The organism is Bacteroides xylanisolvens (assembly GCF_018289135.1).
Taxonomy (GTDB): Bacteria; Bacteroidota; Bacteroidia; order Bacteroidales; family Bacteroidaceae; genus Bacteroides; species Bacteroides xylanisolvens.
Genome location: NZ_CP072216.1, coordinates 57,672 through 115,342, shown reverse-complemented (window position 1 = coordinate 115,342; position 57,671 = coordinate 57,672). Strand labels below are relative to the sequence as shown.

The window sequence follows — 57,671 nt, the reverse complement described above, 5'->3', positions numbered from 1 at the left end:
AGGTTTCAGCTCATTCGGCAAAGAAAAAGAACACCCGTGCTATCACTTGGAGCATCGCTGCCTGTCTGGCTATCGGATTCGGTGTCAGCAGTTATTTCCTGTTCCTGAAAAAGAGTATGACGGACGAAGTGTTCATTGCCAAAGAGAGTGTTTCCTCCAAGTTGGCTGAACCCGCAATTCCGCCCACTCCGGCTATTCCTGCAACTCCAACAGTTCCGGCAACTCCACAAAAGGAAATCGCATTGGCTACCGCAAAGGTAAAAACAGATTCCACTCCTGCTTCCGAAGATTCCACTCCTGTTTCCGAAATTACTGCGAGACAAGCGGATAAGAAAGATATGATTGCCAAAATCCAAGCGACTTCCCAACCACAACAAGGTGTGCCGGTGATGGAGGAAGTGTCGGAAGAGACTGCCGCATTGCAAGAAGTAGTAGCAACGATGGATACTTTCGAATCTGAATCTGATAAGAAAATGAAGTTGGCTAAGGTAGCGACTATCCTTCCTCAAAAGAACATGATTAAAGGGAGGGTGACCGACGAAAAAGGAGAACCGCTTATCGGAGCCAGTGTGACATATAAAGGAACGAATATCGGAACCATCACAAATATGAATGGAGAATTTTCGTTAGTCAAAAAGGATGATAAGAAACGATTGACAGCGGAGTATATCGGATATAATCCGGTAGAAATCCGGATAGATACCAACCGGACGATGCTCATTGCCATGAACGAAAACAAACAGGCACTCAATGAAGTGGTGGTAGTGGGATACGGCGCTAAGAAAAATAAGAAATCAACAACTACCGGAAATGTTGTGACGGTTAAGGAACAGGCAAAGAAAGAGATTACTCCGCAACCTGTCATCGGTAAACGTAGCTATCAAAAATACCTGAAAGAGAATCTCGTTCGTCCAACGGATGATAACTGTAAAGATATTAAAGGGGAGGTAGTCCTTTCTTTCTTTGTTGATGAAGAAGGAAAGCCACAAAATATCACTGTTATTCATGGATTATGTGAATTCGCTGATAAAGAAGCCATCCGGCTTGTCAAAGAAGGGCCTAAGTGGACAAGTGGAAAACTCCCGGCAAGAGTAACAGTACGATTCTGAACTTAATAAATACCAATAAGAAGGCACATTTGTGCCAACACAGTGGCACAAATGTGCAAACAAGGTGGCATTGTTGTGCCAACCTATTGGCATAGTAATAACAACACAAAGCCTATCTTAAATCAGTTCGTAACTAGCCATCTGTATTGGCATATCCAAATTATGAAGCACTTTCTCCAATAGAATACCCTCGCGGTTATCATATTCATACCCGAAAGTGGCACGGATACCTTGCAGGATAAACTGTGTGGCACGGTCCAATGCCATCGGCAGACTGTCTCCCTGCATCAAAGAGCCGGTGATGACACTGGTAAAAGTATCGCCCGTGCCGGGATAATGTGCAGGCAGATAAGGGCAGGTCACTTTCCAGTAGCGGTTTCCCTGACGGTTATATGCATAGACAGATGTTTTATGAGGCTCATCATGTACAGGAACACTGGTGATGATAACCACTTGCGGACCTTTGTCGGACAAAAGACGAAGATATTCTTTCAGTTCTTCATCCGTGTTATCTGCTTTATAGGGTTTATCCAATAAATAAAACAGTTCCGTCAGATTGGGGGTAATCACATCTGCTTTCGTGATTAAGTGGCGCATTTCTTTTATCATCTCTCCATCAAAGTTGGTGTATAATCGTCCGTTATCTCCCAACACCGGATCGGCAACGATCAGGCTGTCCGGCCGACGAAAGTCCCTGATAAAATCAGAAACAATCTGAATTTGTCTCGGAGAACCCAAGTATCCGGTATAGATAGCGTCGAACTCTACCTCCAGTTTCTTCCATTGGGCAATAATCTTCGGCATCTCGTCCGTCAGGTCGAGAAAGGAGAAACCGGGATATTGCGTATGATTGGATAATACAGCCGTAGGAAGCGGACAGACCTGAAAACCCATAGATGAAAGAATAGGAATGACGACGGTCAGAGATACGCGCCCCATTCCTGAAAGGTCATGGACGGCGGCTATTTTCTTTACTTTATTGGCATACATATAATTTATAATTAAACGTTTTACTACTCTTATCCTACGAACTCATTTATCTACTATGGACAAACAGAAACAGATATTCTATTTACATCAAAGGACATTCGACTATATTCTCCAAAAGCCTCTACTACATTAGATGAAAGCCGGACTTTATCCAAACAGAGCCTCTATTTACATCAAACGGAAGCTCTGTTTATATGAAACAAAGGCTCTATTTCTTACCAATAGAGCCTCTGTTTTTACAGCGTCAACAGAGTCTCCATTTCGTTTGTACTAACAAATATAAAACTCCATTGTTTTGAAACCAAATTTATTTTAGAATAATCAACAGAGAAACATTAGGTTAATATCACTAACACGTCCCGTGCCCCATGCGCTCCCATCACTAAAGCCTGCTCAATATCAGCAGTCTTTGACGGACCGGAGATGAACGTTCCGAACTGATATTCCTGTCCGTCCAGTTCGCGGTAGGCGTCATACATGGTATCTACAATTTTATTCCGGTCGAGCAGAATAACCAACTTTTCCGAGATAAAATAGATTGCTTTATATTTCACCGCCTGCGGTATCCAGATGGCTCCGTTTTCGGCCACTCCGATTTCTCCTTTCACTACGGCAACATCTGTGCCGTCCAACTCTTTCGGATCATCCAAATTATCGGGATTGAATGTAGCGCAGGAAATATCCGGCAATACGGAAGCAATGCGCATGGCGTCCGGATAAGTCCGGCGTATGACCGCATTCACATCTTCCCCTTCACCCAATACAACTGCCGTACCCCCCACCGCACGGCTGATTGCACAGAACTGTTCTATCTTATCAGGATATGACAATCGTTTCATATCCGCAATATCCGGTTTATCATAACGCGTCTGCGTATGCTGGCGGATGCTGGCTAATATATCTTCTCTGCTGCTCATTTGGATTCCTCCTTTCCCTGTACTTTGTTTTTCTTCCACATTTCATTGAACGACTCGCTGGCAAATTCCGGCAGTTCACGCCCCTTTCCCCAATCGTCGAGATCGTTGTATTTCATGAAACGGGGCAGGCCATTTACCACCGGGGCTGCCCACAAGGCTGCGTTGAACAATGCCGGACGCTCCATCAGGAATTTCATACCACCGGACATGATCTTCTTTCCCGTATTGGCTTTCCCCAGTCCGTCCAAATCCTGACGCCATTTGTAAATTTGTTCGGCCAAATCTACTTTCACCGGACAGACATCGGAACAGGACATACACAGAGAACAGGCTGAAAGATTATCATAATACTTCTCCGGAGCGTGAGCCATACCCAAGTTGATGCCAATAGGTCCGGGGATGAAATACGTATAAGAGTAACCTCCACTGCGGCGGTACACCGGGCAGGTATTCATGCACGCACCACAACGAATACAGTTCAATGTCTTGATATGGTCGGGCTTGGATAGTAAGGCACTCCGGCCGTTGTCTACGATGATAATATGGTATTCACCGCCTTCGCGGGGACGGCGGTAATGAGAGGTATATGTTGTCACCGGTTGTCCGGTGGCCGAACGGGCGAGTAATCGGGTGAACACACCCAATGCGTCCAAATCCGGGACGATCTTTTCCATACCGAAAGCGGCAATGTTCAGTTTCGGGTAGGAAGTACCCATATCGGCATTTCCTTCATTGGTACAGACCACAATGTCACCGGTTGAAGCGACGGCAAAGTTGGCGCCTGTCATGGCGGCTTCGGCATTGAGGAAGAGATGACGCAGGTTCTTACGTGCGGCATGAGTCAGGTAGGTCGGATCAAAGTTTCCCTTTTCCGTGCCCATCTCCTTTTCGAATAGTTCGCCTACCTGTTCCCGTTTGATGTGAATGGCGGGCAGTACGATGTGGCTCGGTTCGAGATGCATCAGTTGCAGGATGCGTTCGCCCAAATCGGACTCTACGACATCGATGCCCCGCTCCATCAGGAAAGGATTCAATCCACACTCTTCGGCGAGCATGGACTTGCTCTTGATGAAATGGTGGACGTTATGCTCATTCAGTATTTCGTAGACGATGGCGCAGTATTCATCGGCATCTTTTGCCCAATGTACGATGGCGCCGTTGGCGGTAGCATTCTTCTCAAACTCCAGCAGAAGTTCTTCGAGGTGGCTGTTGGAGTATAGTTTCAACTCGCAAGCCTTGTTGCGCAACTCTTCCCATTCGGGAACTTCCTTGCTCATCTTGTCCCTTTTGGCACGGACCATCCAAAGGGTTTCATTATGCCATGCTGCCATCTTGCTGTCCTGCAAGAACTTTTCGGCAGCCTTTGAATGTTTTGTACTCATGATTGCGACGCTAGAATTTCTACAATATGGATAATCTGAATAGGCAGATGCTCCCGTTTGATGACACCTTGCATGTGCATCAGGCAGGAACTGTCCGCTCCGACAATATACTCGGCTCCGGTAGCGATGTGATCTTTTACCTTATCACGCCCCATGCAGACGGAGACTGCCTGCTCTTCCACCGCAAACATTCCGCCAAAGCCGCAACACTCGTCAATATGGCTGGGCTCGAATACTTCGATGCCTTCTACCAGATTGAGCAGGTCACGCAATTTATTGTAATAAGGGATGTTCAGTTCGGTGGGAGCGGAAATCAACAGTTCGCGAACCCCATGACAGCTATTGTGAATACTGACTTTATGAGGAAAGCGTGCAGGAATTTTGGAAGGTTTCAAGACATCGTGAATGAACTCACAAATATCATAAATCTTTCCCGCACTCTGACAAACATGTCCTTCTTTCTCCAAGATGCCCGGATGATTCTCTTTCACAAATGCCACACAACTGGCGGAAGGGCCGACGATGTAATCGTATTCCCGAAACAGATCGTCAAAACGGAGTGCCAATTTCATCGATTCATCTTCAAAACCGGCATTTGCCATCGGTTGTCCGCAACAAGTCTGATCCAACGGATAATCGACGTCTACTCCCAAACTTTTCAATAGTCTATACGATGCCACTCCCACATTGGGGTAAATAGCATTGATATAACAAGGAATAAACAAACCTACTTTCATACTATATTTTGTAATAATTTAAGCTTCTTCCGCATCACCCGTCTATTTTGTTCAACGGATGTCGATTAATTTGTGTGTTTGCAGGCTGAGTCTCCATTTGGGATGTCGCATTACACAGTCCACTGTTGAAGCAGTGTTATTACAAGAACAAGGCTGGAGGAAAAAATGTTCGGCCGGAAGTAGTTCAAAAATACTTATATCTTGTCCTTCATAGACCACTTTCACTTCATCCATCCGGTCGATGGCAAGTTTCGCCCCTTGTTTTGGGGAGCAGGTCACCCAGTCGATAGCTGCCGGCAGGGGGCGTGTACCGTTGGTTTCGATGGTCACATATTTGCCTGCTTGGTGCAAACGGTCGATCAATTCATCGTCTATCCATAAGGAAGGTTCGCCGCCCGTAAGGACAACGGTGACGGCAGGATATTTTTTCACTTCGGCGATAATTTCATCGTCGGTCATCATTTTTCCTTCTTCGTGTTGTGTGTCGCAAAAGTCACATTTCAGGTTGCAGCCGGAAAAACGGACAAAGATGGCCGGAGTTCCGGTATGGTAGCCTTCGCCCTGCAAGCTGTAAAAGATTTCATTAATCTTTCTCATCATCAAAATTTGTTTGGTTTGCTATTCTTGTCCTTCTGCGCTGCCGGAATCTTTCTCGTAAATGACAATGTTTCCTTCCGATTCCTGCACTTCTACTTTATAGCATTGAGGAATCTGTTTGCATACCCACCGGGCGATATTCTCCGCTGTGGGATTAAATGGGAGTACTTCGTTCAGATTTTGATGGTCGAGTTTCTCCGTGACCACTTCTTTGATGCGGGTGAAATCTACCACCATTCCTTCGGAGTTGAGCCGCGCGGAACGGCAATAGACGGTGATAATCCAGTTGTGACCGTGTAAACTGGCGCATTTACTGCGATACGGGAGTACCAGCTTATGAGAAGCCGAGATCTCCATGCGTTTGATTACTGTAAACATGAGTGTATGTATTTTAATAGTTACACGCATCTAATGTCACCTCGATGCAACGGCAAAGGTAATATAAAATAGAGTTTTCATCCAGCAAAGAGTGTTATTTTTTCCCTTTTTTTGCACTATCTTTGCCGCATGAAAACTCTATATATTGTTTTAGGTAGTATTTCCCTTGCGCTCGGCATTCTCGGCATCTTTCTGCCGCTACTGCCCACTACCCCTTTTCTATTGCTCACCGCCGCCCTTTATTTCAAAGGGTCACCCCGATTATATAACTGGCTGCTCAATCATCGACACTTCGGTCCTTACATCCGCAATTTCCGCGAAAACAAGGCGATTCCTCTCCGTGCCAAAATAATTTCTCTCGTATTAATGTGGGGAACGATGCTTTATTGCATTTTCTTCCTGATTCCTTTTATATGGGTAAAGATTCTCCTGGGATTGATAGCCGCAGGAGTCACTTATCATATTCTTTCTTTCAAGACATTGAAATAGTGTGATAGTCCCTGCCGTGCATCGGCAAGTTTATCCTCCCAATGTTTCACGGAGTTCTGGCCAATAATGTCAGTCACGTATTTCACGGAAATAAACGGGATTTCTTTTGAACGGCAGACAAATGCCTGTGCGTATGCTTCCATATCTACAACATCTCCGCTAACGTGAGTCAACTCGGTGAGGAAGCCATCTCCTGTATTGCAGATTCCATGTTCCGTCCAATGCGTGCAATAACCTTTTTCTTCGAGCAGAGCTGATGAATCGACCTCACACTCCAATCCGAACTCTTTCATTTTCTGCATATCACGGTCTACAAACTTGCGGCATACAAAGATGTCTCCTACCTGATGGTTGACTGTTCCGGCACTTCCGATATTGAGCACCAAGTCCGGTTGTACCTGACGGATTGCCTCTGCCAAATGAAAGGCTGATTTCACTTTACCAATACCTGTACGAACGTAGTAAGGTTCTATATCCGGCCATTTAAGTTCTACAAATTCGCCTTGTATGGCGTAGGTTACTAATATTTTCAACATGGGTTTCTTTATTTCACAAATTATTATTATCCAATGAGATATGCAAAATACTTATATACCAAATCGTCGATTGACATCTCCTTTTGTTCAAAACGCATTTTATCCAATGGAGAAATTCTTTCCTCTACAGTTTTTTGCTTCTTATACATAGAAGATATATAATCATTTCCATCACGATTTATCAGTACAGAATCAGTAAAGTCAGCTACTCGGGTATCTGATTCTACATAATTTAATGTGTATGATACATCCCTGACACGCCCCTGTATAGGCGAAAGAATTCCCTTTGCCACTAAATCCTTCACATCCCTGGTAGCTGTATCTAATGAAACTTCGGCCAACTTGCTCCAATTTTTTGCAGTAAGTTTTCCTTCATAGCCATTCAGATATATATTGAGGATCATTCGTTGTCTTTCAGTTATAATGCTCCCCGAATGAGTTTTCCAAAAAATCGCTTTATTCAATATGCCGCTTAACAAGCCATTGGATTCATCAATAGCCCGTTTAAGACAAGCCAGATACCATTCTAACCATTCTGTAATATCACCATTTCCACGTTGAGCCTGTTCCAGCATACGATAATAAGCCTTCTTTTCCTTATTAATCTGCATAGACATACTAAAGAATCGCAATTTACTGCGATCTGTCTGGGATAATACCATATCTGATATAGCTCTCGCAATACGACCATTCCCATCGTCAAACGGATGGATACATACAAACCAGAAATGAGCAATTGCAGACTTTAATAATGACGGAGCTATATTGGGGGCATTAAACCATAAAAGAAATTTATCCATTTCGTCATATACACGTTCCGGCCCGGGAGCACGATAATGTATTCTTTCCCGCCCAAATGTACCGGAAACAACCTCCATAGCTTCAGTACGATAACTTCCCACTAAAATATCAGAAAAGCCACTTTTACCTGTTGGGAAAAGTGCGGAATGCCATCCGAATAATCTATCATGTGTTAACGGAGTTTCGTAATTCATTATAGCATCAAGCATCATCTCGACCATTCCATCAATATAATGCGTCGGTTCTTTCACATCGGGTACAGTTACACCTAATTTTCGGGCAACGGAAGAACGTACCTCTGCTGTATTCAAAGTTACTCCTTCAATTTCTGAAGATGCAACAACATCATGCGTCACAGCTTCCACCGTAGCGATCATCTGACTATCAAATCCAATTGTACTTAACCTTCCAACAAGATATCCGATAGCCCTGTTTGTCAGGGCTATCGCATCTGACAATCTTTCAGCGTCCCATCTGAATGAACTCCAATTTTCTATTTCATGGATAAACATACCATCAGTTATTTCTGCAAAAATAACTATTAAATTGGAGTTATCTATAAAAATGCGGTTAAAAGAGGTATGATAAGCCGCAAATTTTGCGGTTAATTAATGAGATTAAACCGCATTTAATAAAAACAAGGCATATTCACCACGCTTGGTTTGAAGAATCATTCAAACCAAGTACGAAACTTCCTTATGTGGAGTACCCAATATTACTTTTTACTATCCGGCAACGGATTAATAGCCCCCCTTTGTGTACAAGTATATGCCGATACATCTACCGCTTTGCGGTGTGATTCAGCGACCGACGCCCCTCTAAGTATGTTCACAACAAAGGTAGCAGTAAACGAGTCGCCTGCACCTACAGTATCAGCCACCTCGACTTTAGGTGTATCTATGGATGAAATTTCCCCACTTACATCATATATGCCACTACGTACTGCGCCCTGTGTGAATATAACATATTTGAGCGAAAAACGAGCTATGAGTTCTGCGATAGCTTCCACAAAATCAGTAGAAAGAGAAAGGAGAGAGATCAATAATGGCAATTCGTCTTCATTCAATTTGAGCACATTTGCCTTTTGCAAGGATTCCACAATCAAGTCTGTCGAATAAAAATGTTGCCTGATATTAATATCAAACACCTTCAAAGAGGTATCCGGCACGGCATCTATGAGTCTCAAGATTGCAGCACGTGACTTTTCACTTCGTTGTGCCAAAGAGCCCCAACAAACAGCATCTGCATCGCTGACAAGTTTCATGGTCGCAGGACTACACTCGATAGCATCCCAAGCAACATTCTCAACAATCTCATATTGCGGTACACCGGCCTCATTCAACGACACAAGCACTTTACCTGTCGGCAAAATATTACGGGAAATATATCCTAAATCAAGTCCGGTCTCTTTAAGCACCGTAAATGTTTCATCACCGAGTTCGTCGCCACCTATTGCCGTAACGGGATATGATTCTGCTCCCAATTCCTTCGCAAAAAAGCAGAAATTGATAGGCGCTCCGCCAAGTCTCTTACCTTCCGGGAAGCAATCCCAAACAACTTCTCCTATACCTATTATTTTCATGGTTTTATAGTTTAATAATTATTTTCATGGATGTTGCACCATTCTCATCTATAAATTTATATGCCTTGTCATACTGTTCGAACGGAAAATGATTCGAAATAAGCGGTTCGAGACAGATAGCTCCCGAACTTACCTGATCGATAGCCGTAAGATAATCTTCATGGCGATACATCATCGTTCCGTTCACCTTCAGTTCGTGCTCTCCCAAATAGAACATATTAAGCGACGGATCCTTGCCAAATACCGCCACTACAACGATGGTACTCCCTTTTTCGATACACTCCATAAGCGAACGAATACTCGACTCAACCCCGGCAACCTCAAACGCAGCTTGAAAATCTTCATCCCCGAAAAGCCTCTTCGCTCCTTCTTTGAGCGGCGTCTTAGCTACATTGAGCGTATCTATTATGCCACATTTACGAGCGATTTCAAGTCTGAAATCACTTACATCGGTAATAAGAACCCGTTTGGCTCCTCTTGCCTTAGCGAACTGCGCCACGAGGTTACCGATTGTTCCGGCACCCGATACAACCACATTCTTACCTTTCAAGTCCCCGCCACGCATGGTTGCATGCGCAGCCACTGCCACCGGTTCTATCATAGCCCCATAATCAAGTGACATACCTTCAGGCAATACCGCAATCCTGTCATCATCAACCACAAAAAAGTCTTGCGCAGCTCCATTTGCCTGAAAGGCTTGCACTCTTAGCTCTTCACAAATATTATACTCTCCCCGCTGACAAGGCTTGCACTTCCCACACGCGAGTTGCGGACGTGCGGTGACAACGTCACCCGCCTTGCAGATCGTAACCGCCGCCCCCGTAGCGACTACCACTGCCGAATATTCATGCCCCTGAACTACCGGATAGAAAGTTGCCGGATGACATCCGTGATAAGAATGTATCTCACTTCCACAAATACCAATTCTCTTAATATTCAGAAGTACCTGATGTTCTTTCAGGTCCGACGCCTTAGGCGCCTCAACCTCACGAAATTCAATATGTTTTGGTTCTACTAATACCGCTTGTCTCATTTTATACCATATTTACTTAAAATTTCTATTACCGGAGTCTCTATTGACTTCGCCCAAAGTGCATATCCATAACTACTTGGATGAGTTCCGTCGACCGATGTCTCATGCGCATCGGAAGCATCAGGCGTAATCAGATAAACGTCTTTATATTTCGGGTTCGTGCGGATTTTTGCAAACAACTCCTCTACGGTTGCCGCCTTAGCCCGTTCTTTCGCATCAAGAACTGTATCGAATGAACGTCGTTCACGATAGATAGTACGCTGAAATATCAACGGAGTAGCCGGATGTGCCGCTATAAGCCGATCGATAAACGGCATCAGGCGCTCTCTTATCAGTTCTGCGTCAGGATTTGAAAAAGTATCGAATATAAAGGCATCAGCCTTGACTTCCGCAAGAACATCGAGCATGTAAGGCTGCATCAGGCAACGTCCGCTTGTTGCGAGTGACACGACTTGAAGACCAGTATTACGCATAAATTGCATGGGATAACTCATACCGGATCGATCCGTGCTCACTCCCTGCGTAAACGAAGAGCCATATACCGCTATCCTGTGACGAAAATCGGACTTCAACGGTTCGATAACAGCATCGTCATCTATCCCTATCTTACAAGAAATGACCTCCGAATACATCGGCATATACATCATACATTCGTGCATCGTACCATCCATATTCTCAATGAGCATGAATGTCTCGGTTTTCTCGCCCTTATACGCTTTCAATGAACCGCTTGCCGCATACTGCCATTGACCGTCTGCATTTTTGATATAAAGATCATATCCTTTATAAGAGATCGGCATGGTTGAATGGCTCGAATATACATATCCCCACTTTGTCGTAATCTGTATATTACGCGTGTTCGTTTTAAACAACACAGCCATACCGGCAGAGCAACGGAGTTGTCGATTCTCCGTCCTGTTAAAACCTTTATAAACCAATGTATCGACTCTATGATACGGATTGGGAGTCGATTCAAACGGCTTACCTATCAGGTTAAGCGTTGACGCCTCCGTCTGTTTTTGTGCCGAAACCGACAATACGCACGAAAGCGACAGAACAACCGTTATGAAAAACTTCTTCATTGCCTTGGATTTTTTAGTTGTTTACTGTAATAAGACTTTCAATCCTTCCGCTACCTGCATAGCATAAAACTGCTCATACTTTTCCATAAACACAGGATATTTGTCCAGTCCCAATGACACAAAAGGTGATATTTTCAAGAACTCGGCCGACGATCCTCCAGAAATCAACTTCCTATCCGCCGGGGTGATGTGAGGTTCGGAGATAGCTATATTTTCACCGGACTCGGTGCGCGCACCTATCAGGTATTTGCAATAAACAGCTATCAGGAAAGCCTCTATCGAAATATCCTTCCCATCCTGCAACATCTGTTTGAGTATGGGTACCACATAAACGGCAAACTTGGCAATGCCATCGCCGCAAAGCCGTGATACCTGATCGCTGATCGCCTTGTTTGAAAATCGTTCGATAAGCTGGTCTTTATACGCTTCAAGGTCAACGCCTTCGGGAACCGGAACATAAGGAGTAACGTCCCTGTTCATAAACAGCTTTATCATTGCACGATACCTCTCGTCTGCCATTACAGCATCGACCTTCCTGAATCCTTCCATATAGGCAGGATAAGAAAGAAGAGTATGTGACGCATTGAGAAGACTTAATTTCATGATTTCGTACGGGGTCACATCATGGGTGAATGTAACTCCCACCTTCTCCCATGCAGGACGGCCTGCAATGAAATTATCTTCAATCACCCATTGTATAAAGTCTTCACAACACACATCTGTAACCTTACCCGGTTTTGTTACGGGAGTGATTCGATCCACCATCGAATTCGGGAACGTCACTTTCTTTTTCGCCCACGCTGCCACCTCGGGATATTTCGCTTCGAAGTATGACATAAACGCACATTTGGCGGCATTGCCATTCATCTGCATGTTGTCACACGAAAGAATCGTAATCGGCAAATCTTTCTCCATCCGGCGTTTAAGTCCTTCGGCTACATACCAGAACACACTGCGCGATTGGTTAAAATCAACCTTATATCCCCCTTCGGTAATGGTGAGAGAGATGATTTTTATCTCCTCCGATGCTATTTTAGCGATGATAGGCTCACTATCTATTTCCCCCCATGCCAGTTCTACAAGCGAACCAATCAGCATACTATCCTGTTCGCCGGAAGGGCTGCATGTCGTCAATTGATATATGCCGTCGTCTTTCTTGAGGGCGTTGAACAATACCCCGTCCGTAGGCATAATCATGGCTCCGAATACCCCCCAGCATCTTTGTGACGGATCTTCAAGTAATAGATTTGTGTAAGCTTCGAGATGTGCACGATGGAAGTTTCCAACGCCGAAATGTACTATTCCGGCCTTTATTTCAGCACGATTATAATTAAAAGTCTTCATACGATAATTTCAATGTTTCGGCAAGTGATTTTTCCACCTTGTCGCAATGTTCTATATAGAATTTATAAACCTCATTCCATTTATAATAAGATGCTTCAACCGCTTCCAACGGCAACCGGAGGTCTTTTTCATTCAGCATAAACTTAACTAAAACGTCCGGATTGCCTTCTGATTGGTAAAAGATCATCTGAAGGTTCGCACCCATCGGAATATCCCAGTACTTCCAACTCCGCAACGCTTCTTTGGAATTACCAGCCTCCCGCGCCCACGTTCCGGCTTGCAGATTTGTCAAGATGGCCATCAGAACGCCATCGTGTCCGAAGTTGAGATTGATGCCATGACGCTTGCGAACCAGATCTTCGGCAGATTCGTCTAACAAATGGCGTAACGTGCGGGATGCAAGTCCCCAACTACGCCCGTGAGATACCGGTTCAGGACCTTTCTGCGCAAAATACTTATAGTTCTCGATTTCTGCCCAAGCCAATATTTCCTCTTCTGTAAAGATATCCCATATAGGCACTTGGCGGTCGAGGCATTGCATCAGTGATGCCATTAACCAGAAACGATGGATCAGGTCGTACTTGTCATACTCACTTTCTACTTGCGTAACATCTATAAACAGTCTTGTAAAAAAAGCATCCACATCCAACTTTTCATCTATATATGAACGATATTTCTTATACCAACTGTTTTCTTTACCGAGTATATACTTATCAAGCGGACTCCTGTCGGGACATACGTTACCGTATGGATTCAGTGTGGCAAGGAACGAACGGGAGTTGTCTATCTCCGCCCATTCAAGCCCGGGACGCAGCGACAAAATGCCCGAATTTACAGATTGCATGGTGGCCGCCACCCGAAGCACATTCGTTGCGTTAGTCTTCAAATAGGGATGGCCTTCAAATACTTCCGGATAATTTTGTACCATCCTCCGGCCTATCTCCCTTGTCTGACGATAACCGATTTGCGTCAGATCGCCTTCTTTGTAAAACACATTCTTCTTGAACGGTTCAAGACGTTCGTACAGGGCTTTCCCAAAATCGGTAAGGTTGTTTGTGGCATGAGCTTTCTCCAATACGCCGTATATGGCAGGATAAGTCACCTCATCGTCTATCTGACGCGCTCCATGACGGAAATAGCCGTTTATATAGAAAGGCTTATATCCTTTGGGCGCCGGCGTAACCGGATGTGAAAGATCGGTCACATAATACACGCCGCCCGCACGTTCCGGATCCCTGCGTATCTCGTCGAGAGGATTTTCGGTCACCGGCTTTTCTTTCGGAAGAGAGAGTTTGAATATGCAAGGAAGATCGGACGTCTTTTTCGCATTCGTATTGGTATTGACATACATAACTCCGTCTTTGACCACAATATCTTCCGGTTCGTAAATAACCTGTTCCTGCACATTGTACCGGGCAGTAATCGTCCGCCTATCCGTATCGTACACCCGGATGCAGGAAGGACGGCTGTCATCCTGTTTCCCAACTCCGAAGCAGAAATAGATTTTACCATCATGCATACAGCCCGCTTGCGTGAACCATACCTCATAGGGGAACACCACCTGATCGAGAATGTCATTTTCGTCGAGGCGCACCTTTGCGCCCTCACTCAACGATGGTATGCGGAATTTGGTGGCGACATACTGGTTTTCCCATGCATGCTTTGTCACCTTCGCCACAGTACGTTTACGTGCCGAGAATATCCATATAAATCCCCGTTCCCGATCGACCAGCCAGCTTGGTGCACCAAAGATGGGGACATACCCTTTCTCCGCCCACTTCGAGCCATCGAGTTCAATTGTCTGTGCGATTTCGCTGCTAAAACGTTTTCCACGACGGGTGATGCTCTCCACAAAACACAACCATTCCAACTCGCTTCCTACCTTCCCGTTTGTGATATACAAGAGAGGAAACGATGCTCCGCGTTTTGTCTCGACGCCAAAGCATACATTATTTACATGGTTGTCCGGATGGGAGGACGCCAACTCAAAGCCTGCCACAGGTTTCGGATCGGCACTTTTGAAATCATAGATATTCACGTGCCCTCCATCCTCGCACGAGAATATGTAATCATCCCATATTTCAAGTCCTTGCTGTGCCCGCCCCCGTCCTTCCTTTGCCAGGAAGACAGAGCACTCTACCTCTTTCTCCGGCTCTACATACAACTGGGCGATAAGGGGAATAGAGATCAGTAAGCACACGACAGACAAATAGATCTTTTTCATAAGTATGCTCTATAAATTTAAAGTATGATTATGTTCTACGTTAATCGAACAGCTCTACGCCTAACGACTCAAGCCGTTTCTGCAACTCTCCTACATCGAGAGCCCGCGGAGTACAGTGCTGCGACGCACTCATGGCAGCAGCAATACCAACTGCCTCTCCCATCGCCATGCAAATACTCATGACACGATATGAAGCGTGAGCTCTGTGAGTACCCGATATACACCGTCCCGCCACCAGAAGCCCTTCCAAGCCCAACGGGAGAAAACAACGATACGGCAAATCGTATGGTTTGCAATATTGGATGGTTGGTTCCGCCTGTCCGGCTCCGTCAGGATTATGTATATCGACAATGAACAATGCTTTATGTACCACCACATCGGCAAAACGGCAGCCTTCCGCCATTTCATCGGCATCGATCACATAGTCGCCCATCACCCTGCGGCTTTCGCGCACTCCGGTTGTTGTACCACTTCCGATCACTCTACAGTTTTCGTAACCCGGCAAATTTTCTTTCAAGAATTGAGTCAGGAGGCGTATCTGTTGCCTAAGTTCAAGATCGGCGGTGAAAATAGAGCTTACCGAAGTAATATCCACCCTATTGACTTGTGTCGTATTTACCTGACGGCAACCCGGTCTGACCGACGGATGCAAACGCACGGCAGCAAGCATCCGGGGAAGTTTGCCCTCATCGGCTTTCTTTTTACACCAATCAAGAAAACACTCGCCATTCAATTGAACATTGTCTACATCTCCAATGCAGATAATTCCTTTCGACTCATCTACGCCATCAATGGTGTATTCAAGGGTTACAGGCTGCATGAGTCCGTCAGCACGTCCTTTTTCTATTTTTGCACCGGCAAGAAAAGATACTATGGCATCACCGGTACAATCAATTGTAACCGCGGCTTCAAAACAGAGCGTCCCCTCGTTACTTGCACACTTAATGCCTTTTACCACCTTTCCGTCACGAATAACATCCGACACGCAACATTGCAAAAAGACATCGACGTTCTTTTCCCTGGCGACAAATTCTGCCAATGTAAGTTTTGCCTCTTCGAAATCGTGAGCATTTCCATGTTCGCCAATCCAGTCATTGTCTTCGACGCCAAGAATAGCACAAACCTCATCGCGCATCGTGTTCTTGCTTACACTACCGAGAATAGGGCCGACATACCCGGCGGTCAGGTTACCTCCGATGACTCCGTATCTTTCGATAAGGGCAACACGTGCTCCTTGCCGGGCGGCGGCTACAGCCGCACATATCCCGGCAGGACCTGCACCTGCTACTATTACATCATAATATTTTGTATTCATTATCTGCTTGTATATGGACCGGAAATAGTCTTAACAGTCATTGCCCCGTCAGAATCTGTGATTGTCACAACTCTATATTTGTTTCCCCCATCGGTCACACGAACTACAATATGTCCATCATATCCCTTTACTCTCGCAGCCTCTTCCGCCGTAACCCGGTCGTCTACTCCGCTGGGGCGATCGCCTTGCCAGAAGTTAGTGATAAACATGTCACACGCAGGGAGTGTTGTCTCCATCGAATTCAGTATATCGGTACGGGGATGACAATCTACCCACGAATTGACAACAATCGTTTGTGGATTAAGTGCTTTCAGAGCATCCACCTGATTGGTGTTGGTTACACCGTGATGGTTAGCTTTCAATAATTCCACCTGACCTACTGCTTTTGCACAGGGCAGTTCGGCATCTTTCCACGCATGACTCGAACGTCCGTTATACTGAAGGTCACCACCGGCAAAGAAATCAAAGTTGCCATACGAAACTTTCATCACACAACTGGTTATATTCTCCGGCGGACAATTGTCACTGGAGGTAATGTTCTTACTGTTTTCGTATGAAATCTCCGAGAGTTCAGGGAATGTCTTCTTTGTGGTAGTGCCCGAACCTGTCCAGATCTCTCCATTCACTGCCACGTTTTGCACCTTTGCAGTAGGATACTTTGCAGGATTATACTTCTGAACGATCTGATCATTCGCCCCTGCTTTGAATATCGCAGCATCGAACTTTTGATTGGCGACATGCCATTTCACTGCATTGATATAGTTATTACAACTTGGAGCATTGTCTGCCATTGTCGCCATATTGAACGGATAGTTATAATCGGGATAGCCACGATCGAGAAGCGTACCAATCTTGAAATTGTCGAAAATCTCGGCAAAACCTATCAACGAATAAGTGTCGGAGTTGGAAGATTTCGGCAAGGAAGAAGTATAACCGCCGAAGTGGTCATTATGGAAGTGGGTAAGTACGGCATAATCAATCGTGCTGTTACCTGTCCATACCATACACTTACGAATGTAATCAGTTATAATCTGTGAACCACGGGTAGAAGTCAGAGTCGGATCCCAACGACTACGGATACCGGTGTTGGTCGTATTACTATTAGAGTTGGTCGTAACACTCGAACTTGCGGCATCGATAAGCATTTGCGTACCATCCGGGAATATTACAAACATGCTTTCACCGGTAGTCGTATTGATGAAATGAATATCCATCACACCCTCCTGCCAGGCAGGAATCGTCTTACCTACCTCTATTTCAGTGGCAGCATCTTCCCCACCTCCATCCGGACGAATCAAAAATGAGTGAGACTCATTGGAGCTGCATCCTACAATCGCAAGGATGAACAGACTAAATATAAATATTAACCTTTGCATGCTATATGAAGATTTAAAAACATCTCTCCGCCTTCAATGCTGACGGCAAGACGAATATAATTACCAAAATTTGAATTTACCTTTATAATATGTTGGCCAAGTCCTTTGAAGATTACAGGATCACTACCGTCGTCAGCCCAATGTATGCCGTCTTGCGATAGTTGTACACGACCTTCGAATACGGGATCTCCTTCTATTTTCTCAACCATAACAAAGAATATAGCCTCATCTGCCCAACCAGCCTCGTAAGGATGAGTGAAGAAAGTACCTTTAAAGAACTTCTTTACCTCAAGATGGGAATCATTAAACATTTTCATATATTACATTCCTCCTTTTATTCTTGTGAAACAACAACAGAATCTATATAAAAGAATACACGACGATTGGTATCAGTACCCACCCAGAAAAGAGGATTGATAAGATTGTCGATGCGTCCATATCCGTCAACGGTATCAGCTGCAATGCCACGCATATCCCAAATTCTGTCCTGACATTGGAACTCTACATATTCACGAAGCTCTGTGTCAAGTTTCAGACGCATGTATTGCCAATTGAGTTTACAGTCGGTCTCATTGTAAATGAGTTTCTGATGACCATCTTTCAAATCCTTGAATCCATCGTGGTCGCCATTAGGATAACGGCGGCCGAACCACCAGGGATCGACTCCCCTCTTACACCAGTCTCCGTCAAGTCCATAAGCCCAATCGCGGTCGGTTATGTCTTCATTGGAATGTTCATACTGCCACTTCTGCATTAATTTGCCATCTACTGCATTGAGATAACGAATTCCTACATGGTAACGTTTTCCACCCTCCTGTACATCGAATCCCATACCAAAATCGCGGATGGAACTCTCATGTAAACCCGGTTGCGGACGGTCACCGCCATCCACCACATCCTGTTCCGCCGTGTATGTAAACCAACATTCTATCTGCAAATATTTGCAGCCCGGACGAGAGAACGAAAGCCGCTTAATGGCATGTCCCAGACAACCTTCCGCCGGAATCTCCGTATAAGGAGCGGCAACAGGTCTTGTCGAAAGTTTAAGAGAGTAAGTGCCGGACATAGCTCCGTGAGTGCCCGGATACCTGAAAGTAGCGGAACTAAGCATGACCGGTGGCCACTGGTCTTTATTGACCAATGTCTTGGGAACATCAAAATCGGGATATTCCGTAAAGTTAGGCATCAATGTCATCCAACCGTTAAAGCCGGTGTTGAATACATCATAGCTCAACACCCTTTTCAATGGTTGATAGCGACTGCGCAATAAAATTTCTCCAATGCTCATAATATCATTTATTTAATAAAGTTAGTACCCTGGATTTTGAACAAGTTTGCCATTCATTATCAATACATCATCACTTGGCAATGGCCACAAATAAATCTTCTCATCATACTTACGTTCACCATGCTGGACGATATAGGTTCCGTCGGCCATCGCTTCAAAAGAAGGAAATCCGTCTTTGTCAAATGTCGGAGTCTCCGGCCAAAACCAGTTGCCTGCCGCAAAGTATTCCTTTGCCCTGTTGGCTGTACGGGTAAATCCGTACATATTGTGTCCGAAAGCATTCTCAAACTGATGCCAACGAAGCAAATCGAAATAGCGTAGATTTTCCCATGCAAACTCCACACGACGCTCACGACGGAGCACTTTGCGCAATGCCGTCTGATCGGTTGTCGTGATGGACGGATAGTCGTTGGTTTGTGTACGGGTGGTGCCATAAGCACGGGCACGGACATCGTTGATGCAAGCAATGACAGTAGCGTCAATCTCCCCCAGTTCAATCTTAGCTTCGGCATACATCAACAATACATCGGCATAACGCATGAGAATGACGGGGTTGTCGTTATACAAAGTAGTACGCCATGACTCTTGCGCGCCTTTGCGCAGGCAACAACCATTGTAAGCACAGTTGGAAGCATCCGAACCGCCTTTGGAATCTTTGTTTGTAATCATACGATTTTGTGTATAGTCCATTACTTCGAGTGCGTTTGGCGCAGGGTTCCACTCAATACCATAGATACGGCTGCCGGGAGCAGCAAATGTTTCCAGGCAACGGGGATCACGGTTGGCAAATGGATCGTGAGGATCAAAACCGCTGCCCGGTTCATCAATCGTCTTGCCATTCGTCATTTCGTAGACAGCAAGAAGTTCCCACGAAGGTTGCGCATTATGTGTACCGCCTGCCGAACGGGCAATAAAGGAACCGATAGCCTGTGTAGTAGGTTTACCGTTTTCATCCAACTCAAGGTCGCTTGAGTGAGCAACAGAGAAAATAACTTCTTTGCTTCCTCTTGTCTTGTCGCGGAAAAGTTCACCATAATCAGGGGCCAAGTCATATACTTCCAGATCCATACAGTCTTGCGCAGCCTTTGCGGCAGTCCCGTAGTCGTGTTGATAGAGAGCGGTACGCGCCTTGTAAGCATAAGCCGTTCCTTTGTCCACACGGGTGGCGCCGCTATTATTATTTGCGGCCGGCAAATTTTCTGCGGCATAGTCATAATCTTCATAAATTTGTTTCAGAACGACAGCTTTGTCGGTACGCCCCATCTCAAATGCTTCCTCCGGAGTAATCGAAGTCACGTAGAAAGGAACATCTCCCCAAAGAGTAATCAAACGTGAATAAGCAAATGCTCTGAAAAAACGGGCTTCGGCACGAAGCGTATTCAGTTCAGTGGTGGAATATTTGCCTTCAAGTTTGTCGAGCGCCTCCAAAATCCGGTTGGCACGACTAATGTTCTTATACGTGTAACTCCAAACAGTCTTGATGTTAGGATTACTTGTAGAAGACGCATTCAGTGAACCTGCCGCAATGGTGTAAATGTTGGTTCGTTGCGCCCAGTCATCCGTATTACGGTCCAGCGTCCAACCTTCTTCTATAACAAAGAAGGTACTGCGATAAAAATCGTTCAACGAGATTCGAACTTCCTCCGGTGACGAGAACCAGTTTTCGCTGGATGCAGCTGAAGGAGGATTCAGATCGAGGTTCACACAAGAAGTTACAGATAGAAGAGCTATCATGCAAATCAATACATGTATTTTTTTCATATTATGTAATTTTTTCATACTCCATTAGAATTTGATATCCACTCCAAATGTATAAGTGCGTGTGATATAGGTAGAAGCGCCTGCTTCAGGGTCCCATCCCGAAAGATAACTATCAAAGCAGTATGGATCATCGATATTGACGTACACCCGAAGTCCCTTGATTCCGACTTTAGAGACGATTTTTTTAGGAACTGTATAGCCAACGTTGATATTCTTTATACGCATATAGGCACTACTCTTGAGCCAGTAGTCCGACATTTTGTAGTTGTTGTATTCACCGCCCTGATGACTCAAACGGGGATAGCTGGCTGCCGCGTTCTGCTCTGCAGTATTATATACACTCCAATAATTACGGCTGCCATTGTCGTTCAGAAGGACTGACGGAGCCGGAAGCCATTGTCCCTGCATGGGGCGAATCATACTTTCGGTGAGGCGTGAAAGTTGTTTCCCGACACCATTGAAGAGTAAGGAGAAAGAGAGACCTTTCCAGCCCAAACTAATAGAACCTCCATATAGATAGTGTGGCAATGAGCTGCCAAGCACTACGCGGTCGTATGTCTCATTGATAATTCCGTCAGGAGTGCCGTCCGGACCGCTGACATCTACATATTTCACATCACCCGGTTTGGTAGAAGCCGAAAGCAGAGCGCTTTCACTGACTTCCTCTGCGGTCTGGAATAAACCAGCAGTCTTATATCCATACCAGGAGTTATATTCTGCGCCTTCGGTAATAATGGTACCATCGCTGTTAAACTGCTGCTTGCCGTTAAGATTATCTATTATAGACTTGTAATCAGAGATATTAAAACTTACCGCATAATTTACATCTCCGATACGGTCAGACCAGCCGAGTTTCACTTCCCAACCACGGGTATGCATTTTACCTACGTTCCTGTCAGGTGCCGAATAACCTGTAAACGACGGGATTGCCACTGACAAGAGCATATCTGTTGTCTTCTTATAATAATAGTCTGCGCTAAAGTCAAGACGATTGTTAAAGAAAGCGGCATCCACACCTATATCCCAGCTCTGTGTTTTCTCCCAATGGATATTCTCATACGCATAATCCTGTTGAGCGGCAGACATCGAAGATTGGGGCGTAGAACCTGCACTGTCATACATAATGGCATTATTGAACGAAATGTATGTCTGATAAGGATAATTTCCAATCCGCTCGTTACCGAGCGTACCGATAGAGGCACGGAACTTCAGATAGTTTATCGGGGTTATGTTTTGCATGAACTTCTCGTTAGAGATGACCCAACCCACCGATGCGGACGGGAAGAATCCCCAACGGTGATCCTTGTGAAAACGTGAAGATCCGTCTTCACGAGCATTGAGCTGGAGGTAGTAACGGCTGTCGTAATTATACATGACACGGCCAAAAAATGAACGGTATGCATTCTGATAAGAATTGCCGGCTACGGCAAGAGCATTCTTGTTCGCCAAATCAAGATAAGGGAAAGAAGACAAAGACATATCGTTGGTCGATCCCGACATCGTTTCATACGTATAACTATAATCTTCATAACCGACCATGGCATTGAAGTTATGTACCTTGCTGAAGGTCTTGTCGTATGTAGCGATGAATTGTTTCTCCAATGATTTGATGTTACGGCGTTCTTCACTTAGCGAATTGGAAGTATATCCTGAAACATATCCCAGCATAACATCGGTTTCGTATGCATCGTAAACAGGTATGGCTTTCTTCATCTCCTTGATCGAAACAGTTCCGACGGTAGGAGTCAGGTTGGCAGTAAGGGTCAAATCTTTTATGGGCTTATAGCTCAACGAGAATTTACCGGTCATTGTGTTGGATACGGTCTTCTTCTCTCCGCCTTCCAATAAGGCGGCAAGCGTATTGCTAAGACTGCCGTCTTTACCAGGACCAACACGGCCATCCGGATAAAGTCCCAAATAAATGGAAGGATACATATAAGCTGCACGAATCGGACTACCGGAAGTCGGGTCATTTTTCGTGGCATAACGTACCGAGAAATCGATAGAACCGGAGAGCTTATCACTAATCTTGAGATTATTACGCGAACGGATAGAGATTCTTTCGTGGTTTGAACCTTTATAGATAGCGTCGGCATTTTCGTAGGTAGCGGAAGTGTGGCTCTTGATTACCTTGTTGCCATACGTCATGGTCAAGTTGTGCTTATGGCGCATAGCAGTATTCGAAAGAATAGCGTCTTTCCAATCATAGATAGGATATTGAATGGGATCATACCTGTTGTTGGTAGCATAGTTGTCGATGTAGTCCTGTGAATAGTTGGCAAACTCGCCTCCCGCAGGATTACCGGCATCGTTCCACGACCATTCGTTATACATTGTCATGTAGTGATAAGGGTCGGTCAGGAATTTCGGAAATTCGGTAGGAGAAGACAACGAAATCTCTCCGTTATAACCGATCGAAAGTTGTCCCTCGGTTGCCTCCTTAGTCGTTATCAAGATAACACCGGCAGCAGCACGGGCACCATAGATGGATGCAGAAGCTGCATCTTTAAGTACAGTAATCTGCTGTACGTCTTCGCTTGCTATATTGTCGAGGCTACTGACCATCATACCATCGACAAGGATAAGCGGACTCGAATCAGACATTGTTGTCACACCACGCACCTGAACCGTAGCACTTGCCCCCGGCATACTGCTCGAACGGGTAACCGTCAGTCCCGGAATCAGTCCTTGCAAAGATTGTGAAAGTTGAGACGTGCTCTGTTTCTCGATAAGCGAACTGTTGATTACACCGACCGCACCTGTAAGATCTTTCTTTTTTACAGATCCATAGCCGATAACAACTGTCTCTTCAAGTTGTACAGCATCCTCTTTAAGTTTTATATTTACTACACTCTTACCATCCCACACCACAGTCTCGGTCACATAACCAAGATAACGGAATTCTATTGTATGGCCTGATTCAGCGCCATTGAGCGCATACTTTCCCGACATATCGGAGGTAGTACCTTTTGCATTGTCTTTATCGTGGATCACCACTCCGACAAGAGGACCATTGGCATCGCTAACGACACCCTTCATTACATTCTGTGCAAAAGCCAGATTGATTTGCAGGAAACATGCCAATAACAGGCTTAATATACTTTTTTTCATACTATTTATTCTACGATTTCAAGCAATACATGTTGGTTATACTCTTTGATTGCCGCACCTGTTTCAGGGTTACTTGGATGTTGCGCTGAAAAACGTGTCTGGCCGCTTGCATGTGTCCAGTCAATATATTTTCCGGCATATCTGGCACCACTAAGACATAAACGGCCTGCCTGTCCGAATCTTAGCACAATCTCATCCATATCCTTAGTCGTGGTAAATATTCCTTCGGCAGGGATATATGCGCCATTGTTACTGCTATCGAGCAACATTCCCGCAAAGTTGTAGGTAATAGTCGCCGAGTAATTGATAGGTGCACCCGACAGTGTCTCTGTCGCACTTTCCTGAAGAGTCGAAGTCGGAAGAGCCGGTTTCCATTCTTCTCCATCCTTGAACTCGATCATCCAGTAGTTGGAACACATCGTTCCTAATTTGGTCACAAAATAGAAGTGTATCTTGGTACCGGCAGGAATGGTCGTACCTTTCATATCCCCATAGACATACCAATAATCACCCGGAATAGCTCCTGATACATACGGGTCACCATTAGCACCCACGGCACGGCTGCATACGACTTTCTGCTCTACATAACCTGTCCGGTCACATGCCCAATACTCAATCTTACCACTTCCGGCACTCGGAGCAATATACTTGCCATTGGTTCCCGGGAATACCGATTGTGCCTCATCATCAGCAAATGTTCCACTTGTGTTGGCAGTTAAACTATTCAAGTCCCAATCAGCCAAAATGCCCGAGAAAGCATCTTGTACAAGAGTATAGGTATAGTCTGTATCATCCTGGATGGTTACCGTTACTTTAATTGTCCTTTTGGTAAATGTCTTGTTCTCCGGGAAAGTAAGTTTAATATCACATTCGCCTACCCCATTTGCAGGAGAAACGGTCACATCCGCATCTGTACACACAGCCTTCCACTCCTTATCGCCAAAGACTTTGAACGAAGATTCTGTTGTAGTTGCGTCAATCGATTCGGTGATAGGACTGATACCTTTCGGAACAATCATCTTTTGGGTAATAACCAGCTTTAGAGGAGTTACATCATCGCCAATGAAACGAATGGCACCGACACGTGAACTAGTCGACGAATTTTCAGAGACTTTGATTGTAAATTTAGTAATCTCACCTTGTGTCTCATGCGAATCAACAACTGCCCAATGGCTATCGCTTCCATCGGTCTGACAATCGTTATTGACTCTGTAATAGACATTAGATGAAAGGTCAACAGTGAAAAGTCCACCTTCTGCTTCTACATCAAGTGTCTTTGTCGCGAGTGTCATATACGGATCATCCGAGTTATGACAAGATGCAAAAAGCACAAGCGACACACTTGCAAACAATAACATCTTTAGATTCATTTGATTAGTATTTAGGGTTATTAATAATTGACTAGCTAGACATTTTCAGACGTCTTGCATATATAATTCTGTATATCACATAAGCAAGTATCATGGCAATCATCAGTACGATACTTCCTATCACAATTCCTTTGACCGCAAGAGTCTTCGGATCGCCAGCAATAAGCAGACCTATCAGTAAGAGCGCAACGACACCAATGGTAATACAGAAGCAGTTAACAGCCAAATGCGAATAGATTAATACCGCTTTTTTCTCCTTTAATGTCGGTTCGCGATCGGCTTCAGGATCAGTATATTCACAAATGGCTTTATAACCATTATCTTCATACTTTTTACGTGCCGACCAAACTTCCATGATTGCAAGGATAAGTACAGGAAGTACACAACCGGCAACTGACTCTATAAGGCTTGGACTAATAACGGAGGCGGGAATTATGACGCGAGCCATAATACCAACGAGCCAGGTAAGAATCATTGCAGAAATAAGTTGGTTGCCTGTCAGCCGCTTCGAGAACAGTCCCCATATTGACGGAATGTATAAAGGACACATCACCATAGTAAGAAGAGTTACTACCACCTTTTCGGCACCTCCGGCAAACGGGATGAGCATTGACAAAGCGATAATCACAAGCCCAAAGACAAATGTGAAGAGACGTCCTACCTTGATACGCTTTTTCTCATCTGCCTGACGGTTTTTCTCTTTGTGTCCCCAAATATCATAAGTATATACATTGGCATATACATTCAAAATGCCCGAAACATTACTCAATGTAGCCGATAACATCGCTGCCAACATCATACCGACCATTCCTTTCATGAGCACGAGTTTGCTCATATTCACATAAGCGTGTTCGCCGTTGAAAGTCATTGTGGTTGCATCCAAATCAAGCGCAAGTCCAGGTTCCATCACACGATAAATCATGGTAGGAAGATACCAGATAAGAGGAGTGACGAGATAAAGAATTCCGATTAAATAAGTACTCTTTTTTGCGTCTCTTGTAGTAGGCACGCTTATGTATCGCTGTACAAACGGCCAGTCACCGCCAATCATAGACACATTGAGAAATATCCACAGTAAAAGCCACCCCCATGTATAGGTCGGAGATGTGCCCGAGAAGAATCCCGGTATCTCACTGGCCTTATCGATAAATGCACTTACGCCTCCTACCGCGTTAAATGAAAGAGGTATCATAAATACAACCACGGCCAGAAGTACTCCGAACTGAATTACATCAGTCATTAGTACCGCAAGAAATCCTCCGGCAATGGTGTATCCAAGAGCGATGGCACCAAGAATAAGAAGCGCCCACCAAATACTTAGGTAACCCATCGGTGAATCGCCCATCATACCCGTACTTGCAAAAATACTGCCACCATCGACTTTGATTAATGCACACATCACAACCGCTACCGCATACAGAGACACTGCCGTATGTACCGCACGGGCTATAATTCCTGAAATCGTGTAAAAACTTACCGTACGGTGTCCGAACCGGATGGTAAGGAACTCCCCCGGCGATTTGATACGTAGCTCCCGCCATTTGCCCGAGATCCATTTACCGACAATAAACGATGCTACGCCAAGACAAAGTGCAACAACTACCGCAACAAGTCCCGATTTATAAGCAACGCCTCCCCAAACGACAAAGGTACTTGCCGAGAAGATAGTCATGTAGGAAGAGACTCCCGACAGCCACCACGAAGAATTTCGCCCGGCAATAAACATATCTTCGGAGTTTTTAATTTTCCGGGACATCACAACACTCACGGCAATCAGTCCGAGAAAGTAGAGTAAAATAATAATATAATCTAACTGTTCCATATTCTGGTTCTTCTTTATATAATTGCTCCAAGTTTCTTCAATTCCTCTATGAGATTGTGAATATCAGCCTTTTGTACGGTCACACCTGCCTTTATACATTGTGCGGCTGCTACTCCTGCGGCTTGTCCTACCCCCATACAACTTGCCTGAACGCGAAGTGACGCAAAGGAAGTCTTATCAGCACTAATACAGCGTCCCGCTACGAGCAGATTCGGGAAATCTTCAGCTATAAGAGCACGATAAGGTACATACGCCGCTTTTTTAAGGAAAGTTACGCTCTGTTCCGCACCTGCTGCCACATGGATATCTATAGGATGTGCGCCGCGTGATATGCTATCAGGATATTTATAAGCATTCACATATTCTTCTGCTGTAATGGTATGTACACCTTTGATACGACGTGTCTCACGAATACCGGCATGTACGGCGACGGTCGTCACATAACTGTTTTTAAACTCTTCAAAGTTCTCTTTAAAGATTCGTGCTATTTTAAATACGTCTTCCCGTAAGCGACATTCCGCTGCGGTAAAATTTCTATTATCGATGGCATTTCCTGCAGTACGGGTCATATTAACCGTTACTTCGCCCGGACGAAGAGTGGTGCAAAACCAAGGACCTCCGAATTCGGGGATGCCAAGCTTCTCTTTCATTGCTAGAAGTTTCTCACGAACTGCAATGCAATGACAATTCTGCCCTTGTTTATTATGGTGCATGGCATCGATTATCATGGGCGAATCTGTATCCACACCGCCTAATATAAAATAGGTGGAAAGAGGTTGCAGCGGTTTACAATCATCTGTTTGCATCGGAACACCCGCCATAGCGGCAAGGTCACCATCCCCAGTGCAGTCGATATACATATCGGCACTTATGGCCTCTGTCCCATTCTTATTCTCAAAGAGGATACAGGATATTTTGCCGTCTTTTGCCTGGCAACCGCTTAAGTAAGAGTGCATATACATATCCACGCCGGCTTCCAGCATCATTTGCTGGCATAAAAGTTTGTAAAGCTCCGGATCAAAAGCTACATTGCCAAGAGGTTTCTCAATGATACAGCCTCCCATCTTCTCCAGCCGTTCGATAAATTCCCATGGAATACCGCCTATCACCTTTTCATTATTATAGGTGAAAACACTCAAAGGAGTAACAAGCCCCATTGTAGCCATTCCACCTAAAAAACCATATTGTTCCACAACAGCAGTTTTCGCACCACTGCGAGCAGCCGCAATGGCCGCAATGAAACCAGCTGGTCCGCCACCGCAGACAACTACATCGTAGTTGCCCACAATTGGAACCCGTTTCGAAATTTCTATACTTCGTACTTTCTTGTCCATGACCGTTTTTTATCCTTTAATTATTACCAATTCAAATAGATGGTAAACTTTGATGTGCTTTCGACCGCACTTATAAGAAAAGAGGTGTGTTTTCATAGTTCTTTTTCTTTAGTTCGACATCATGTTGATGTAGCAAAGATAAAGAACAAGAGCTTGAAAAAAAGTTTTTTCCTAACTCTTTTGCCTGCAAACGATTGCGGGAACGTTCCCAAAATCTGCAAACGTTACAAAAGCATTACACAAAGGCAAATGGGATTCGTATTTTACTCCAATATTAGGATTTATTGTTTGAAATCAATATCTTTGCTTTGATTTAAACAATCATTCAGCATGAAGTATATAACCATAAAAGACATCGCTCGACATTTGTCAATATCCGTCTCCACTGTATCTCGTGCATTGGGAGATGACAAGAATATCCGTAAAGAAACGAAAGAAAAGGTGATAGAAGCAGCTAAAAGATTGGGATATAGACCAAACCCTGTAGCAATCAACCTTAAATACGGACATACCAATACCGTGGGGGTGATCGTTCCTGAAATGGTTACGCCGTTTGCTTCACGAGTAATAAACGGCATACAAGAAGTGCTTCACACCAAAAATATAAAGGTGATTATTGCAGAGTCGGGAGGAGATCCGGAAAAAGAAAAAGAGAACCTGCAACTGATGGAAGGATTCATGGTGGATGGCATCATCATCTGTCTTTGCAGTTATAAAAGGAATAAGGAGGAATATGCTCGTTTACAGCAAGCGGGAATGCCTATGGTGTTCTATGATCGTATTCCCTATGGACTTGAAGTTCCGCAAGTAATAGTGGACGATTATATGAAGTCATTCTTTCTCGTAGAAAGTCTGATCCGAAGCGGACGCAAACAGATTGTTCATATACAGGGACCGGACGATATTTACAACTCCATAGAACGTGTCAGAGGATACAAAGACGCTTTGGCTAAATTCGGGATTCCTTTTGATAAGAATAATATGCTGATAAAAACCGGTATGACTTTTGAAGAAGGGAAAAAAGCAGCGGATATATTAGTGGAAAGAAATATTCCTTTCAATGCTATTTTCGCTTTTACGGAAACATTGGCTATTGGAGCTATGAACAGATTGAGGGAACTTGGAAAAAAAATACCCGAAGAAATCGCCGTAGCCAGTTTTTCAGGAACTGAACTTTCCAACATAGTCTATCCCAAATTGACTACAGTAGAACCGCCTTTGTACCAGATGGGGAAAAAAGCTGCCGAACTTATTTTAGAGAAAATCAAAGATCCGGCATCTCCCAATCATTCAATCGTGTTGGATGCGGAAATCAAAATGCGTGCATCGACGCCACGTTTGGAGGTATATTAATGACTTATCTACCAGATATTATATCTTAATACTTTCCTGAAAAACATACCGAAGTTACAAAAGTTTGCTGAATAGTAATCTTTTACGATACCAACAAAAAAGAAGAATTCAGATTTATATAGTTTTGAATCATTCAATGCTCTTTCTCTATAATACGTCCAATTCTTCCAGCTCCTTCACTTTTCTTCTGTATGGCCGATAAACAAGCAGTTTGTAGGTGAATAGCCGCCCCTTCACCTGCTCTTCATCGTGAATCAAATCAAATTGCAGCCTCCAGATTCCACCATTGAGTAAAATTAGTAAAGCTATTTCGTAATTAGTTTCAACCTTGTTTGAAACTAAAAGTTTCAAGGCGGAAAACACTTTGTTTCAAGTAGCGAAACGAAGTGTTTCTCGGTGTGAAACAGATTGTTTCAAGCCTTGAAACTATTTTTGAAACTACTCGCTACAGGTGAAGAGATGGTGAAATTGTTACTCTTCACCCGCAAACTCCTTATTCATCGAAGAGACAGAGAAAAGGTGAAAGAAGAAATAGAAAGATTGAAAATAAATACCCAGTAGAAAAATTTAATCGATTTTGTAATGATTCAGAATCGTACAAAAATGAATGACAATTCATTTTCAATTACTAATTCGCATTAATTTAAAATATACCATAATATTATAAGCAGGCTGTATTTGCTTCCTATGCAATACTCTACTTTCCCCTCCGTTCATAGCTAATTTAGGCTAAAAAGAACATTTTCTCCCGAAAAGTTTTTGTAATATCAGAGTTAATCGTATTTTTGTGTACAATTTTGGTGTAGTGATGACAGAAGAAGAAAAAAAGTTATTGAATTCCTTTGAAACGCAACTACGGCATTTGATTTATTTGCACGATGAACTTAAGCGTGAAAATGCCGAGTTGAAGAAGCTTCTCGAAAATGAAAAGCTGAAAAACGAGAAGGTACAAGCTCAATACGATGAATTGGAAGTCAGCTATACAAACCTAAAAACAGCTACGGCAATCAGCCTTAACGGCAGCGACGTAAAAGAGACGAAGCTGCGATTGTCAAAATTAGTGCGTGAAGTCGATAAATGCATCGCTTTGTTGAATGAATAAGAAGAAGATGTATGAACGATAAAATAAAGATAAACCTGCAGATAGCAGACTCAAACTACCCGTTAACCATCAACCGCGAGGAAGAACAAATGGTACGGGAAGCCGCCAAGCAGGTAAATATCAGGCTTAATAAGTATCGGGAAGTCTATAAAAATCTGGAACCCGAAAAAATTATTGCCATGGTAGCCTATCAGTTCTCGTTAGAGAGACTGCAATTGATGCAACGTAATGATACCAGCCCCTATGTGGAGAAGGTAAAAGAACTGACAGAATTGCTGGAGGATTATTTTAAGGAAGAATAAATCCCGACTGGCTATTCGCTGATAAGAGATAAAACAACCACGCACTGCACAATATCCAAGCAAAAATAATTGCTTTGATATTTGGCGGTGCGTTTTTATTTATATACTTAAATTAAATGTAGAATGATAGCAATAATAGCAACAGCAATTGCTTGCTTCATCGTAGGAGGAGTCCTTTCATATATACTATTCCGGTATGTACTGAAATCCAAATACGATAATGTCCTGAAAGAAGCGGAGACGGAAGCGGAAGTAATTAAGAAAAACAAGCTGCTGGAAGTGAAGGAGAAATTCCTGAATAAGAAAGCAGACCTTGAAAAGGAGGTAGCATTGCGGAATCAGAAGATTCAGCAAGCGGAAAACAAGTTGAAGCAACGTGAAATGGTACTTAGCCAGCGTCAGGAAGAAATCCAACGTAAAAAGATGGAAGCCGAAGCGGTAAAAGAGAATCTGGAAGCGCAACTTGTGATTGTTGACAAGAAAAAAGAAGAACTCGATAAACTGCAACAGCAGGAAATCGATAAACTGGAAGCAATCTCCGGATTGTCTGCCGAAGAGGCCAAAGAACGCCTGGTAGAATCACTGAAAGAAGAAGCTAAAACGCAGGCACAATCATTCATCAACGACATTATGGATGATGCTAAATTAACTGCCAGCAAAGAAGCCAAACGTATCGTTATCCAGTCTATCCAACGGGTGGCTACGGAAACTGCCATTGAAAACTCTGTTACAGTATTCCATATCGAATCGGATGAAATCAAGGGACGTATTATCGGACGTGAAGGACGTAATATCCGTGCTCTGGAAGCTGCTACCGGTGTTGAAATCGTTGTAGACGATACTCCGGAAGCAATCGTTCTTTCTGCCTTCGACCCGGTTCGCCGTGAAATTGCCCGTTTGGCCCTGCATCAGCTTGTGACTGACGGACGTATCCATCCGGCCCGTATCGAAGAGGTGGTAGCTAAAGTACGCAAACAGGTGGAAGAAGAAATTATCGAAACGGGTAAACGTACGACCATCGACTTGGGTATCCACGGTCTGCATCCTGAATTGATCCGTATCATCGGTAAGATGAAATATCGTTCTTCATACGGTCAGAACTTGTTGCAGCATGCACGCGAAACAGCCAATCTTTGTGCTGTGATGGCATCAGAACTGGGACTGAACCCGAAGAAAGCAAAACGTGCAGGTTTGCTGCATGATATTGGTAAAGTGCCTGATGAAGAACCAGAATTGCCACACGCATTGCTGGGTATGAAACTTGCCGAGAAATACAAAGAAAAACCGGATATCTGCAACGCTATCGGTGCTCACCATGACGAAACAGAAATGACCAGTCTGCTGGCTCCTATCGTACAAGTATGTGATGCCATCTCCGGTGCACGTCCGGGGGCACGCCGCGAAATCGTAGAGGCTTATATCAAGCGTCTGAACGATCTCGAACAGCTAGCAATGGCTTATCCGGGTGTAACAAAGACGTATGCTATCCAGGCAGGACGCGAACTCCGCGTTATCGTTGGTGCAGATAAGATTGACGACAAGCAGACAGAAAGCCTGTCAGGTGAAATCGCCAAGAAGATCCAGGATGAAATGACTTACCCGGGACAAGTGAAGATTACCGTCATCCGTGAAACACGTGCGGTAAGTTTCGCTAAATAACGTAACGATTCAAAAGAAGATTCATATAAGGGCGAAGAAATTCGCCCTTTTTTAATACACGACTATGGGAAAGTATCAATTTGAGATTTGTACCAATTCAGTGGAAAGTTGCCTGGCCGCACAGAAAGGTGGTGCAGACCGTGTGGAACTGTGTGCCGGAATACCGGAAGGTGGAACAACGCCCTCCTATGGTGAGATCGCCATCGCAAGGGAAGTACTGACTCATACCCGCCTGCACGTTATTATCCGGCCTCGTGGAGGAGATTTTCTGTATTCGGATATCGAAATCCGGACAATGCTGAAAGATATTGAAATTGCACGGAAATTAGGGGCAGACGGAGTGGTATTCGGTTGCCTGACAGCAGAGGGTGAAGTAGACTTGCCAGCAATGCAGAAACTAATGGAAGCTGCTCAAGGGCTATCTGTGACTTTTCACCGGGCATTTGATGTATGCCGTAACCCGCAGAGAGCATTGGAACAGATCATCAAACTGGGATGTAACCGTATTCTGACTTCCGGCCAGCAACCTACGGCTGAACAGGGAATCCCCCTTTTAAAAGAGTTACAGAAACAGGCTGCCGGAAGAATCACATTACTCGCCGGATGCGGAGTAAATGAAAATAATATCGCACGCATTGCCGCAGAAACCGGAATCAACGAGTTTCATTTCTCGGCACGTGAAAGTATTCAGAGCGAAATGATATTCAAAAATGAAGCCATCTCCATGGGAGGTACGGTACACATCAATGAATACGAACGGAATGTGACTTCCGTGCGAAGAGTGAAAGAGACGATCGAAACTTTACACAAAAGAATATAGGTGACTGTTTATCTCCACTATATAATAAGAAATGATAATCATTCTTTTCCGAAAAAACGCATTAAGGGCAAGAATTAACGATTATTGTATACCTCCTCTTTTCTATAACCCATGTACAACTTTCATCAATTGCTCACCCAAACCGATTGTATATCCTTGAGAAACAAAAACTACCCTATTAAATGTATCTGCAATAATAAATACCGGCAGAATAGAATTGTTCAAATTCATAGCCTGCACTATTTCTTTGCGGATGCTGTCATCGACATCAATACCGTAGGTGATGGTAGACGGAAGTCCTTTAAATTCGTCGGCATTAAATTTCTTGTATTGTTCTTCCGAAGGGAAAAGAAAGACCATCTTACGCCCCCATTGTTCGAAGTCATTGCCCAAAGCGGCTATATCTCTTAGCGCATGATTGGTAGGTTCCTGCCCTACTCCAAGCACAGCTACTACAAAATAGCCACGTCCACAGGTTTGCAGGATACTCCGCTGTTCAGTGCTGTCAACCGGACGATAGGTCGCTTCCGAATTAAAATTGCCGATCACTTGCACCTGATCTTTGCTTTCACGCATCACAAGGTCAACGGTGGTTGTCTTACCGGGTTCTATAGTAAAAAATGTACTGTTGGAAAGCACCGCGCCACTTGCCAACCGAGTTCCGGTCACCATCATATAATAGCCTTCATCAAGCTCTCTCCCATATTTTAATAAATTACGCCAGGTAGTTCCATCCCCCATATCCGTCTCTCCTTCGTCATAATTAAGCAACTGGAATGTGCCGTTTTTAAACTTGGAAAGAGTGAAATGCGAATAATATTTAGGATCTTCCACAGAACGGATAGGCGTGTAAGTCGCTTGTAACACTCCCTTTCGAGACTGTGCAGCTTCTGCCGTATCGAAGTTGACATCTTCCTTTGCAAATTCTTCATTTAGAATCTGCACCTTTCCGGTCACTTCATCAATCCAGGCAGCGGACGCCCATCCCATGCTCCGGTAAGCTGCCACAAAAAATATATCACGCGACTTTTCATCAGCCACCCGTGCTTTCCATACTCCCATCGGAGAGATAGGAATCTGTTGGGAATTCAGTTCATTATTGATTTTAATCTCTTTTCTGCACCATTCTATTAATACTTTGGGATCACGTTTCATGCTATCGGGCACAGACTGGTACACTGTTTTTTCAATGGCTTCACGAAGTACCTTTTTATAAGGAGTCAACATTTCATTAGCTATACGAGGAGGATTGAGGTACATTCTTTTAAATAAATCAGTCTCTATCTTCTCCCAATCCGAGATATTAGTCAGCAGATGATCATTCAATACATCCAGAGTTACATCGCGGAGATCTTTAGCCGAAAGACTCTCTAATATCCATATAGCCCGTATTTCTTCCCATGAAACAGCGTCTTTCTCTTTTCGGATAGCTGAAAGGAAGTCTTTCAAGGTTTGGTGGTTTCCTCGCGAAGCAACCAGGAAGTTTACCAGTTTTTCTTTCTTTTCCGGTTGTAAGGTATTTCCATATAGTTGATCTATCCACTCTTTGGCCTGTTTTTCCGTCATCATTGTTGCTACATACGCATTGCGGATTGAATCTTCCTGCGCCATCCGCCGATCATTTTCCGCCCGTTGTTCGGGAGTGACTTCGGGAATATTCGCTCCTTCCACCGGAGGTACAAGATCCATTGGCAAGGAATAGGCTTCACCTTCTTTCCTATTTAAAGAGAGTTGCAATGCATCATCTTTTCCAAATGAGATTTTGGCATAACCAAATTGTCCGTTGCGGGATGCCCAAACCAACATATCTCCTTTACCGGCAGTCAGGCTGGCTTTCCCCTCTGCATCTGTATATTTCGTGGCTACTGTATAAAACTCCGCATAATTGTATATCTTAAATTCGACTTTGGCATCTGCTACCGGTTGACCGTCGGCATCCGTCACCGTTACGATAGCTTTGGCAGTAGGGGCATAATTATCAATCACATTGATTTCTGTATAATTCGGCGTCTCAAGCATAATCTCTTCCGGACCGTTGTAACGTCCGAAAACCTTGGTATGCATCAACATTCCCCGACTGGCAGGGGAATTAAACCATCCCAGGTTCAAAACCGGTTCCGGTTCACAAGCTCCAAAGAAGTACCAATGTCCATCCGCCCATGCTTCCACCCAAGCATGGTTATCATCCGTATGCGCCCAGCGGGGCGTATACACTTGCCGTGCCGGAATACCGACTGCCCGGAGCGCAGCCACCGTAAATGTAGACTCTTCGCCACAACGTCCATACGCTGTTTTGACAGATGCCAATGGTGAGCTGGTGCGCGCATCACTCGGACGATAGACCACTTTCTCGTGACACCAGTGGTTCACCTCTAATATCGCGTCTTTCATCGGCAGCCCCTTCACCCTGTCTTTTAGTTCACCATAAAACACACGACGGGAATCATCCAGATTCTCGTTATTCACCCGGATCGGCAGAACAAAATGACGGAACACTTCATCGGGAATCTCTTTGCCCCAAGGCATCTCGTCACGTGTCTGCTTCGACAGCCGGACATTCTCCAAGTAATAATCTCCCGGATAGTCCGTCACATCCCCTATCGGCATATAAGCGTAGAGAAACATCAATGCTTCGCGCTCGTACACTGACAGAGCGGAATCACCAAAGATCGCAAATAAATCTCCATGAGGAAGTGCCTGTTTTTTCTGCTCAAAGTCTTGAGCTACTTGATTCCGGTAGGATTCTTCTTTGAGGAAGTGAGCATTGTTACAAGCAAACAGTACAATCGACAAAATCAGGACGCACAAAAGATGGGTGAATGTTTTCATATAAGTGTTTGGTTTATTCTATTAATAAGGTTGCTGACTGACAAAAATAGAAGAATATTTTCTGAATACCTAGATAAGTACATAAAAATGTGATAGATAAGAATAATATTGTCATTGATGGGAAAATCCGGGAATTTTGTAACAGGTTTGTAATATAGACCGTGTTCGAACCCTTATAAAAAGAAAATTCAAAAGAAAAAGAAGATTTTTATGTTTTACAGCATATAATTCGAAAACAATTTGTATCTTTGCAGTGTTATTAGAGAAAACAAGATGTAAAACCGCTCTTCAAAACGTGGAGGGCAAAAAAAGAGGAAACAAATTATGAAAAAGAATGCAAATGAAAAAATTATGATGTTACAGTACCGTATTAAACGCTATCAAGCAATGGGAAATGGTGCCATGTGCCAAACATTAAACGGTAAACTTCAAAAACTGCTGTCACAGCAGGTTGCCATGTAAATAAACACACTAATTATAATAAATAGAGCGAGGAACTTTCGAGTATCTTCGCTTTTTTTATACATTTGCAGAAGAAAGATAATAAAACACATTATGAAAAAGCTATTTATGTCGGTTGCGCTCCTCTTATTGGTCGTAACCTCTTTTGCACAAACACCTGGTTATGAGTTCACAACCATTGTATCTCACCAAGCAACGCCTGTTAAAGATCAGGGTTCCACAGGAACCTGCTGGTGCTTTGCCACCGCTTCTTTCATGGAGTCGGAACTGCTCCGAATGGGAAAAGGAGAATATGATCTCTCGGAAATGTTTATCGTCCGCCAAAAGTACATGAATCAGATGGAGGACAATTATCTCCGTCGTGGTAAAGGAAGTATCGGTGAAGGAAGTTTGGCACACACTTTCAAAAACGCTTATAAGAAAGCGGGAATCGTTCCGGAAGAAGTGTACACCGGATTGCTAGGCGATAACAAAGACCACAATCACGGTGCATTGTCACGCTACCTCAAAGCATTGGTAGACGCAAATATTGAATCTAAAAAGCGCACTCCGCAATTTGATGCGCTTATTAATAATCTGTTTGATATTTATCTAGGCAAGCTTCCTGAAAAATTCACTTATAAAGGAAAAGAATATACTCCTCAATCTTTCACAGAAAGTCTGGGATTGAATATGGATGATTACGTTGAGTTGACTAGTTTCACTCACAAGCCTTATTATGAGACATTCTCACCTGAAGTTCCCGACAACTGGGAAAACCAGCCAATGTATAATCTTCCGTTGGACGAACTGATCGAGGCTATCGACTATGCACTGAACAAAGGATATACCGTATGTTGGGACGGTGACGTAAGCGAACAGGGTTTCTCTTTCAAGAACGGAATCGCCATCAATCCGCAAGTGGAGGATGTGAAAGATTACTCGACTACCGACCGTGCCCGTTTTGAGAAAATGCCAAAATATCAACGAATGGACGAAGTGTTCAAGTTTGAGCATCCTTATCCGGAAATCAACGTAACACCGGAAATCCGTCAGGATGGTTACGAGAAGTTTGTGACAACTGACGACCACTTGATGCACATCACCGGCATTGTAAAAGATCAGAATGGTACTAAATATTATATCACCAAGAATTCCTGGGGAGCGGAAAGCAACAAATCCGGAGGTTATCTGAATATGTCTGAAAGCTATGTACGTGCTAAAACAATCTGCGTGATGGTACACAAAGATTCTCTGCCTAAGGAACTGAAGAAGAAACTCGGTATTCAATAAATCGCATGAAATCAGTCCCGAAGGGAGATTGACTGTTTCATACATTTATTTATTCGGAACTCTCCATTATATTCATATAACAAAAAAAATAGGGCAACGAAGTATCACTACTTCACTGCCCTATTTTTTTGTTAACCTACTATATTAAATCCTTTGCTCTTTATTTCTTTTTCAATGTCACGTCGCTGATTTCTACAACGCCGCCTTTATTCTGGGAAAGAATAGCCACATAACAATCTTTCAGAATAGCAGCATCATCGTCTGTATCAGACACTTCCAAGTTAGCATTTGCTTTCTTGCTGCTAATAGCATTTACCACTTGCCCCATATCATAATAAACCACTACTTTAGTCCATTTACCGGCATCTTTAATTTTAAAATTGTACTGTGCGCCCGAAGCATTTGGTTGAGCATCCGCGTCATAGTCTCTACGCATGAAGAAAGTAGTATTGTACTTACTATTATCATTCTTTTCCTCATTGGTCTGTTTGATGTATACACTGACCGGAGTTCCTGCTTCTTTAGCCTTTGCATAGAAAGTAAGAACATAGATACCTTTGTCCAAACCATCGGTAATACGTTGTCCCAGGAAAGCTTTATACCAAGAGAGATTCTTTTCGGCACCGGAGTTATCCAATTTCATTGCATTCGGATATTTGGCATCTCCTGTTTCTTCCCAGGCAATAGTAGTTACTCCGTCAGCTTCATTATTCATGATAAACCACTCTCCTGCGGTAGCTTTGTTGGCATTAGTCACTTTAGTCTTTACTTCAGTGGCGAATTTTTCGTTTTTTATCAGGTTCTGCGCACTTACGCTTACTCCTGCAAGGACCAAAAACCCGGCAAATAATACTTTTTTCATCTTACTGTGATTTAATTGTTTATACTTTATTTTTTCTAGCTTTAAAAATCTATTTCATCCTACTTCACTTGTTGAATAACAAATCCATATTTACCAGTCACTTTCTTTTCTTCAGTCTTTAGTGTGATGCGGTAAATCTCTTTTCCCCATACGTTAGACAGGCGCGAATCATCCAGTTTAATTGTTTCCAGTTCGGCTTTAAACTGCAACGGATAGTTCATTTCCACCTTTTGTCCCTTTACTTCGATGCGGATTTTTCCGGCTGAAGGGAAAGTCACATTGCCCCAGGTTAAAAAGTTCATTTGATTAGGAACAATAGCCTCATCCAACGTATAAATATCACCAATAATAAGTTTTTTATCATCAAGAGCATAAGAGCGAACCCAGCTTTTCACTTTCGCTTCTGCCGGATAAGCAGTAGCTATATCCGTAGAGAACATCCGTTTCTTCTCATTGCAAACGGTATTGGTAGCTTTATACTCCTGCCCGAATTTCTGCGGTACTCCGTTAATCATCGGCAAGTTATGATAGTTGCTCTGCATCGTCCAAATGGTATAGCGGTCCTTGCCGAACGTCTGTTTGGTATATGTACCTACACCGGCATCAATAATCACAGGAATTGTATTTACATATAAAGAAAAGGTTCCTACATCGTTGTGGTTATGGCTTTCGTTATTAAATCCGCCTTTAGCGGCAACAAACATACCGTTTTTGTTCTTCATATAGCAGAATTCCGTCTCGGGATACCAGGTTACATCCGGCATATCATGTTTCGGAGTTGCTTTTGCCAGCTCATTACAGCAAAGTAGAGATTGAAGCGAACGAAAAGCGTCGTTGCCCATGGTAGCATACGGTTTTCTTCCTTTCAACAGGTATGCGGCAAAATGCATCATTTCATCGCTGTTTACAGCTTTACCGAAGCGATAGATTAACAAAGGATCGCCCCCGCCTTGTGCCGATGCATCAGCAAAATTCACCACCCAGCCATTGCCCACGTATGAGCGGGACATATATTCTCCCATCCGGCGAATCATCGGTTCATTGAACAGAGACAGTTTACCGCCTGTGCCATCAGAGAGTATCTGCAAATAGTCATAGAGCTTTCCGGCGGCATGTCCCCAGTAAGAGGTTCCCTCCTCACAGGCACCATCGGATTTCACGAAGTTGATAAACTTATCGACTGACTGCATGGAGCGATAAACAGCTTTCGCCAACTTATCCTTATTGTTCTCCATCAGTAAGAAACATTGCAGGGCATTGGAGTTACACCAGGGATTCCAGTTATTGATGATTTCTCCCGGTTTCCAGTTAAAAGCCATCCACCACATTTCGTCGTCGTTCATATACGGATCGAGAATACGTTCTTTAATTGCTTTACGCATTTGCAAGGATACCACAGGATTGATTTTGTCGAATGGTTTACGGAAGAAATAGTGTACCCAGGCCATTAAAGCTCCGTATCCGCCTGAACCGAGGTCGATAATCTGTTCGCGGAAGTCGGGAAGTGAACGTTTGCTGCTCTGGCGGGGCAAGTGTGCGGATAGAACCCATGAATTCATTTCACAGCTCATATATGCTCCGTTCAGTAGTTGGTCGATAAAACGTCCTTTCCCTTCGGCCAGTTCGGCGAGCATCAAGGCGTTAAGTGCTTGGCGGTTGGCGTCATAAGGAACTTCCATTATTTTACGGTTACCGCTACGTTCGTATTCCAGATAAGCGGTGGCAGGTATCAGTTGCCATTTATAGTCGAGGAGTTTTTCACCGGCTTCGATGAGGCGTTGCTTATTGGGGCCCATCAAAGAATCCCAGGCGGCACGATCTGTATAAGCAGGATAAGGCACCCATGCTTGTTTCATTACCAACACGTTTTTTAACGTAGTTTCGTCTGCCGCTTTTTGCAGCATATTGCGTTCGGTGTAAGCGTTTGCCTTGAAAGAAAAACTTCCTAAAGCTGCTAGTAAAAGAACACAAAATAAATGTTTCATTCGATTCATGGTATTTTCATTCATTTAAGTATTGCAAAGATAACGTATCTGATAAAAAATGAGGTGAGTAAATCATACGAACCTGATGACAAAAAAGTACATACTTCAAAAATAGTACTCTTAATTGCTATATTTTAGGCTTTTAAGTCATTATAAGAACAAATTAAGTCATTGTAGAAACAAATCAAGTCACTATAAAAACAAATTAAGTCACACGGAAACCGGGTTTTCATTTCGGAAAAACAAAGATGCAGTTTTAGAAAACAGAGGCTTCCTTTGGAGAAAATAGAGGTTCTATTTATTCCAAACAGAGGCTCTGTTTAGGTCAAATAAAGGCTCTATTTTATTTCAAATAGAGTATCTGTTTTACTTCAGACAAAGTATCTGTTTGGATATTCTATCCTCTTTCTTTTTTTCATTCTTTGATTCTCTTCTTTTTCATCCCTTATTCTTTCCTCTTCATCCCTCTATTTCTTCCCCTTCGCCTTCAATCCCAATCGCTAAATTCAAAGCTCAACTGTTCCCAAACACCGTGTTGTTCATCGGCTTCCTCTTTTGGATTGGAGACGGAAAGACCGATGAGCCGGATTGGATGTTGCTCAAATTCGACGCTTTTAAGCAATTCTTTTGCAAGTGGGAGTACCCGGTCTAAGGTGGTGAGTTCCTGCGATTGAGTAAGGCTTCGGGTTATCTGGCTAAAATCATGAAACTTGATTTTCAGAGTAAGCGTGTTGCCTTTGAAGTCTTTTCGCTGAAGACGTTCAATCAGCTCTACTGCTACATGGTATAGTTCGATAATGACCGATGAACGGGCTGAAATATCACGTTCCAATGTACGTTCGCAGCCAATGGATTTACGGATACGAATTGCTTCGACAGGGCGTTCGTCAATTCCTCGTGAGCACTCATAATACAGTGCGCCGGCTTTCCCGAAATGGGCTGTCAGCATTTCAAGAGAGCATTTCCGTAGTTGAAGTCCATTGTGGATGCCAAGTAAATGCATCTTCTTTGCAGTCACCGGACCCACTCCCCAAAAAGATTCGATAGGAAGACGGGCGATAAAATCAAGGGCCTGTTCCGGATGAATGGTACATAAGCCGTCCGGTTTGCGATAGTCCGAAGCTATTTTAGCCAGAAACTTGTTATAAGAAACTCCGGCAGACGCAACAAGGTTGAGCTGCTCCCGAATCTTCTGCTTTATTTCCTTTGCTATATCCACAGCCAGGGAAATATCTTTCTTATTTTCAGTGACATCCAGAAAAGCTTCATCCAGAGACAGAGGTTCGATGATATCCGTATATTCGTGGAAAATCTCATGTATCTGACGGGAAACGGATTTATAAACATCCATCCTGCCAGGTACAAAAATGAGTTGGGGACAAAGTCGCTTCGCCTTTTGCGAAGCCATAGCGGAACGGACACCGTAACGCCGGGCTTCATAGCTGGCAGCAGCCACAACTCCCCTCTCTTCTGCATGACCTACCGCTAAAGGCTTGCCACGAAGTTCTGGATTATCACGCTGCTCTACAGAGGCATAGAAGGCATCCATGTCAATATGTATAATCTTTCTCTGCGTCATTGTTTGGGATTAGCAGAGCAAACTTACTATAAATTCCCGAATAAATCCTGCTTATCGGTTCAAGAAATAATATGCTTATGATTTTTATAGATATAAGTCAAAAAAAACATTCAATATCTCGTCAAAGACAGTTCTTATAATATTATATTTGCATATCGTCTATTCAAAATATAGAGGTAGTTAATAAGTTTGTGCCATCATACAACTCTTTAAGATTATGAAAAACACATTATTTTGCTTATTCATATTTTGCAGTGTTTCCACATTCGCTCAAAATGGAATCACTTTTAAGGTCGAAAAGCTTTCAAAGCCTGAAGAATTACTTCATATACACTCCCCGAATGAAATTTACGAAAGTCTTATATTATCAGATATGAACATAGAGCCTTATGAGATAAAAGAGAAGAATATCAAGGTTCCTTATCATATCATTGCAAAGAGCGAATCTCCCGACAGTCTCGTTTCTTTTGGCCCTAATTCTTTTTTCAATGGTATGTATCAGGCTTATGCGGATCACAGGCCATTCGTATTGTCTCCGGACATGATTTGGCTATTAATCAGCCAGGGATTTGCACGGCATATCAATGCCAATCAGGAATCTATGAGAAATGAACTTGTTGATTTCTCCGGCAAACTATCCTTAATTGTAAGAGAAGACAAAAAGCTGGAAGACCCTACTCTTTCGTGGGAGAAAATCTTTCCGCAATTTACAGAACAAATATCCCAATACGCCGGTAAGCATCTGACCGAACTGCTCACCTGCAATTTTTCAACGACTACCTCTTTAGAGAAAGTTGCTTCCGAAATAACAATCATGGAAGCTGTAAAACCTTACTTTGAGTTTATCATCATACGCATTGTCTGTGGAATACCTGAAATAACTCTCGAAGGAACACCGGAGGACTGGGAAAAACTACTGCACAAAGCCAGAGGGTTGAAAGAATACAAACTCGATTGGTGGATTTCAGAACTGGAACCTCTTTTGGAAGAATTTGTCAAAGCATCTAAAGGAGAAGTCAATAAGGACTTTTGGCGCAACATGTTTAAATATCATTCACAGAAACGATACGGAGCCCCAAACATTATTGATGGATGGATCGTGAAGTTTTTCCCTTATGATAAGGAAGGGAAAAGAAATAATCTGAAACAGCTGGAAGGCAAAAATTGTCTCCCTGATGAGATAGTGAAGGTAGATGTAAAGTATCAGGAAGTATATGGCGACGCTATCAAAGAAACTCCATTAGAATTTTGGGCAGGTTTCATTGGATTAGAGCAAAACAGCAAGACTTTTGCTCTGCGACCGCAAATTGGTTGGATGGTCAGGAAGAAAGACGTTAATAAGGAGGGATTAAAAAGTAAATTAAGTGCTGATGCTCAAAAGGATGGTTGGGGAAGCGGCATCAATATCAGAGTAAAAGAATTTCCGGCTGTACTGTTGGAGCTCAAAGAAATAAAAAGGTTGGATATCCAATTTATCGATACAATCAATATACCGGACGAAATATCAAAGATAAAAATCGGATCGTTGAGTTTATATGGAAAGATTACTAAAGAAGGGATAGAACGTATCAAAAGATTATTACCTGACACAGATATAAAAATAAATGGTTCGCGAGGTGGGAGTGCTTCATTTATGACTCCATAATAAAAAGAGGCTATCCAAAAGCCATAAGTCAGATTTCAAAGGCTATCAAGATGCACTATCCCGAAAAGAAAGGATATTCAGCGAGAAGCCTTACCTATATGTGTCAGTTTGCCCGAACATACCCACTAGAGATATTACAAAGAATGCTTTCTTGTGACAAGGTATTGGGAACGCCAACAATCCCCAATATGCTATCCTTGACTGATGAACTGAACTGTTTACCAATTACGCAAGAACCTCTTGCGCAATTTCAGACAAATATATTTCAATCAAAAGAATTTACGCAAGAGCCTCTTGCGCAAATTCAAAAGATAGACAAGACAATCTCCGCAATGCTGCAAACATCCATTGATGATATTGAAAAGGATTTTGTTTGTTCCCCCATTTCAAAAATAAACTGGACCAGTCATGTGATACTATTGGATAGCTCATTACCCTTAGGAAACAAATATTGGTACATGAAACAGTCCGTTGAAAACGGATGGAGCAGCAACGTATTAAAGATACAGATTGAGACTAATCTGTTCAAACGGCAGATAGAAACACAGAAAGTCAACAACTTTACAAAGACCTTGCCCGCTCCTCAAAGTGACTTAGCCAACTATTTGCTGAAAGACCCGTATATATTCGATGTAGCAGGTACAAAAGAACTGGCAGATGAAAGAGATATTGAAAAACAGCTTGTAGAACACGTCACAAGGTATCTATTGGAAATGGGGAACGGCTTCGCCTTTGTAGCCAAACAGAAACATTTCCAAGTCGGGGATAGCGATTTTTATGCAGACCTTATCCTATACTCCATAAAACTCCACGCCTATATAGTCGTAGAATTAAAGGCTACTCCATTCAAGCCAGAATATGCAGGGCAATTGAATTTCTACATTAACATCGTAGACGACCAGTTGAGAGGTGAAAACGACAACAAGACAATAGGATTGTTGCTCTGCAAAGGCAAGGATGAAGTAGTAGCACAATATGCCTTGACGGGCTATGCACAGCCCATAGGAGTAAGCGACTACCAGCTAAGCAAAGCCATTCCCGAAAATCTGAAATCCGCCTTGCCAAGTATCGAGGAAGTGGAGGAAGAATTATCACAGCTACTCGATAACAAGAAAGACGAAAAGTAATCCGATCAGTCCCGTTTGGACAGTCTTGACATTTAAGCCGTCTGCCACCTATACAACGACCGATTCGACCCGAGCATTGACGAACAGATAAATATCACAGAAAATAGAAATATTAAATAAAACAAAAGCACCCCGCTTTACATTATTAGGATGTAAAGCGGGGTGCAAATCTCATAAATTACTTAAAATCAGCATTTATTGTGGAGCTGGAGGGAATCGAACCCTCGTCCAAACGAGGAAATCATAAGCTTTCTACATGCTTATCTTTGCCTAAATTTTCGTGCAGGAACAGAACCAAAGCCATCAATTCCTGCCTTATCCTCTAAAGCTTCATCAAAAGTGCGAGGCCGCCTTTGACTATCCCCGATGTAACTGCACCACTGAACCGGAATGCTTCGGAGCAACAGCTTCCGAGTGATGTCTCGTCCTGGCACCTAGTGCCTGGATTAAGCTAATCTACTGTGATTCGATTAAGCAGCAAGAGCGTAATTAGTTTCGCCAGATAAAATTTTGGTAACTGATATTTAAGTGGAAATTACCGACCCACTGCATGCTTACCTACCATTTCTGCCCGCTGTCAAATCCAGTCAACCCCAAATTTTTATTCGTACAGAATAGCGATTGTTTAGAACGCTTTCCAAGAGTGCAAAGATAGGAAATGTTTTCTAATTTACGAGAAGACGTTAGCAAATATTATATCAAAGCACTATCTTTACGGAGCTATTTTATATTTAAGGTGAAAAAGCATCATGAAAAATCAACCAATAATAAGCTACTTATGATTAAGACATATCTATCTAAAACATCTATATTCAAAGCATTTGCCGCTGTTTGCATATTCGGAATCAGTATCAGTGGCTGTACTTCTAAAAAAAAGACTCCTATGGAAACAACCGATACAACGGAAAACGAACTAACCATGTTGGTGGGTACTTACACATCAGGAACCAGTAAAGGGATATATAGCTACCGCTTCAACGAAGAAGATGGGACTGCCACTCCGTTAAGTGAAACGGAAGTTGAAAATCCTTCTTATCTTGTTTCATCTGCCGACGGAAAATTCGTCTATGCAGTCAGTGAATTCAATAATACACAAGCTGCCGCCAATGCATTTGCCTTCAATAAAGAAAAAGGTACTTTGCAACTATTAAATTCACAGCAAACGGGAGGTGAAGATCCCTGTTATATCATCGCCAGTGGAAATAATGTGATAACCGCCAACTACAGTGGCGGCAGCATCTCCGTTTTCCCTATCGCAAAAGATGGCTCGCTCCTACCCGCTTCCGATATTATACAATTCAAAGGTACGGGAGTAGACAAGGAACGACAAGAGAAACCGCATCTGCATTGTGTCCGTATCACTCCGGATGGTAAATACTTGTTTGCCGATGACTTGGGTACAGATCAAATACATAAGTTTATCATTAACCCAGCTGCAAATGCAGAAAATAAGGAAGCATTTCTGAAAGAAGGATCGCCTGCTGCCTTTAAAGTGAAAGCCGGTTCGGGTCCCCGCCATCTGACTTTCTCGCCAAACGGTCATTACGCCTATCTGATTAATGAGTTATCGGGCACAGTAATCGCTTTTGAATATAAAGACGGAGATTTAAAAGAGATCCAGACAATCGCTGCCGATACGGTAAACGCACAAGGAAGTGCTGACATTCATATCAGCCCGGATGGAAAATTCCTGTATGCCAGCAATCGTTTGAAAGCAGATGGTATTGCCATATTCAGTATTCACCCGGATAACGGAATGTTGGCGAAAGCAGGCTACCAACTGACAGGGATTCATCCACGCAATTTCATCATCACGCCTAATGGGAAATACTTGTTGGTTGCTTGCAGAGATAGCAATGTGATACAAGTTTATGAAAGAGATGCAGATACAGGACTATTAACAGACGTACATCAGGATATTAAAGTAGACAAGCCGGTCTGCATAAAATTTGTGCCATAATTTGTCATAATCCCCTGGCTATTCATCAACTACTGATAGCCCTTTACTTTTTATTTTGAGCAATCCGATTGTCAGGAATTTGAGTCTTCACAACGATTTTACTCCCGTTCTTGGTACACTTGATACATTCTTTCCGCAATGTTCTCTCTTTTAAGTCAAAAATGAGATTCGGATTAAAATGTTGCCCGTTAATACGGGTTTCGAAGTGTACATGTTCGGTAGTGGCACGACCGGTACGTCCTGTCAGCCCGATAGCTTGTCCGGCTTTTACAACATCACCAGTTTTAACCAGATTCTTGAAATTGTGGCTATAAAGCGTTTCCAATCCGTTAGCGTGGCGGATTACAACGATATTTCCGTAGGCATAATAGGGTTTCGACATACGCACCACTCCATCAAAAGCAGCACGAATCGTATCTTTTGCACAGGTCTTAATGTCTGTTCCCGAATGTCCTCCGCGAGTTCCATAGGCAGAGATTACTTTTCCTCCGGGTAATGGAAAAGCATATTCGTGGTCTTTCAGAGAATCCAAATGCAGATAGATATGATTGCTTTTAGCAAATAATCCGGGAGTAGCTACCCGTACATCAGCCATTTCGCGGGCAGAGAAGGAGGATTTATCCTGCCCGTCGGCAGTCAGTGGCAATAATAATAAAACTGTCAGTAAGATAAGTATGTTTTTCATGTCTTTTTTCTTAGAGCACTCATTCTAATTATTCGAAGAATGCGATTTCGCCTCCATCCGATTCTGTATAGTTTCTTAATAAGGTCTGTATCATTTCAACAGCTTCTTGCAAACCTTCTTTTCCGTTATAACCATTGACTATGGCTAGGATATGAGTAGTTCCGAGGTCCATCTTCGTACGTTCATGGTCGCTTGTCGGGGTTCCGATTCCTCCGAAAGAATCGCGATATACAGGTAATCCTTCGATATTCAATACACCGCGTCCGATACCTTCAAACGGTTCTCCTGCTTTGCCGATACCGAGTTCAAGGTGCGTACCTTGTATTTTGTCCGCGTCAAAACCACCGATCGAATGTCCTGTGCGAAGAGACACAAGGTTGATAAGGTCTACCAACGTATCAATCTGATATAAAGGAATTCCACGCATCAGGCGGCGGCGTAGAGCTTCGGCTGACGGGCGGTAACGTCCGGGGTCTTTGCCACAACGTTTATAAGCCTCACGGGTAGCAAAGATAACGGGTTGATGTTTGATGTCTTCCATCTGTGTTGTGGAAGTCAGTTGCCTAGTAAAAGCGTCGATCTCCTGCCAAAGCCCTTCGCTGTAAGCTGTATTTTTCACTGCAGCATACACGGCGGCTCCGGCAAAAACCGGGCATGCGTCTTTTATTTCTTTAGATACTTTTATTTCAAACATAACTTATCATAAACCAATCATCAGCGTCCTGCGATTACGGACACCAATTATTACTTTCTAATCATTATTCCCGACAATGTACGACCGGAATCTATTCCCAGTCTACGTGCAGAGAAGAATTCATCATGATGAATATAGGTACAGATTCCGGCCACTTCTATCTGTTCTGCAGGCACTCCGAGATTCAGTAATTCAATCCGGTTAGCTTCCCACAAATCAATATGATATTTGCCTGTTTCTTTCTTTTTCATAGAAATAAGAGACATATCGAAGCCGCTTTCTTCAAAAGCATCATACACCTCATCACCTACTTCAAATGATTCGAGCGAAATGCTCGGCCCGATGCAAGCTATCACATCTTCGCCTTGCGTCCCGAACATCTTATTCAAGTGGTCCATCACATTACTGACAATATGCTTCACCGTTCCCTTCCATCCGGCATGAACGGCAGCCACAACGTGTTGTTTTTTGTCGTACAGCAATACAGGAACACAATCCGCCGTCGTGACACAAACGCAATATCCCGGCACATTAGTTATCAAGGCATCCATTCCTCGCAGAAGTAGCCGTCTCATTTCCAATGATTCTTTAAAAAATGATTCATTGATAATCAGACTGGCACAGCCATGATTCTGTTCAGGAATAAATAATTCCTTTATCTGATGATTCATGCACTGAAACAACCAGCTCTGATTACGATTGACGTTCATGCATGAGTCGTTGGTATAAGGCGAACAGTTGAAAGAGCTGTAAGCTCCGGTGCTTATACCTTCGTGACGCGTAGTTACAAAATGAGCTACTTCGGGATATGCCTCCAGTGACTTATATCCCTTCAACTCGTTATATTTTGTAAGTGAAATCATTTTTCTTCCCAATCTTCTTCTTCGTATTCATAATCGATATCATCGTCATCGTCGACATCTTCCTCATATTCATAAACGATGTCTTCATCTTCGCCCATGTCTTTGAGTTCCTGTTGCAGACGGGTCACGTCTTTCGGACGGTGAACGATGTCCTCTATCTTATTGCTTTCCTTGTTCAGTTCTTCCCAAAGGATGTCTTTCAACACCGAGATGCCCAAACCGGAAACAGAAGATATGAATACATGTGGAATGCCTTCCGGCAATGTAGGTTCAATCTCGTCCATCAACTCCTGATCGAGCATATCGCTCTTGGTGACAGCCAACACACGTTGCTTGTCCAACATTTCAGGATTGAAGGTACGCAGTTCGTTCAGCAAGACTTCGTATTCTTTACGAATGTCGTCGCTGTCTGCCGGAACCATAAACAGCAGTAATGAATTACGTTCGATATGACGCAAGAAACGCAGTCCCAAACCTTTCCCCTGGCTGGCACCTTCGATAATACCCGGTATGTCCGCCATCACAAAGGATTTTCCACCGTGATAGGAAACGATGCCCAAGTTGGGTTCGAGCGTAGTAAACGGGTAATCGGCAATTTTCGGTTTGGCAGCCGAAATGGAAGAAAGCAAAGTTGACTTTCCCGCATTCGGTAAACCTACCAGACCGACATCGGCAAGCAGTTTCAGCTCCATGATAACGGTCATTTCCTGCATCGGCTCTCCCGGCTGCGCAAAACGCGGAGCCTGACGGGTGGCCGTCTTGAAATGCCAGTTACCCTGACCGCCGCGGCCGCCTTTGAGCAAGACCACTTCCTGTCCGTCTTCTGTTACGTCACAAAGATACTCCCCTGTCTCGGCATTATAAACTACCGTTCCGCAGGGTACTTCTATTATTTTATCCGCACCGTCTTTTCCGAAACTACGTCCTTTGCTCCCCGATTCACCATGACCGGCCATTGCATGACGGTCATACTTCAAGTGCAGCAATGTCCAGTAATTACGGTTACCGCGCAAGATGATATGACCTCCTCTTCCACCATCGCCCCCATCAGGACCTCCGTTAGGACAATATTTCTCGCGCCTCATGTGCGTAGAGCCTCTTCCGCCCTTGCCCGAGCGACAGTATATCTTTACGTAATCAACAAAATTCGATTCAGCCATATTTTTTTAAAGAGTTAAAGTAGTCAGTAGTTAGAGCAGTTAATTAAAACACTCCGGCTACTGACTTATTTATTTATAATATCGTATTATTACAATTTATCTACTGCTTCGCAGATTTCAGCGAAGATACCTTCCATAGTACCCAAGCCGTTGATGTGTTGGTATTTCTTTTCGTTCTTGTACCAGTCGATCAGTGGAGCAGTCTGTGAATGATATACATGCAGACGTTTCTTGATTGTTTCTTCGTTATCATCAGCACGACCGGAATCCTTGCCACGTTTAATGAGACGTACCATCAGTTCTTCTTCCGGAACATCCAAGTCAACCATTACAGAAACGTCCTGTCCTCTTTCTGCCAACATTTTCTTTAATGCTTCTGCTTGTGCAATTGTTCTTGGGAAACCGTCGAAAATTACCCCTTTGCTATCTTTGAAGCTGTCGAATACGCTTGCCAGAATATCAATCATTAATTCATCAGGAATCAATTGACCTTGGTCGATATAACCTTTAGCTGTTTTACCCAGTTCTGTGCCATTCTTGATTTCAGCACGCAATACATCTCCTGTCGAGATGTGATTGATTCCATACTTTTCTACGATACGTTCGCTCTGTGTTCCTTTTCCTGAACCCGGAGCACCGAAAATTACGATGTTCAACATTTTGTTATTTACAATTTAACGATTTACTATTTACCATTTAAACTGGTACCTATTTAATATTAATCTACTACTGTATAAATATCGGGATAATTACGTCCGAAACCATCATAATCCAGTCCGTAACCTACGATAAAGTCGTTCGGGATTTCCATCGCTACATATTCAATGTTGAGGTTTACCTTGAGCTTTTCAGGTTTTACCAACAGAGAAGCGATATGAATAGCTTCAGGATTGCGTGTACCTAATGTTTCGAGCAGTCGCTGCATCGTCAGTCCTGTGTCTACGATATCTTCCACGATCACAATGGTACGTCCGGCAATGTCTTCATTCAGGCCGATTACCTCTTTAATCACTCCGGTGGAAGTGATGCCCTGATAAGACGCCAACTTCACAAATGAGATTTCACAAGGGATGGTGATGTGCTTCAGTAAATCAGCGGTAAACATGAACGAACCGTTCAACACACTAAGGAAAAGCGGATTCTTACCTGCCAAATCGCGGTTGATTTCGTTCGCTACGCGAATCACTTCTTTCTGAATTTCTTGTTCCTTAATGGAAACGGTAAACAATTTGTCTTTTATCTGAATGGTATCCATAACCGGTAATTTAAAAATAACCTTGCAAAAATACGATTTTTTATTCTACCCCGTGCATCATCTTCTGTAATTTCTTCGAGAGAAGGAACAGAATCAACGAAGCAACACCGGACATCACGACGAATACCATAAAGAAATCATACATGGTAGCAATCTGATAACCAAAGATTGACTTCACTTTTCCGGCTTCCGGATAGAGCCCGCTCAACATTCCCGCAAATTTATTGGCTGTGGCAGTAGACAGATACCAGATTCCCATCATCAGGGAGGCGAAACGCAGCGGACTCAATTTATTTACCATTGAAAGTCCGATAGGCGACAAAGCTATTTCACCCATGGTATGAATAAAGTAAAGTCCTGTCAACCAAATCATGCTCACTTTCACTCCGGGAACTGCATCTTTCACTCCGAAACAGATGAAAAGATAACCTAAAGAAAGGAGTAACAGACCAATCGCTTGTTTGGTAGGAGAAGCAGGTTCCATCTTTCGCTTGTTCAGGAAACCCCATACACCCGGCATGATATATGCCAGGACAACTACAAACAGTGGATTGAAGGATTGAAACCATGAAGCCGGCATTTCCCAACCGAAAATGTCACGATTCGTCTGTTCGGACGCAAAGAGAGTTAAAGAAGCTCCCGCCTGTTCGTAGGCTGCCCAGAAGAAGATGACAAAGAAGGCTACTATATAGATAACGAAAATACGGCTGCGTTCTATTTTTGTCAATGAACCGTCTAACAAGATCAGAACAGGGAAAACAATGCAGGCGGTAAAAATACCGATACTCACCCAATCGCCTTCAAATGCATAGTTAAAGAAGGCTATTAAAGCAATGGTAAGAATTGTGATTACAAGGGTATTACGTACTTTGGTACGTTTGTCCATCTTCGGGTGTGAGATATGGTCGGCCTTGTCTTCTTTCTTTTCACGTTTAGCATCGGGGATAATACCAATCGGTTCTCCGGAAGGAGAAAAAAGATATTTATTCTTTTGAGTCTCGAAAAGAACAACGGTGAACAGTGTCATGATTCCGGCTGCAAGAAATCCCCATTTAAAGTCATGCGGATCACCGGTATCACCCAGATAACCACAAATCAAAGGAGCAGCAAAAGAGCCTACATTCACTCCCATATAAAAAATGGTGTATGCAGCATCCAACCGCCTGTCTCCGGGTTCGTAGAGCTGACCTACCAGAGAAGAGACAGTGGGTTTGAAGCAACCATTGCCCAAGATCAGGAAGCCTAGTCCGCCATACATCATCCAGTGGGCAAGGTTTGTATTATCTAAAGTGGAGGCACTCATAAACATCAGGAATTGCCCGACTGCCATCATCACCGCTCCCCAAAACACGGAACGACGGATTCCCCAATATTTATCGGCAATGTATCCGCCAATCAACGGGGTTAAATAAACTAGTCCGGTATAGCTGCCGTAGATGGATGCTGCCGCTTCTTTGTCAAACAATAATGCCTGCGTCAGGAAAAGAATAAAGATCGCACGCATACCGTAATAACTGAAACGTTCTGCCGTGCTTGTCGCGAAAATCAGATAAAGGCCTTTCGGATGCCCTTTCAATGCACTCATGAATTTATGTGTTTAGTAGTTTATGGGGTGCAAAGGTACAGAAAAAGTAGATTAGATGCTTCTCTTATCAAACAGAATAATAGGGGGAATAGTAAAAACGAGCATAAAAAATCCTACTGATCCACTTCATTACTTTTTTAGCAGTGTAAATAATAAAGTGGAGATCCATCTTAAATGTAGGTTAGCTACCACCTTAGCCAAAAGTAAATTCGACATTTTCGATACTGGCAAAAAGCATTCCTTCTCTTTTCCTCAAAAAGATTTTGTCTTCTCGGGCCAGCCAACCAATAGCAAGAGCTACGTCTTCAAACGTCAAACTTAATTCACGGCACAAATCGAACATTGAAAGTTCACCTTTTTCATTTAAGATGCGCCATACTTTCCCGGCATTCAAGCCAATTTTTGTCTTTTCCATCATGCAAACTTTAGAAGATTAAACAATCCGTTATTTAGATTTTAATTCATTTTCATTGTGAGCACTGGAAAATAATGTGATGCACATTATCTATCTCCAAAGATAACATTTTTATCGGAAACGGCAAATAATCAAAGGCTTAATAAGGGGAACCGCATTAAAAATTTGTTTAAGAAGGTATGGCGATAAACTAAACACAATTTCCATCCGCGCCTCTACAGAAAAAGATTTTTCATTTCTCATATTCTCATAAATAAGAAACAAGTGGCAGTAAACTAATAAGATAGACTATGAGAAATGATTTAAAAACAGGCATTTCTCATAGTTTCTTCGCAAAATAACCCGGATTTTGCTTCATTTCTCATAGTGTAGTGTGCCGGAAGCTGACATTGAATAAATAAAACTATGTATTCCTTTTGCTTGCTTCCATACACAGTGTCTTAGTTCCACATATTGTGGGAAAAGATTCCCTAAGGCTTGGGAAAGTATTCCCTTATTTTGTGGGAAAGTATTCCTGTATATTGAAGGAAAACTTTCCCACAATATATGGGACAATCGAGACCAATGAGCATCTTCAAGCAAAAAGCCACTATTTTATCTAAATAGTAGCTTCATTTCCTGATAAAAATAAGGCAGGCTGAAAGAAAAAAGGAAGAACAAATGGCTTTTGACTATGAGAAATACCCTGAAATACTATGAGAATAAGGTGGCTTTTGAGCCAAAATATGGGAGAACTTATGAGAAATACCGTTTCGAAAAAGTGTTTCTCATAAGATATCTATTTGATTAGCTTTCGTTTATCGAAAAACAATGAGAATATGAGAAATGAAATGAAGAAATCTTTTTCAGGAGAAATAAAAGTAAGTTCATAATGGTGCTGCATTGAATTATTTTTTGGCGGAGTTATTCTAACACTTAATAGTTCAAAAACAGATATTTCTCTGACCAAAAGATAGAACTAATGATGAATTAAAAGTTGCAATTATGGTTTTCTTCCCACAACAAACGGGAAAAGTCAGAAGAATCATGTACATTTGTAATCCGAAAACTAAAAGAACATCGCAATGAAAATATTTCCAAGCAGCAGTATCAAGAAATTGGACGCTTATACCATTGAGAACGAACCTATTGCATCAATCGATCTGATGGAACGTGCAGCAACCGTATTAACAAAAGCCATCACAGACAGATGGAATACGGAAACGCCGGTCACTATCTTTGCCGGACCGGGGAATAATGGCGGAGACGCTCTCGCCGTAGCCCGCATGATGGCTGAAAAAGGATATAAAATCGAGGTATTTCTCTTCAACACGAAAGGAGAACTTTCACCCGACTGCCAGACCAATAAAGAACTGGTAGAAATGATGGAAGAAGTAAAATTCCACGAGATCAGTACCCAATTCGTACCTCCCGCCCTGACGCCCGACCATCTGGTAATCGACGGATTATTCGGTTCAGGCCTGAACAAACCGTTGAGCGGCGGATTCGCTGCCGTAGTAAAATACATCAATTCCTCCCCTACTATGGTAGTAGCCATCGACATTCCTTCCGGACTGATGGGAGAAGAAAATACATTCAACGTAAAAGCTAATATTATCCGTGCCGACGTAACTTTCAGTCTGCAACTGCCGAAGCTCGCCTTTCTTTTCGCAGAGAACACGGAATTTGTCGGAGAATGGGAAGTGCTGGACATCCAATTAAGCGAAGACGGTATTGAAGAGATGGAAACGAACTACGAAATGTTGGAAATAGAGCAAATCCGTTCACTCATCAAGCCACGCAAACAGTTTGCCCACAAGGGGAACTTCGGCCATGCACTATTGATTGCCGGTTCAAAAGGAATGGCAGGAGCCTCTGTTCTTGCTGCCCGCGCCTGCCTCCGTTCGGGAGTAGGGTTACTGACTGTCCATGCGCCAATGTGCAACAACGACATCTTGCAAACCTCCATACCCGAAGCAATCGTAGAAACCGACATCAACGAAACCTGTTTTGCCGTACCTACCGACACGGACGACTATCAAGCAGTCGGCATCGGTCCGGGACTGGGACGAAACGAGGAAACGGAAGCTGCCTTGTTGGAACAACTGGAACACTGCCAGACTCCTGTTGTGGTGGATGCCGACGCACTTAATATCCTTGCCAACCACCGCCATGCCCTTACCCACCTGCCGAAGGGTTCCATCCTCACCCCGCATCCGAAAGAACTGGAACGTCTGACCGGCAAATGCCAGGACTCTTACGAACGTCTGATGAAGGCTTGCGAACTGGCCCGTGCCGCCCATGTTCACATTATTTTAAAAGGAGCCTACTCCGCCATCATCACCCCCGAAGGTAAATGTTTCTTCAACCCAACCGGAAATCCGGGAATGGCAACCGGAGGTAGCGGTGACGTACTGACCGGAGTAATCCTGGCACTACTTGCCCAAGGTTACCCAACCGAGGAAGCCGCAAAAATCGGCACTTACATTCACGGACTGGCGGGCGATGTCGCTCAAAAGAAGCAAGGAATGATCGGAATGATCGCAAGCGATATTATCACCTGTCTGCCGACAGCATGGCGACTTGTAAGCGAATAAAAGTTAAGAAGTTACCCTTTTTTCAATAACTTCATTAACTTTGTTTTCAAAACCAGTTAAAAAGAACCGAATATGAAAAAGTTGATTATAGCAGCAGGACTACTTATGACAACGTCCGCCTATGCACAAACCGAAGTACTGACAGGGGTTACCCGAGGAAAAGACTATGGAGTGGTTTACAGTCTTCCCAAAACCCAAATAGAACTTGAAATAAAAGCCAACAAAGTCAACTATACTCCCGGAGAATTCAGCAAATATGCTGATCGTTACCTGCGACTGACCAACGTCTCCGCCGACCCTGAAGAGTACTGGGAACTGGCTAGCGTAAAAGTGAAATCCGTAGGTGTGCCCAACAGCGAAACTACGTATTTCGTAAAATTGAAGGATAAGACAGTAGCACCGCTCATGGAACTGACAGAGGATGGCATTGTGAAAACGATCAATGTTCCTTACAGCAATAGCAGTGCAGGCAAAAAAGTTGCTCCCGCCCCCGCAGTCCTCCAAAAGAAAGCGAATCCTCGCGAATTCCTGACCGAAGAGATTCTGATGGCTAGCTCTACCGCTAAGATGGCCGAGCTGGTGGCTAAAGAAATCTATAATATCCGCGAAAGCAAAAATGCCTTATTGCGCGGACAAGCTGATAATATGCCTTCAGATGGGGCACAGCTTAAAATTATGCTCGACAATCTGAATGCACAGGAAGAAGCCATGACGCAAATGTTCTCCGGCACCTGCAACAAAGAAGAGAGAACATTCACTGTCCGCCTTACCCCTGACAAGGAATTCAACAATGAAGTTGCTTTCCGCTTCTCGAAGAAGTTAGGTGTAGTTGCCAACAATGATTTGGCAGGAACTCCGTTTTATATCAGTCTGAAAGACCTGAAATCGGTCAAGATACCACAG

The 57,671-nt window shown here is 43.4% G+C and carries 49 protein-coding genes and 1 other RNA gene (2 of these 50 cut by a window edge); 14 read left to right on the top strand and 36 right to left on the bottom strand.

Features of this window, described 5'->3' with window-relative positions; genetic code table 11:
* A protein-coding gene (locus tag INE92_RS00465; protein ID WP_087318273.1) for an energy transducer TonB crosses the window boundary here: on the top strand, positions 1 to 1,109 show its 3' portion. Its footprint begins 157 nt before the window's first position; 1,109 of the gene's 1,266 nt are visible here — the last part of the coding sequence; its start codon lies off the left edge, out of view; it ends in the stop codon at positions 1,107 to 1,109.
* Between the two features lie 117 nt (positions 1,110 to 1,226).
* Here INE92_RS00465 and INE92_RS00460 read toward each other — a convergent pair whose 3' ends face one another.
* The 6 genes from INE92_RS00460 to INE92_RS00435 all read right to left on the bottom strand — a co-directional run bounded on the left by INE92_RS00460 (position 1,227) and on the right by INE92_RS00435 (position 6,110).
* On the bottom strand, positions 1,227 to 2,099 hold the full coding sequence (locus tag INE92_RS00460; protein WP_004304792.1) for a pyridoxamine kinase: 873 nt from the start codon (positions 2,097 to 2,099) through the stop codon (positions 1,227 to 1,229).
* Positions 2,100 to 2,434: 335 nt separating this feature from the next.
* On the bottom strand, positions 2,435 to 3,016 hold the full coding sequence (locus INE92_RS00455; RefSeq protein ID WP_008644276.1) for a LutC/YkgG family protein: 582 nt from the start codon (positions 3,014 to 3,016) through the stop codon (positions 2,435 to 2,437).
* Positions 3,013 to 4,398: a lactate utilization protein B gene (locus INE92_RS00450; protein WP_004304790.1), complete on the bottom strand. Its 1,386-nt coding sequence runs from the start codon at positions 4,396 to 4,398 to the stop codon at positions 3,013 to 3,015. Before INE92_RS00450 ends, INE92_RS00455 begins: the two co-directional genes overlap by 4 nt.
* Positions 4,395 to 5,135, bottom strand: coding sequence for a (Fe-S)-binding protein (locus tag INE92_RS00445; RefSeq protein ID WP_004304789.1), 741 nt, complete (start codon positions 5,133 to 5,135; stop codon positions 4,395 to 4,397). Before INE92_RS00445 ends, INE92_RS00450 begins: the two co-directional genes overlap by 4 nt.
* 51 nt (positions 5,136 to 5,186) lie before the next feature.
* Positions 5,187 to 5,732, bottom strand: a complete 546-nt coding sequence (locus INE92_RS00440) for a 7-carboxy-7-deazaguanine synthase QueE (RefSeq protein ID WP_004320698.1) — start codon at positions 5,730 to 5,732, stop codon at positions 5,187 to 5,189.
* A gap of 21 nt (positions 5,733 to 5,753) precedes the next feature.
* A complete protein-coding gene (locus INE92_RS00435) occupies positions 5,754 to 6,110 on the bottom strand; it encodes a 6-pyruvoyl trahydropterin synthase family protein (protein WP_008644274.1) in 357 nt (118 codons plus the stop codon).
* 129 nt (positions 6,111 to 6,239) lie between these two features.
* On the opposite strand from INE92_RS00435, the gene INE92_RS00430 reads away from it, so the two are divergent.
* Complete coding sequence (locus INE92_RS00430) at positions 6,240 to 6,599, top strand: YbaN family protein (protein ID WP_004304786.1); 360 nt, start codon at positions 6,240 to 6,242, stop codon at positions 6,597 to 6,599.
* On the opposite strand, the gene INE92_RS00425 is transcribed toward INE92_RS00430, so the two are convergent.
* The 16 genes from INE92_RS00425 to INE92_RS00350 form a co-directional block, all read right to left on the bottom strand.
* Complete coding sequence (locus INE92_RS00425) at positions 6,569 to 7,135, bottom strand: 5'-methylthioadenosine/S-adenosylhomocysteine nucleosidase family protein (RefSeq protein ID WP_008644267.1); 567 nt, start codon at positions 7,133 to 7,135, stop codon at positions 6,569 to 6,571. The genes INE92_RS00430 and INE92_RS00425 overlap by 31 nt on opposite strands.
* Before the next feature lie 26 nt (positions 7,136 to 7,161).
* Complete coding sequence (locus tag INE92_RS00420; protein ID WP_008644265.1) at positions 7,162 to 8,448, bottom strand: Fic family protein; 1,287 nt, start codon at positions 8,446 to 8,448, stop codon at positions 7,162 to 7,164.
* 203 nt (positions 8,449 to 8,651) lie between these two features.
* Complete coding sequence (locus INE92_RS00415) at positions 8,652 to 9,518, bottom strand: carbohydrate kinase family protein (protein ID WP_195436277.1); 867 nt, start codon at positions 9,516 to 9,518, stop codon at positions 8,652 to 8,654.
* Between the two features lie 4 nt (positions 9,519 to 9,522).
* Positions 9,523 to 10,551, bottom strand: coding sequence for a zinc-dependent alcohol dehydrogenase (locus INE92_RS00410; RefSeq protein WP_195436278.1), 1,029 nt, complete (start codon positions 10,549 to 10,551; stop codon positions 9,523 to 9,525).
* Positions 10,548 to 11,633: an SGNH/GDSL hydrolase family protein gene (locus INE92_RS00405; protein WP_074909486.1), complete on the bottom strand. Its 1,086-nt coding sequence runs from the start codon at positions 11,631 to 11,633 to the stop codon at positions 10,548 to 10,550. Before INE92_RS00405 ends, INE92_RS00410 begins: the two co-directional genes overlap by 4 nt.
* 21 nt (positions 11,634 to 11,654) lie before the next feature.
* Positions 11,655 to 12,977, bottom strand: a complete 1,323-nt coding sequence (locus INE92_RS00400; protein ID WP_195436279.1) for a mannitol dehydrogenase family protein — start codon at positions 12,975 to 12,977, stop codon at positions 11,655 to 11,657.
* Positions 12,964 to 15,201, bottom strand: a complete 2,238-nt coding sequence (locus tag INE92_RS00395; protein WP_195436280.1) for a histidine phosphatase family protein — start codon at positions 15,199 to 15,201, stop codon at positions 12,964 to 12,966. The genes INE92_RS00400 and INE92_RS00395 overlap by 14 nt, the downstream gene beginning before the upstream one ends.
* Before the next feature lie 40 nt (positions 15,202 to 15,241).
* Positions 15,242 to 16,516, bottom strand: a complete 1,275-nt coding sequence (locus tag INE92_RS00390; RefSeq protein WP_118419015.1) for an FAD-dependent oxidoreductase — start codon at positions 16,514 to 16,516, stop codon at positions 15,242 to 15,244.
* A complete protein-coding gene (locus INE92_RS00385; protein ID WP_032851256.1) occupies positions 16,516 to 17,892 on the bottom strand; it encodes a ComEC/Rec2 family competence protein in 1,377 nt (458 codons plus the stop codon). The genes INE92_RS00390 and INE92_RS00385 overlap by 1 nt, the downstream gene beginning before the upstream one ends.
* Positions 17,880 to 18,209 carry a hypothetical protein gene (locus INE92_RS00380; protein ID WP_004313403.1) on the bottom strand — a complete coding sequence of 110 codons (330 nt, stop codon included), beginning with the start codon at positions 18,207 to 18,209 and terminating at the stop codon, positions 17,880 to 17,882. Before INE92_RS00380 ends, INE92_RS00385 begins: the two co-directional genes overlap by 13 nt.
* A 17-nt stretch (positions 18,210 to 18,226) precedes the next feature.
* On the bottom strand, positions 18,227 to 19,180 hold the full coding sequence (locus INE92_RS00375; RefSeq protein WP_008651152.1) for a DUF6772 family protein: 954 nt from the start codon (positions 19,178 to 19,180) through the stop codon (positions 18,227 to 18,229).
* A gap of 21 nt (positions 19,181 to 19,201) precedes the next feature.
* Positions 19,202 to 20,941: a RagB/SusD family nutrient uptake outer membrane protein gene (locus INE92_RS00370; RefSeq protein ID WP_009039732.1), complete on the bottom strand. Its 1,740-nt coding sequence runs from the start codon at positions 20,939 to 20,941 to the stop codon at positions 19,202 to 19,204.
* 24 nt (positions 20,942 to 20,965) lie between these two features.
* Positions 20,966 to 24,052 carry a SusC/RagA family TonB-linked outer membrane protein gene (locus INE92_RS00365; RefSeq protein WP_004304773.1) on the bottom strand — a complete coding sequence of 1,029 codons (3,087 nt, stop codon included), beginning with the start codon at positions 24,050 to 24,052 and terminating at the stop codon, positions 20,966 to 20,968.
* A 5-nt stretch (positions 24,053 to 24,057) separates the two neighbouring features.
* Positions 24,058 to 25,422, bottom strand: coding sequence for a BACON domain-containing protein (locus INE92_RS00360; protein ID WP_009039731.1), 1,365 nt, complete (start codon positions 25,420 to 25,422; stop codon positions 24,058 to 24,060).
* A 31-nt stretch (positions 25,423 to 25,453) separates the two neighbouring features.
* A complete protein-coding gene (locus INE92_RS00355) occupies positions 25,454 to 27,244 on the bottom strand; it encodes a sodium:solute symporter family protein (protein WP_211421278.1) in 1,791 nt (596 codons plus the stop codon).
* Between the two features lie 14 nt (positions 27,245 to 27,258).
* A complete protein-coding gene (locus INE92_RS00350; RefSeq protein ID WP_004313408.1) occupies positions 27,259 to 28,578 on the bottom strand; it encodes an FAD-dependent oxidoreductase in 1,320 nt (439 codons plus the stop codon).
* Positions 28,579 to 28,908: 330 nt separating this feature from the next.
* On the opposite strand from INE92_RS00350, the gene INE92_RS00345 reads away from it, so the two are divergent.
* Positions 28,909 to 29,931, top strand: a complete 1,023-nt coding sequence (locus INE92_RS00345; protein ID WP_004313409.1) for a LacI family DNA-binding transcriptional regulator — start codon at positions 28,909 to 28,911, stop codon at positions 29,929 to 29,931.
* Between the two features lie 147 nt (positions 29,932 to 30,078).
* Here INE92_RS00345 and INE92_RS00340 read toward each other — a convergent pair whose 3' ends face one another.
* Complete coding sequence (locus INE92_RS00340; RefSeq protein WP_032811806.1) at positions 30,079 to 30,282, bottom strand: hypothetical protein; 204 nt, start codon at positions 30,280 to 30,282, stop codon at positions 30,079 to 30,081.
* Between the two features lie 436 nt (positions 30,283 to 30,718).
* Here INE92_RS00340 and INE92_RS00335 point away from each other — a divergent pair, with 436 nt between their 5' ends.
* The 4 genes from INE92_RS00335 to INE92_RS00320 all read left to right on the top strand — a co-directional run bounded on the left by INE92_RS00335 (position 30,719) and on the right by INE92_RS00320 (position 33,814).
* A complete protein-coding gene (locus tag INE92_RS00335; protein WP_004304743.1) occupies positions 30,719 to 31,033 on the top strand; it encodes a hypothetical protein in 315 nt (104 codons plus the stop codon).
* An 11-nt stretch (positions 31,034 to 31,044) separates the two neighbouring features.
* Complete coding sequence (locus tag INE92_RS00330; RefSeq protein ID WP_004304741.1) at positions 31,045 to 31,335, top strand: cell division protein ZapA; 291 nt, start codon at positions 31,045 to 31,047, stop codon at positions 31,333 to 31,335.
* Between the two features lie 123 nt (positions 31,336 to 31,458).
* Positions 31,459 to 32,994, top strand: coding sequence for a ribonuclease Y (rny, locus tag INE92_RS00325; protein WP_004313412.1), 1,536 nt, complete (start codon positions 31,459 to 31,461; stop codon positions 32,992 to 32,994).
* A gap of 64 nt (positions 32,995 to 33,058) precedes the next feature.
* On the top strand, positions 33,059 to 33,814 hold the full coding sequence (locus INE92_RS00320; RefSeq protein WP_004313413.1) for a copper homeostasis protein CutC: 756 nt from the start codon (positions 33,059 to 33,061) through the stop codon (positions 33,812 to 33,814).
* A 102-nt stretch (positions 33,815 to 33,916) separates the two neighbouring features.
* On the opposite strand, the gene INE92_RS00315 is transcribed toward INE92_RS00320, so the two are convergent.
* Positions 33,917 to 36,643: a transglutaminase domain-containing protein gene (locus INE92_RS00315; RefSeq protein WP_195436282.1), complete on the bottom strand. Its 2,727-nt coding sequence runs from the start codon at positions 36,641 to 36,643 to the stop codon at positions 33,917 to 33,919.
* 324 nt (positions 36,644 to 36,967) lie between these two features.
* On the opposite strand from INE92_RS00315, the gene INE92_RS00310 reads away from it, so the two are divergent.
* Positions 36,968 to 37,105 carry a hypothetical protein gene (locus INE92_RS00310; RefSeq protein WP_004301914.1) on the top strand — a complete coding sequence of 46 codons (138 nt, stop codon included), beginning with the start codon at positions 36,968 to 36,970 and terminating at the stop codon, positions 37,103 to 37,105.
* Positions 37,106 to 37,198: 93 nt separating this feature from the next.
* Entirely contained in the window at positions 37,199 to 38,377 is a 1,179-nt protein-coding gene (locus tag INE92_RS00305) for a C1 family peptidase (protein ID WP_195436283.1), read from the top strand.
* Positions 38,378 to 38,537: 160 nt separating this feature from the next.
* On the opposite strand, the gene INE92_RS00300 is transcribed toward INE92_RS00305, so the two are convergent.
* From INE92_RS00300 to dinB, 3 genes are all read right to left on the bottom strand, one after another.
* Positions 38,538 to 39,239 carry a DUF4627 domain-containing protein gene (locus INE92_RS00300; protein WP_118218814.1) on the bottom strand — a complete coding sequence of 234 codons (702 nt, stop codon included), beginning with the start codon at positions 39,237 to 39,239 and terminating at the stop codon, positions 38,538 to 38,540.
* Between the two features lie 59 nt (positions 39,240 to 39,298).
* Positions 39,299 to 41,233: a heparinase II/III domain-containing protein gene (locus INE92_RS00295; RefSeq protein ID WP_195436284.1), complete on the bottom strand. Its 1,935-nt coding sequence runs from the start codon at positions 41,231 to 41,233 to the stop codon at positions 39,299 to 39,301.
* A gap of 478 nt (positions 41,234 to 41,711) precedes the next feature.
* Positions 41,712 to 42,803 carry a DNA polymerase IV gene (gene dinB, locus INE92_RS00290; protein ID WP_004301910.1) on the bottom strand — a complete coding sequence of 364 codons (1,092 nt, stop codon included), beginning with the start codon at positions 42,801 to 42,803 and terminating at the stop codon, positions 41,712 to 41,714.
* Positions 42,804 to 43,020: 217 nt separating this feature from the next.
* Here dinB and INE92_RS00285 point away from each other — a divergent pair, with 217 nt between their 5' ends.
* Together INE92_RS00285 and INE92_RS00280 are read left to right on the top strand one after the other, a co-directional pair.
* The gene (locus INE92_RS00285) at positions 43,021 to 44,448 is read left to right on the top strand and encodes a DUF4419 domain-containing protein (protein WP_008645305.1); all 1,428 of its coding nucleotides are present in this window, start codon (positions 43,021 to 43,023) and stop codon (positions 44,446 to 44,448) included.
* Positions 44,433 to 45,575 (top strand): PDDEXK nuclease domain-containing protein, encoded by a 1,143-nt coding sequence (locus INE92_RS00280; protein WP_162864659.1) that lies wholly within the window; start codon positions 44,433 to 44,435, stop codon positions 45,573 to 45,575. The genes INE92_RS00285 and INE92_RS00280 overlap by 16 nt, the downstream gene beginning before the upstream one ends.
* A gap of 198 nt (positions 45,576 to 45,773) precedes the next feature.
* On the opposite strand, the gene ssrA is transcribed toward INE92_RS00280, so the two are convergent.
* Positions 45,774 to 46,170, bottom strand: a transfer-messenger RNA (tmRNA) gene (gene ssrA / locus INE92_RS00275).
* A gap of 183 nt (positions 46,171 to 46,353) precedes the next feature.
* On the opposite strand from ssrA, the gene INE92_RS00270 reads away from it, so the two are divergent.
* A complete protein-coding gene (locus tag INE92_RS00270; protein ID WP_008645307.1) occupies positions 46,354 to 47,535 on the top strand; it encodes a lactonase family protein in 1,182 nt (393 codons plus the stop codon).
* A 43-nt stretch (positions 47,536 to 47,578) separates the two neighbouring features.
* On the opposite strand, the gene INE92_RS00265 is transcribed toward INE92_RS00270, so the two are convergent.
* From INE92_RS00265 to INE92_RS00230, 8 genes are all read right to left on the bottom strand, one after another.
* The gene (locus INE92_RS00265) at positions 47,579 to 48,220 is read right to left on the bottom strand and encodes a M23 family metallopeptidase (protein WP_151921419.1); all 642 of its coding nucleotides are present in this window, start codon (positions 48,218 to 48,220) and stop codon (positions 47,579 to 47,581) included.
* 28 nt (positions 48,221 to 48,248) lie between these two features.
* Entirely contained in the window at positions 48,249 to 48,914 is a 666-nt protein-coding gene (locus INE92_RS00260; protein ID WP_151921418.1) for a B3/B4 domain-containing protein, read from the bottom strand.
* 50 nt (positions 48,915 to 48,964) lie between these two features.
* Complete coding sequence (gene pgeF / locus INE92_RS00255; protein ID WP_151921417.1) at positions 48,965 to 49,777, bottom strand: peptidoglycan editing factor PgeF; 813 nt, start codon at positions 49,775 to 49,777, stop codon at positions 48,965 to 48,967.
* Positions 49,774 to 50,937, bottom strand: a complete 1,164-nt coding sequence (gene obgE / locus INE92_RS00250) for a GTPase ObgE (RefSeq protein WP_149942561.1) — start codon at positions 50,935 to 50,937, stop codon at positions 49,774 to 49,776. The genes pgeF and obgE overlap by 4 nt, the downstream gene beginning before the upstream one ends.
* Before the next feature lie 89 nt (positions 50,938 to 51,026).
* Positions 51,027 to 51,596, bottom strand: a complete 570-nt coding sequence (locus tag INE92_RS00245; protein WP_004301902.1) for an adenylate kinase — start codon at positions 51,594 to 51,596, stop codon at positions 51,027 to 51,029.
* A gap of 59 nt (positions 51,597 to 51,655) precedes the next feature.
* Positions 51,656 to 52,192 carry a hypoxanthine phosphoribosyltransferase gene (gene hpt / locus INE92_RS00240; RefSeq protein ID WP_004308350.1) on the bottom strand — a complete coding sequence of 179 codons (537 nt, stop codon included), beginning with the start codon at positions 52,190 to 52,192 and terminating at the stop codon, positions 51,656 to 51,658.
* Positions 52,193 to 52,232: 40 nt separating this feature from the next.
* Positions 52,233 to 53,777, bottom strand: a complete 1,545-nt coding sequence (locus INE92_RS00235) for a peptide MFS transporter (RefSeq protein ID WP_004325025.1) — start codon at positions 53,775 to 53,777, stop codon at positions 52,233 to 52,235.
* Between the two features lie 193 nt (positions 53,778 to 53,970).
* Positions 53,971 to 54,195 (bottom strand): winged helix-turn-helix domain-containing protein, encoded by a 225-nt coding sequence (locus INE92_RS00230; RefSeq protein WP_004301899.1) that lies wholly within the window; start codon positions 54,193 to 54,195, stop codon positions 53,971 to 53,973.
* A 1,061-nt stretch (positions 54,196 to 55,256) separates the two neighbouring features.
* Here INE92_RS00230 and INE92_RS00225 point away from each other — a divergent pair.
* Together INE92_RS00225 and INE92_RS00220 are read left to right on the top strand one after the other, a co-directional pair.
* Positions 55,257 to 56,768, top strand: coding sequence for an NAD(P)H-hydrate dehydratase (locus INE92_RS00225; RefSeq protein ID WP_151921416.1), 1,512 nt, complete (start codon positions 55,257 to 55,259; stop codon positions 56,766 to 56,768).
* 72 nt (positions 56,769 to 56,840) lie between these two features.
* Positions 56,841 to 57,671, top strand: partial view of a DUF4831 family protein gene (locus INE92_RS00220; RefSeq protein WP_151921415.1) — the 5' portion only. It continues 237 nt past the right edge of the window; 831 of the gene's 1,068 nt are visible here — the first part of the coding sequence; its start codon is at positions 56,841 to 56,843; the stop codon falls past the right edge of the window.

What these genes read in the sequence shown, in the direction of transcription:
- INE92_RS00460 (WP_004304792.1), bottom strand. Translation starts at nt 2,099, where the DNA reads ATGTATGCCAATAAAGTAAAGAAAATAGCCGCCGTCCATGACCTTTCA.
- INE92_RS00455 (WP_008644276.1), bottom strand. Translation starts at nt 3,016, where the DNA reads ATGAGCAGCAGAGAAGATATATTAGCCAGCATCCGCCAGCATACGCAG.
- INE92_RS00450 (WP_004304790.1), bottom strand. Translation starts at nt 4,398, where the DNA reads ATGAGTACAAAACATTCAAAGGCTGCCGAAAAGTTCTTGCAGGACAGC.
- INE92_RS00445 (WP_004304789.1), bottom strand. Translation starts at nt 5,135, where the DNA reads ATGAAAGTAGGTTTGTTTATTCCTTGTTATATCAATGCTATTTACCCC.
- INE92_RS00440 (WP_004320698.1), bottom strand. Translation starts at nt 5,732, where the DNA reads ATGAGAAAGATTAATGAAATCTTTTACAGCTTGCAGGGCGAAGGCTAC.
- INE92_RS00435 (WP_008644274.1), bottom strand. Translation starts at nt 6,110, where the DNA reads ATGTTTACAGTAATCAAACGCATGGAGATCTCGGCTTCTCATAAGCTG.
- INE92_RS00430 (WP_004304786.1), top strand. Translation starts at nt 6,240, where the DNA reads ATGAAAACTCTATATATTGTTTTAGGTAGTATTTCCCTTGCGCTCGGC.
- INE92_RS00425 (WP_008644267.1), bottom strand. Translation starts at nt 7,135, where the DNA reads ATGTTGAAAATATTAGTAACCTACGCCATACAAGGCGAATTTGTAGAA.
- INE92_RS00420 (WP_008644265.1), bottom strand. Translation starts at nt 8,448, where the DNA reads ATGTTTATCCATGAAATAGAAAATTGGAGTTCATTCAGATGGGACGCT.
- INE92_RS00415 (WP_195436277.1), bottom strand. Translation starts at nt 9,518, where the DNA reads ATGAAAATAATAGGTATAGGAGAAGTTGTTTGGGATTGCTTCCCGGAA.
- INE92_RS00410 (WP_195436278.1), bottom strand. Translation starts at nt 10,551, where the DNA reads ATGAGACAAGCGGTATTAGTAGAACCAAAACATATTGAATTTCGTGAG.
- INE92_RS00405 (WP_074909486.1), bottom strand. Translation starts at nt 11,633, where the DNA reads ATGAAGAAGTTTTTCATAACGGTTGTTCTGTCGCTTTCGTGCGTATTG.
- INE92_RS00400 (WP_195436279.1), bottom strand. Translation starts at nt 12,977, where the DNA reads ATGAAGACTTTTAATTATAATCGTGCTGAAATAAAGGCCGGAATAGTA.
- INE92_RS00395 (WP_195436280.1), bottom strand. Translation starts at nt 15,201, where the DNA reads ATGAAAAAGATCTATTTGTCTGTCGTGTGCTTACTGATCTCTATTCCC.
- INE92_RS00390 (WP_118419015.1), bottom strand. Translation starts at nt 16,516, where the DNA reads ATGAATACAAAATATTATGATGTAATAGTAGCAGGTGCAGGTCCTGCC.
- INE92_RS00385 (WP_032851256.1), bottom strand. Translation starts at nt 17,892, where the DNA reads ATGCAAAGGTTAATATTTATATTTAGTCTGTTCATCCTTGCGATTGTA.
- INE92_RS00380 (WP_004313403.1), bottom strand. Translation starts at nt 18,209, where the DNA reads ATGAAAATGTTTAATGATTCCCATCTTGAGGTAAAGAAGTTCTTTAAA.
- INE92_RS00375 (WP_008651152.1), bottom strand. Translation starts at nt 19,180, where the DNA reads ATGAGCATTGGAGAAATTTTATTGCGCAGTCGCTATCAACCATTGAAA.
- INE92_RS00370 (WP_009039732.1), bottom strand. Translation starts at nt 20,941, where the DNA reads ATGAAAAAAATACATGTATTGATTTGCATGATAGCTCTTCTATCTGTA.
- INE92_RS00365 (WP_004304773.1), bottom strand. Translation starts at nt 24,052, where the DNA reads ATGAAAAAAAGTATATTAAGCCTGTTATTGGCATGTTTCCTGCAAATC.
- INE92_RS00360 (WP_009039731.1), bottom strand. Translation starts at nt 25,422, where the DNA reads ATGAATCTAAAGATGTTATTGTTTGCAAGTGTGTCGCTTGTGCTTTTT.
- INE92_RS00355 (WP_211421278.1), bottom strand. Translation starts at nt 27,244, where the DNA reads ATGGAACAGTTAGATTATATTATTATTTTACTCTACTTTCTCGGACTG.
- INE92_RS00350 (WP_004313408.1), bottom strand. Translation starts at nt 28,578, where the DNA reads ATGGACAAGAAAGTACGAAGTATAGAAATTTCGAAACGGGTTCCAATT.
- INE92_RS00345 (WP_004313409.1), top strand. Translation starts at nt 28,909, where the DNA reads ATGAAGTATATAACCATAAAAGACATCGCTCGACATTTGTCAATATCC.
- INE92_RS00330 (WP_004304741.1), top strand. Translation starts at nt 31,045, where the DNA reads ATGAACGATAAAATAAAGATAAACCTGCAGATAGCAGACTCAAACTAC.
- rny (WP_004313412.1), top strand. Translation starts at nt 31,459, where the DNA reads ATGATAGCAATAATAGCAACAGCAATTGCTTGCTTCATCGTAGGAGGA.
- INE92_RS00320 (WP_004313413.1), top strand. Translation starts at nt 33,059, where the DNA reads ATGGGAAAGTATCAATTTGAGATTTGTACCAATTCAGTGGAAAGTTGC.
- INE92_RS00315 (WP_195436282.1), bottom strand. Translation starts at nt 36,643, where the DNA reads ATGAAAACATTCACCCATCTTTTGTGCGTCCTGATTTTGTCGATTGTA.
- INE92_RS00310 (WP_004301914.1), top strand. Translation starts at nt 36,968, where the DNA reads ATGAAAAAGAATGCAAATGAAAAAATTATGATGTTACAGTACCGTATT.
- INE92_RS00305 (WP_195436283.1), top strand. Translation starts at nt 37,199, where the DNA reads ATGAAAAAGCTATTTATGTCGGTTGCGCTCCTCTTATTGGTCGTAACC.
- INE92_RS00300 (WP_118218814.1), bottom strand. Translation starts at nt 39,239, where the DNA reads ATGAAAAAAGTATTATTTGCCGGGTTTTTGGTCCTTGCAGGAGTAAGC.
- INE92_RS00295 (WP_195436284.1), bottom strand. Translation starts at nt 41,233, where the DNA reads ATGAATCGAATGAAACATTTATTTTGTGTTCTTTTACTAGCAGCTTTA.
- dinB (WP_004301910.1), bottom strand. Translation starts at nt 42,803, where the DNA reads ATGACGCAGAGAAAGATTATACATATTGACATGGATGCCTTCTATGCC.
- INE92_RS00285 (WP_008645305.1), top strand. Translation starts at nt 43,021, where the DNA reads ATGAAAAACACATTATTTTGCTTATTCATATTTTGCAGTGTTTCCACA.
- INE92_RS00270 (WP_008645307.1), top strand. Translation starts at nt 46,354, where the DNA reads ATGATTAAGACATATCTATCTAAAACATCTATATTCAAAGCATTTGCC.
- INE92_RS00265 (WP_151921419.1), bottom strand. Translation starts at nt 48,220, where the DNA reads ATGAAAAACATACTTATCTTACTGACAGTTTTATTATTATTGCCACTG.
- INE92_RS00260 (WP_151921418.1), bottom strand. Translation starts at nt 48,914, where the DNA reads ATGTTTGAAATAAAAGTATCTAAAGAAATAAAAGACGCATGCCCGGTT.
- pgeF (WP_151921417.1), bottom strand. Translation starts at nt 49,777, where the DNA reads ATGATTTCACTTACAAAATATAACGAGTTGAAGGGATATAAGTCACTG.
- obgE (WP_149942561.1), bottom strand. Translation starts at nt 50,937, where the DNA reads ATGGCTGAATCGAATTTTGTTGATTACGTAAAGATATACTGTCGCTCG.
- INE92_RS00245 (WP_004301902.1), bottom strand. Translation starts at nt 51,596, where the DNA reads ATGTTGAACATCGTAATTTTCGGTGCTCCGGGTTCAGGAAAAGGAACA.
- hpt (WP_004308350.1), bottom strand. Translation starts at nt 52,192, where the DNA reads ATGGATACCATTCAGATAAAAGACAAATTGTTTACCGTTTCCATTAAG.
- INE92_RS00235 (WP_004325025.1), bottom strand. Translation starts at nt 53,777, where the DNA reads ATGAGTGCATTGAAAGGGCATCCGAAAGGCCTTTATCTGATTTTCGCG.
- INE92_RS00230 (WP_004301899.1), bottom strand. Translation starts at nt 54,195, where the DNA reads ATGATGGAAAAGACAAAAATTGGCTTGAATGCCGGGAAAGTATGGCGC.
- INE92_RS00225 (WP_151921416.1), top strand. Translation starts at nt 55,257, where the DNA reads ATGAAAATATTTCCAAGCAGCAGTATCAAGAAATTGGACGCTTATACC.